Source organism: Kitasatospora sp. NPDC088742 (assembly GCF_055584905.1).
In genome coordinates this window covers 36,075-91,925 of the sequence record NZ_JBVJLD010000024.1, presented here as the reverse complement: position 1 = coordinate 91,925, position 55,851 = coordinate 36,075, and the positions used below count along the sequence as shown (strand labels likewise).

Annotated in this window: 52 protein-coding genes and 2 pseudogenes (1 of these 54 cut by a window edge); 34 read left to right on the top strand and 20 right to left on the bottom strand. The window is 72.8% G+C overall.

Annotation, left to right across the window (positions count from 1 at the left end; genetic code table 11):
• From ACZ6ZR_RS20125 to ACZ6ZR_RS20000, 26 genes are all read left to right on the top strand, one after another.
• Positions 1–973, top strand: the 3' portion of a protein-coding gene (locus tag ACZ6ZR_RS20125) for a beta-ketoacyl synthase N-terminal-like domain-containing protein (protein WP_465644115.1). It extends 206 nt beyond the left edge of the window; only the last 973 of its 1,179 coding nucleotides appear in the window; its start codon lies off the left edge, out of view; it ends in the stop codon at positions 971–973.
• Positions 970–1,929: a beta-ketoacyl synthase N-terminal-like domain-containing protein gene (locus ACZ6ZR_RS20120; protein WP_465644114.1), complete on the top strand. Its 960-nt coding sequence runs from the start codon at positions 970–972 to the stop codon at positions 1,927–1,929. Before ACZ6ZR_RS20125 ends, ACZ6ZR_RS20120 begins: the two co-directional genes overlap by 4 nt.
• On the top strand, positions 1,926–2,726 hold the full coding sequence (locus ACZ6ZR_RS20115; RefSeq protein ID WP_465644112.1) for an SDR family oxidoreductase: 801 nt from the start codon (positions 1,926–1,928) through the stop codon (positions 2,724–2,726). Before ACZ6ZR_RS20120 ends, ACZ6ZR_RS20115 begins: the two co-directional genes overlap by 4 nt.
• Positions 2,723–3,676 (top strand): alpha/beta hydrolase, encoded by a 954-nt coding sequence (locus ACZ6ZR_RS20110; protein ID WP_465644110.1) that lies wholly within the window; start codon positions 2,723–2,725, stop codon positions 3,674–3,676. Before ACZ6ZR_RS20115 ends, ACZ6ZR_RS20110 begins: the two co-directional genes overlap by 4 nt.
• Positions 3,669–3,995 (top strand): DsrE family protein, encoded by a 327-nt coding sequence (locus ACZ6ZR_RS20105; RefSeq protein WP_465644109.1) that lies wholly within the window; start codon positions 3,669–3,671, stop codon positions 3,993–3,995. The genes ACZ6ZR_RS20110 and ACZ6ZR_RS20105 overlap by 8 nt, the downstream gene beginning before the upstream one ends.
• Before the next feature lies 1 nt (position 3,996).
• Positions 3,997–4,407, top strand: coding sequence for a hypothetical protein (locus ACZ6ZR_RS20100; protein WP_465644107.1), 411 nt, complete (start codon positions 3,997–3,999; stop codon positions 4,405–4,407).
• Positions 4,408–4,475: 68 nt separating this feature from the next.
• Positions 4,476–4,925 (top strand): hypothetical protein, encoded by a 450-nt coding sequence (locus tag ACZ6ZR_RS20095; protein ID WP_465644105.1) that lies wholly within the window; start codon positions 4,476–4,478, stop codon positions 4,923–4,925.
• 44 nt (positions 4,926–4,969) lie between these two features.
• Positions 4,970–6,112: a beta-ketoacyl synthase N-terminal-like domain-containing protein gene (locus ACZ6ZR_RS20090; RefSeq protein ID WP_465644103.1), complete on the top strand. Its 1,143-nt coding sequence runs from the start codon at positions 4,970–4,972 to the stop codon at positions 6,110–6,112.
• A gap of 5 nt (positions 6,113–6,117) precedes the next feature.
• Complete coding sequence (locus ACZ6ZR_RS20085; protein WP_465644102.1) at positions 6,118–6,369, top strand: acyl carrier protein; 252 nt, start codon at positions 6,118–6,120, stop codon at positions 6,367–6,369.
• Positions 6,366–6,758 carry a 3-hydroxyacyl-ACP dehydratase FabZ family protein gene (locus ACZ6ZR_RS20080; protein ID WP_465644100.1) on the top strand — a complete coding sequence of 131 codons (393 nt, stop codon included), beginning with the start codon at positions 6,366–6,368 and terminating at the stop codon, positions 6,756–6,758. Before ACZ6ZR_RS20085 ends, ACZ6ZR_RS20080 begins: the two co-directional genes overlap by 4 nt.
• Positions 6,755–7,258, top strand: coding sequence for a 3-hydroxyacyl-ACP dehydratase FabZ family protein (locus tag ACZ6ZR_RS20075; RefSeq protein WP_465644099.1), 504 nt, complete (start codon positions 6,755–6,757; stop codon positions 7,256–7,258). The genes ACZ6ZR_RS20080 and ACZ6ZR_RS20075 overlap by 4 nt, the downstream gene beginning before the upstream one ends.
• Entirely contained in the window at positions 7,258–8,013 is a 756-nt protein-coding gene (fabG, locus tag ACZ6ZR_RS20070) for a 3-oxoacyl-[acyl-carrier-protein] reductase (RefSeq protein ID WP_465644098.1), read from the top strand. The genes ACZ6ZR_RS20075 and fabG overlap by 1 nt, the downstream gene beginning before the upstream one ends.
• Complete coding sequence (locus ACZ6ZR_RS20065) at positions 8,010–8,735, top strand: DsbA family protein (RefSeq protein ID WP_465644097.1); 726 nt, start codon at positions 8,010–8,012, stop codon at positions 8,733–8,735. The genes fabG and ACZ6ZR_RS20065 overlap by 4 nt, the downstream gene beginning before the upstream one ends.
• A 127-nt stretch (positions 8,736–8,862) precedes the next feature.
• Positions 8,863–10,446: a GMC oxidoreductase gene (locus ACZ6ZR_RS20060; protein ID WP_465644095.1), complete on the top strand. Its 1,584-nt coding sequence runs from the start codon at positions 8,863–8,865 to the stop codon at positions 10,444–10,446.
• A 96-nt stretch (positions 10,447–10,542) separates the two neighbouring features.
• Entirely contained in the window at positions 10,543–11,472 is a 930-nt protein-coding gene (locus ACZ6ZR_RS20055; protein ID WP_465644093.1) for an oxidoreductase, read from the top strand.
• Positions 11,473–11,572: 100 nt separating this feature from the next.
• Positions 11,573–13,153: an AMP-binding protein gene (locus ACZ6ZR_RS20050; RefSeq protein ID WP_465644092.1), complete on the top strand. Its 1,581-nt coding sequence runs from the start codon at positions 11,573–11,575 to the stop codon at positions 13,151–13,153.
• Between the two features lie 139 nt (positions 13,154–13,292).
• Positions 13,293–14,525 carry a cytochrome P450 family protein gene (locus ACZ6ZR_RS20045; protein ID WP_465644091.1) on the top strand — a complete coding sequence of 411 codons (1,233 nt, stop codon included), beginning with the start codon at positions 13,293–13,295 and terminating at the stop codon, positions 14,523–14,525.
• Between the two features lie 55 nt (positions 14,526–14,580).
• Positions 14,581–15,630, top strand: coding sequence for a thiamine pyrophosphate-dependent enzyme (locus ACZ6ZR_RS20040; RefSeq protein ID WP_465644089.1), 1,050 nt, complete (start codon positions 14,581–14,583; stop codon positions 15,628–15,630).
• Positions 15,627–16,646 (top strand): alpha-ketoacid dehydrogenase subunit beta, encoded by a 1,020-nt coding sequence (locus tag ACZ6ZR_RS20035; protein ID WP_465644087.1) that lies wholly within the window; start codon positions 15,627–15,629, stop codon positions 16,644–16,646. Before ACZ6ZR_RS20040 ends, ACZ6ZR_RS20035 begins: the two co-directional genes overlap by 4 nt.
• Positions 16,630–17,814, top strand: coding sequence for a dihydrolipoamide acetyltransferase family protein (locus ACZ6ZR_RS20030; protein WP_465644086.1), 1,185 nt, complete (start codon positions 16,630–16,632; stop codon positions 17,812–17,814). Before ACZ6ZR_RS20035 ends, ACZ6ZR_RS20030 begins: the two co-directional genes overlap by 17 nt.
• Positions 17,815–17,836: 22 nt before the next feature.
• On the top strand, positions 17,837–19,249 hold the full coding sequence (locus ACZ6ZR_RS20025; protein WP_465644084.1) for a phenylacetate--CoA ligase family protein: 1,413 nt from the start codon (positions 17,837–17,839) through the stop codon (positions 19,247–19,249).
• Entirely contained in the window at positions 19,246–20,196 is a 951-nt protein-coding gene (locus tag ACZ6ZR_RS20020; protein ID WP_465644083.1) for a branched-chain amino acid transaminase, read from the top strand. The genes ACZ6ZR_RS20025 and ACZ6ZR_RS20020 overlap by 4 nt, the downstream gene beginning before the upstream one ends.
• Before the next feature lie 59 nt (positions 20,197–20,255).
• Entirely contained in the window at positions 20,256–20,951 is a 696-nt protein-coding gene (locus ACZ6ZR_RS20015; protein WP_465644081.1) for a type 2 periplasmic-binding domain-containing protein, read from the top strand.
• Between the two features lie 2 nt (positions 20,952–20,953).
• The gene (locus ACZ6ZR_RS20010; protein WP_465644079.1) at positions 20,954–21,937 is read left to right on the top strand and encodes an ornithine cyclodeaminase family protein; all 984 of its coding nucleotides are present in this window, start codon (positions 20,954–20,956) and stop codon (positions 21,935–21,937) included.
• The gene (locus ACZ6ZR_RS20005) at positions 21,934–22,236 is read left to right on the top strand and encodes a Dabb family protein (RefSeq protein ID WP_465644077.1); all 303 of its coding nucleotides are present in this window, start codon (positions 21,934–21,936) and stop codon (positions 22,234–22,236) included. The genes ACZ6ZR_RS20010 and ACZ6ZR_RS20005 overlap by 4 nt, the downstream gene beginning before the upstream one ends.
• Before the next feature lie 3 nt (positions 22,237–22,239).
• A complete protein-coding gene (locus ACZ6ZR_RS20000) occupies positions 22,240–22,530 on the top strand; it encodes a DUF1330 domain-containing protein (RefSeq protein WP_465644075.1) in 291 nt (96 codons plus the stop codon).
• A gap of 53 nt (positions 22,531–22,583) precedes the next feature.
• Here ACZ6ZR_RS20000 and ACZ6ZR_RS19995 read toward each other — a convergent pair whose 3' ends face one another.
• From ACZ6ZR_RS19995 to ACZ6ZR_RS19970, 6 genes are all read right to left on the bottom strand, one after another.
• On the bottom strand, positions 22,584–23,363 hold the full coding sequence (locus ACZ6ZR_RS19995; RefSeq protein WP_465644073.1) for an alpha/beta fold hydrolase: 780 nt from the start codon (positions 23,361–23,363) through the stop codon (positions 22,584–22,586).
• Positions 23,364–23,474: 111 nt separating this feature from the next.
• The gene (locus ACZ6ZR_RS19990; protein WP_465644071.1) at positions 23,475–24,914 is read right to left on the bottom strand and encodes a cytochrome P450; all 1,440 of its coding nucleotides are present in this window, start codon (positions 24,912–24,914) and stop codon (positions 23,475–23,477) included.
• 68 nt (positions 24,915–24,982) lie between these two features.
• Positions 24,983–25,603 (bottom strand): GTP-binding protein, encoded by a 621-nt coding sequence (locus ACZ6ZR_RS19985; RefSeq protein WP_465644069.1) that lies wholly within the window; start codon positions 25,601–25,603, stop codon positions 24,983–24,985.
• Positions 25,584–25,943 (bottom strand): DUF742 domain-containing protein, encoded by a 360-nt coding sequence (locus tag ACZ6ZR_RS19980; protein ID WP_465644068.1) that lies wholly within the window; start codon positions 25,941–25,943, stop codon positions 25,584–25,586. Before ACZ6ZR_RS19980 ends, ACZ6ZR_RS19985 begins: the two co-directional genes overlap by 20 nt.
• Positions 25,944–26,010: 67 nt before the next feature.
• A complete protein-coding gene (locus ACZ6ZR_RS19975) occupies positions 26,011–26,415 on the bottom strand; it encodes a roadblock/LC7 domain-containing protein (RefSeq protein WP_465644066.1) in 405 nt (134 codons plus the stop codon).
• On the bottom strand, positions 26,415–27,902 hold the full coding sequence (locus ACZ6ZR_RS19970; RefSeq protein ID WP_465644065.1) for an ATP-binding protein: 1,488 nt from the start codon (positions 27,900–27,902) through the stop codon (positions 26,415–26,417). Before ACZ6ZR_RS19970 ends, ACZ6ZR_RS19975 begins: the two co-directional genes overlap by 1 nt.
• 275 nt (positions 27,903–28,177) lie before the next feature.
• On the opposite strand from ACZ6ZR_RS19970, the gene ACZ6ZR_RS19965 reads away from it, so the two are divergent.
• The gene (locus ACZ6ZR_RS19965; RefSeq protein ID WP_465644063.1) at positions 28,178–29,215 is read left to right on the top strand and encodes a C40 family peptidase; all 1,038 of its coding nucleotides are present in this window, start codon (positions 28,178–28,180) and stop codon (positions 29,213–29,215) included.
• A gap of 114 nt (positions 29,216–29,329) precedes the next feature.
• Positions 29,330–29,512 (top strand): hypothetical protein, encoded by a 183-nt coding sequence (locus tag ACZ6ZR_RS19960; RefSeq protein WP_465644061.1) that lies wholly within the window; start codon positions 29,330–29,332, stop codon positions 29,510–29,512.
• A gap of 7 nt (positions 29,513–29,519) precedes the next feature.
• Here ACZ6ZR_RS19960 and ACZ6ZR_RS19955 read toward each other — a convergent pair whose 3' ends face one another.
• From ACZ6ZR_RS19955 to ACZ6ZR_RS19925, 7 genes and pseudogenes are all read right to left on the bottom strand, one after another.
• Positions 29,520–30,782, bottom strand: a complete 1,263-nt coding sequence (locus ACZ6ZR_RS19955; RefSeq protein ID WP_465644060.1) for a hypothetical protein — start codon at positions 30,780–30,782, stop codon at positions 29,520–29,522.
• On the bottom strand, positions 30,775–32,316 hold the full coding sequence (locus tag ACZ6ZR_RS19950) for an alkaline phosphatase D family protein (RefSeq protein WP_465644058.1): 1,542 nt from the start codon (positions 32,314–32,316) through the stop codon (positions 30,775–30,777). The genes ACZ6ZR_RS19955 and ACZ6ZR_RS19950 overlap by 8 nt, the downstream gene beginning before the upstream one ends.
• A gap of 106 nt (positions 32,317–32,422) precedes the next feature.
• Complete coding sequence (locus tag ACZ6ZR_RS19945; protein ID WP_465644057.1) at positions 32,423–33,160, bottom strand: VOC family protein; 738 nt, start codon at positions 33,158–33,160, stop codon at positions 32,423–32,425.
• 30 nt (positions 33,161–33,190) lie between these two features.
• Entirely contained in the window at positions 33,191–34,570 is a 1,380-nt protein-coding gene (locus ACZ6ZR_RS19940) for a DEAD/DEAH box helicase (protein ID WP_465644055.1), read from the bottom strand.
• 108 nt (positions 34,571–34,678) lie between these two features.
• A complete protein-coding gene (locus ACZ6ZR_RS19935; RefSeq protein ID WP_465644053.1) occupies positions 34,679–34,882 on the bottom strand; it encodes a cold-shock protein in 204 nt (67 codons plus the stop codon).
• A 249-nt stretch (positions 34,883–35,131) separates the two neighbouring features.
• Positions 35,132–35,296: pseudogene (locus tag ACZ6ZR_RS19930) on the bottom strand (pirin family protein); the annotation flags it as partial.
• Positions 35,297–35,538: 242 nt separating this feature from the next.
• Complete coding sequence (locus ACZ6ZR_RS19925; protein WP_465644051.1) at positions 35,539–36,465, bottom strand: serine protease; 927 nt, start codon at positions 36,463–36,465, stop codon at positions 35,539–35,541.
• A gap of 412 nt (positions 36,466–36,877) precedes the next feature.
• On the opposite strand from ACZ6ZR_RS19925, the gene ACZ6ZR_RS19920 reads away from it, so the two are divergent.
• The gene (locus tag ACZ6ZR_RS19920) at positions 36,878–38,215 is read left to right on the top strand and encodes a phthiocerol/phthiodiolone dimycocerosyl transferase family protein (protein ID WP_465644049.1); all 1,338 of its coding nucleotides are present in this window, start codon (positions 36,878–36,880) and stop codon (positions 38,213–38,215) included.
• 121 nt (positions 38,216–38,336) lie between these two features.
• Here the strand turns inward: ACZ6ZR_RS19920 and ACZ6ZR_RS19915 are convergent.
• From ACZ6ZR_RS19915 to ACZ6ZR_RS19900, 4 genes and pseudogenes are all read right to left on the bottom strand, one after another.
• Positions 38,337–38,624 (bottom strand): annotated as a pseudogene (locus ACZ6ZR_RS19915) (IS5/IS1182 family transposase); the annotation flags it as partial.
• Positions 38,625–38,755: 131 nt separating this feature from the next.
• Positions 38,756–38,941 (bottom strand): hypothetical protein, encoded by a 186-nt coding sequence (locus ACZ6ZR_RS19910; RefSeq protein WP_465644048.1) that lies wholly within the window; start codon positions 38,939–38,941, stop codon positions 38,756–38,758.
• A 99-nt stretch (positions 38,942–39,040) separates the two neighbouring features.
• Positions 39,041–42,577 carry an LPXTG cell wall anchor domain-containing protein gene (locus ACZ6ZR_RS19905; protein WP_465644046.1) on the bottom strand — a complete coding sequence of 1,179 codons (3,537 nt, stop codon included), beginning with the start codon at positions 42,575–42,577 and terminating at the stop codon, positions 39,041–39,043.
• A gap of 1,338 nt (positions 42,578–43,915) precedes the next feature.
• Positions 43,916–45,394 (bottom strand): SGNH/GDSL hydrolase family protein, encoded by a 1,479-nt coding sequence (locus ACZ6ZR_RS19900; protein ID WP_465644044.1) that lies wholly within the window; start codon positions 45,392–45,394, stop codon positions 43,916–43,918.
• A gap of 1,018 nt (positions 45,395–46,412) precedes the next feature.
• On the opposite strand from ACZ6ZR_RS19900, the gene ACZ6ZR_RS19895 reads away from it, so the two are divergent.
• Complete coding sequence (locus ACZ6ZR_RS19895; RefSeq protein ID WP_465644043.1) at positions 46,413–47,342, top strand: alpha/beta hydrolase; 930 nt, start codon at positions 46,413–46,415, stop codon at positions 47,340–47,342.
• A gap of 550 nt (positions 47,343–47,892) precedes the next feature.
• On the opposite strand, the gene ACZ6ZR_RS19890 is transcribed toward ACZ6ZR_RS19895, so the two are convergent.
• A complete protein-coding gene (locus ACZ6ZR_RS19890) occupies positions 47,893–49,965 on the bottom strand; it encodes an InlB B-repeat-containing protein (protein ID WP_465644042.1) in 2,073 nt (690 codons plus the stop codon).
• 620 nt (positions 49,966–50,585) lie between these two features.
• Between ACZ6ZR_RS19890 and wecB the strand changes: the two genes are divergently transcribed.
• A complete protein-coding gene (gene wecB / locus ACZ6ZR_RS19885) occupies positions 50,586–51,749 on the top strand; it encodes a non-hydrolyzing UDP-N-acetylglucosamine 2-epimerase (protein ID WP_465644040.1) in 1,164 nt (387 codons plus the stop codon).
• Positions 51,750–51,783: 34 nt separating this feature from the next.
• Here the strand turns inward: wecB and ACZ6ZR_RS19880 are convergent, their stop codons facing one another.
• Complete coding sequence (locus ACZ6ZR_RS19880) at positions 51,784–52,359, bottom strand: ArsR/SmtB family transcription factor (protein WP_465644038.1); 576 nt, start codon at positions 52,357–52,359, stop codon at positions 51,784–51,786.
• Between the two features lie 72 nt (positions 52,360–52,431).
• Here ACZ6ZR_RS19880 and ACZ6ZR_RS19875 point away from each other — a divergent pair, with 72 nt between their 5' ends.
• The 3 genes from ACZ6ZR_RS19875 (at position 52,432) to ACZ6ZR_RS19865 (ending at position 54,471) form a co-directional block, all read left to right on the top strand.
• Entirely contained in the window at positions 52,432–53,007 is a 576-nt protein-coding gene (locus ACZ6ZR_RS19875; protein ID WP_465644036.1) for a dienelactone hydrolase family protein, read from the top strand.
• 29 nt (positions 53,008–53,036) lie between these two features.
• Entirely contained in the window at positions 53,037–53,672 is a 636-nt protein-coding gene (locus ACZ6ZR_RS19870) for an FAD-dependent oxidoreductase (protein WP_465644035.1), read from the top strand.
• Positions 53,673–54,081: 409 nt separating this feature from the next.
• The gene (locus ACZ6ZR_RS19865; protein WP_465644034.1) at positions 54,082–54,471 is read left to right on the top strand and encodes a hypothetical protein; all 390 of its coding nucleotides are present in this window, start codon (positions 54,082–54,084) and stop codon (positions 54,469–54,471) included.
• An 89-nt stretch (positions 54,472–54,560) separates the two neighbouring features.
• Here ACZ6ZR_RS19865 and ACZ6ZR_RS19860 read toward each other — a convergent pair whose 3' ends face one another.
• Complete coding sequence (locus ACZ6ZR_RS19860) at positions 54,561–55,670, bottom strand: glycoside hydrolase family 16 protein (RefSeq protein WP_465644032.1); 1,110 nt, start codon at positions 55,668–55,670, stop codon at positions 54,561–54,563.
• Positions 55,671–55,851 lie beyond the last annotated feature (181 nt).

Here is a 55,851-nt window from a genome sequence, read left to right as displayed (position 1 = left end):
GGCCCGGGAGGCGCTGGCCGACGCGCGGCTGGACCGCGAGCAGGTGGGCCGTACCCGGACGGCCGTCGTCGTCGGCACCACGATCGGCGACGGCGCCGACGACGAGCGCCACGCCCCCGGCAGCCCCGATCCGGGCGGCCGGTCCGCCTACGGGGTGGCCGGGGCGGTCGCGGCGGCCGTGGGGGCCACCGGGCCCGCCCCGGTGGTCGGCAACGCCTGCGCGGCCAGCGGCTACGCGGTGGCGATGGCGGCGGACCTGATCCGCTCCGGCGAGGCCGACGTGGTGGTGGCCGGCGGCTCCGAGGCGTACTCGCGGGTGGCGCTGGCCTGCTTCAACCGGATGGGCGCGATGGACCCGGTGCGCTGCCGGCCGTTCGACGCCGGCCGGCGCGGCACCGTGTTCGGCGAGGGTGCCGCCGTGCTCGTCCTGGAGTCGGCCGAGCACGCCCGCCGCCGGGGCGCCTCGGCACGCGCCTACGCCACGGTGGGAGGCAGCGGCTGGAGCTGCGACGCCCACCACATCACCAGCCCCGACCCGGACGGCGAGCAGATCACCCGGGCCATGGGCGGAGCGCTGAAGGAGGCCGGGATCACGCCCGCGGAGATCGGCTGCGTCGTCCCGCACGGCACCGGCACCGAGCTCAACGACGTGGTGGAGAGCGCGGTGCTGGGCCGGCTGCTCGGCGACCGGCTGGACCGCACGCCGGTCTACAGCCTCAAGGCGCTGGTCGGGCACACCGGCGGCGCGGCCGGCGCCTTCGCGGTGCTCACCGCGGCCCTGGTGGCACGCGAGCGCTCGGTGATGCCGAACGTGCCGGTGGCCGACCAGGACCCCCGGTGCCCGCTCTGGCTCCCGGCGGACGGGCCGGTCCCGCTCGCCGGGCGGGCGGTCCTGGTCAACGCGTACGGCTTCGGCGGCAACAACGTCTCGATCGCCCTGCTGGCGACCGACGGAGAGGAGGACCTCCGGTGAACACCGCAACACTCGTGGTCAGCGGCGTGGGCGTGGTCACGCCCTGGTCCGACGACCCCCGCCGGGCCGCCCACGGGGCGCCCGGCGCCGGACAGGCCGACCCGGCCTGGTTCGACGTGGCCGCCCAGCTCGGCCCGCGCGGCTACCGCTACCTGCCGCCCGCCTGCGGCTACCTGCTGGCCGCCGCCCGCCGGGCGGTGGCCGACTCGGGCGGGCTGGACGGCGTGCCGGAGGACCGGCGGGCCGTGGTGGTGGCCACCAACCACGCGGCCACCCGGGTGCTGGACGGGATGGACGAGACGGTGGCCCTGGAGGGCTCGCACGCCCTCAGCCCGGCCCTGGCGCCGTACTTCTCGATCAACACCTACGCGGGCCGGGTCACCACCGAGTTCGCCACCAAGGGGTTCGCGGTGACGCTCACCTCCCCGGCGGTGGCCGGGTTCGAGGCGCTGGCGCTGGCGGGCACCTCGGTCCGGCACGGCCGGGCGGGCACGCTGGTGGTGGGGGCCACCGAGGCGGCGCTGCCCGCCGGGCACAGGGCGGCCTCGGCCGGCGAGGCCGGGGCGGCCGTCCTGGTGCTGGAGCCGGCCGGCGCCGCGCGGCTGCGCGAGACCCGCGGCCGTGGCACGGTGCGGGCCGTCTCGCTGGCGGTCCCGCCGGGCGGGGCGGCACCGGGCCGGGTGGCGGCCGCCCTGGACCGGCTGCTGGGGGACGGCCCGGCCCCGGCCGCGGTGCACCTGGTGGCCGACGGCTCCGCGGCGGCCGGGCTGGTCGCCCTGGAGCTGGCGCGGTACGGCGAGGTCCGCACCGAGGCGCTCGGCGCGGGCTGCCTGGCGCCGATGCTGCGGCTGGTCGAGGCGCTGGCCTCGGGCGGCGGACGGCAGGTGGTGGCGGTGGCCTGCGGCACCGGCCGGGTGGCCCTGGCCGTCCTGGACCCGGAGGAGGGGACGGCGTGAACGACGATGCCCTGAAAGGCTCCTGGGCCGTGGTGCTCGGCGCGTCCAGCGGCATCGGCGCCGCCGTCGCCGAGGGCCTGGCCCGCCGCGGCGCCCACGTGCTGGGCGTGCACTTCGACACCGCCGCGGCGGAGCCCGGGATCGCCGCGCTGACCGACCGGCTCCGCTCGTACGGCACCACCGTGGAGTTCCACAACGCGAACGCCGCCAACCGGGCCGTCCGCTCCGAACTGACGGAGCGCGTCGGCGAGTTGGCCCGGGAGCGCGGGGTGCGGGTACTGCTGCACTCGCTGGCCTTCGGCACCCTGGCCCCCTACCTGCGCGGCACCGAGGCCCAAGGGCCGGTCGAGGCACGGCAGTTGACGATGACCCTGGACGTGATGGCGCACTCGCTCGTCTACTGGACCCAGGGCCTGCACGCCGCCGGGCTGCTCCGCCCCGGCTCCAAGGTGTTCGCCATGACCAGCGCGGGCACCAGCCGGGTCTCGGCCAACTACGGCCCGGTGTCGGCGGCCAAGAGCGCGCTGGAGGCCCACGTCCGCCAGCTCGCGGTGGAGCTCGCCCCCGATCTGGTCGCGGTCAACGCCGTCCGGGCCGGGGTGACCCGCACCCGCTCGCTGGAGCGGATCCCCGAGCACGCGGAGCTGCTGGAGCGCGCCCGGGCCGGCAATCCGCACGGACGGCTGACCACCCCTCAGGACGTGGCCGAGGTGGTGACCCACCTGTCGCTGCTCGACTCCTCCTGGCTGACCGGCAACGTGCTCGGCGTGGACGGCGGCGAGGTGCACACCACATGACCGCGCCGCTCACCGCGCTGGGCGCCGCCGCCGTCGCCGTCCTGGCCCTGGCCGGCTGGGCGGCGGTGGCCGCCGCCGAGGGCCGCCGCCGGGGCCTCGCCCTCTACCGGCCGCCGCGGGCCACCGGCGGCCGCACCCCCGCCGACAGCGGCCTGGACCACCGGGAGCTGCGGATCACCACCCGGGACGGCCTCGGCCTGGCCGCCTGGCTGGTGCCCGGGGAGGGGCCGCACACGGTGGTGGTCTGCCACCCCGTGGGCCGCGACCGTTCGGGCGTCCTGCCGCAGGTGCGGCTGCTGCACGAGGCCGGGCACCACGTCCTCGCCTACGACCTGCGCAACCACGGGGCCAGCGACGGCGATCCGCGGCCCCGGGCGATGGCCGACCGGTACACCGCCGACCTGCGGGACGTGCTGGCCCACGCCCGCTCGCTGCCCGACACCCCGTCAGGGGCGGTCGGCGTGCTGGCCCTCTCCTTCTCCACCTGGCCCGCCGTGTACGGCCTGGGCGGCCCGGCCGACCCGGACGCCGTGGTCTGCGACAGCGGCCCCGGCGCCGACATTCCGGCCGCGATGCGCCGCTACGCCGACCTGCAGGCCCGCCTGCTGCCCCGGCACCTGCGCCCCCGGCCCGCCCGCGCGCTGGTGCGGCTGGCCTTCACCGCCACCGCCCGCCGCCGGCTCGGGGTCCGGCCGGACTGGACCGCCGCCCTGGCCCGCACCGAGGTCCCGCTGCTGTTCGTCGCCGCCGCCCGCGACGTCCTGGTGCCGCCCGCCGAGATCGAGGCGGTGGCCGCCCGGGTGCCCGGCGCCCGGGTGTGGACGGCGCCGAACGCCATCCACGTGAACGCCCACCGGCAGGACCGGCAGGAGTACGCACGGCGGCTCACCGACTTCTACGCGGACGCCTTCGGCCGCGCCCCCGTCCCGGCGAGGCGGGCCGATGGCTGACTACCTGTTGGTGGAGAGCCGCGGTCCGTTCACCGACCCGGGCGGCGGCGCCTTCGTCCGGGACGGCGCTTCGCTGGCCCGGCTCGGCCACGGCGTCCGGCTCTTCCTGATCCAGGACGGCGTGCTCGCGGCGGTGGCCCGCCCCGCCGAGGGCCTGGTGGCGGTGCTCGCCACCGGGGTACGGGTGCAGGCCGACGCGTACTCGCTGGCCCGGCACGCCGTGGCCACCGAGGACCTGCCGGCCGGGGTCGAGGTCTGCGGGCCTGACGAGCTGGTCGAGGCCCTGCTCGCCGAGGACGTCCGGGTGGTGTGGCACTGAGATGGCCCCGCCGCCCGCCGCGTCCCCGTGGGACGTGCTGTTCTTCCTGTCCGCCACCCCGCACACCGGCGACCACGCCACCACCGTGCTCCGCCTGCTGCGGGCCGTCGCCGACCGGGGCGCCCGCGCCCAGGTCTGGGCCTGCGGCTCCGCGACCCAGCTCACCTCCGCCGCGCTCGGCGCCCGGCGCCCGCGCAACATGCGGGAGTTGGACGCCGAGTACCCCACCAGCGCGGCGCTCGTCCAGACCCTGCTGACCGGCCGGGAGGGGCGGCTGCGCTGGAACGCCTGCCGGTTCTGCAGCCAGGAGCGCGGCCTCGAGCACGTCGCCCCGGTCCGGGTCCGCTCGGCCCTGCGGATCGCCGCCACCGTCGGCGAGTGCCGCAAGGTCGTCTACCTCGGGGGTCCCTGATGAACGGCCGACCCGGCACCGCGCACGAGCCGACGACAGCCCGACACCCCGTCACGGAGCAGCCGCCGGTGACGGTGCGTCAGCCGGTGGCAGCACCGGAGCCGGTGACGGCGGACGAGCCCACGACGGAGCGCCGGCCCCTGCTGGCCGTGCTGGAGCGACCGGTGCAGACCGGCGCGGCGGAGACCTCCTTCGCCGACGTGCTGTACGTCGCACGGGAGTTGGGCCGCCAGTTCGGCGGCATCGACCTGGTGCTGCGCGGCGCCGCCGTGACCGCCGCGGTCGCCGCGCCCGGCGCCGCCGTGCTGCGGCTGGGCCCGGCCGGCACCGTCCCGGTGGCCGACCCGGCCCGGGGCGTGGCCGACCTGCTCGCCGACGGGGCGGCCGTCCTCGTGGACACCGCCGCGCTGGCCCGGCTCGGCCTCGGGCCCGAGCGTCTGGCGGCCGGCGTCCGGCCCTTCGAGACCGAGCGGCTCGCCGCCCTGCTCCCCCGCTACGAGCGGGTGTGGTTCCTCTGACCGCACCACCGACTCCCCACCTCCCACCGCGAAGGAGAGACCAGATGCCCCCCTCCCCCGTCATCCGCCCCGGCGGCGGTGCCGACCGCAGACGCCTGGGCATCTCCGCCTGGGCGGCCACCTCGCCGTACGGGTCGGGGCGCGAGGCCTTCGCCCTCGGCGTCCGCTCGGGCCGCAGCGCCCTGGCCCCGACCGGCCCGGAGCACGCGGACGTGCCGGTGGCCGAGGCCGCCGTGGTGCCCGGCTTCGACGCCCGGACGGTGCTCGGCCGCAAGGGCACCCGGTCCATGGACCGGGCGACCGCGCTGGCGGTGGCCACCGTGGGCATGCTGCTGGACGGCGGCACGCCCCCCGCCGACGACGTGGCCCTGGTGCTGGGCACCAGCAACGGCAGCGTGCAGAGCATGATGGACTTCACCCGCGACTCGCTCTCCCAGGCGAAGCCGTACCACGTCGACCCGGCCCGCTTCCCCAACACGGTGATGAACTGCGCGGCCGGCCAGTGCGCCATCTGGCACGGCCTGCACGGCCCCAACACCACGGTGGCGGGCGGCAGGGCGACCACCCTGCTGGCCCTCAGCTACGCCCGTCGGCTCTGGCGGGCCGGCCGCGCGTCCAAGGTGCTGTGCGGCGCGGTCGAGGAGTTCTCCGAGCAGCGCGCCCGGTTGGAGGCCTGGCAGTCGGACGGCCCCGCGACCGTGCTCGGCGAGGGCTGCGCGGTGCTCGCCCTGGAGCCGCTGGACGTGATCGCCGGGCGCGGCGAGCAGCCGCTGGCCGAGCTGCTGGCGCTGGAGTTCGGCGTCTTCTCCTCGCCCGCCGAGGCCCCGGCCCTGTTGACCCGTCAGGTGACCGCCGCGCTCGCCTCGGCCGGCCTCACCCCCGACCGGATCCGCCACGTGGCGCCGTCCGCCGTGGACGAGGCGCAGTACGACCTGGAGCGCACCGCGATCGAGAAGGCGCTGCCCGGGGCGATGCCCCGGTGGAGCGCGCTCGGCCCGCTGGTCGGCGACACCGGTGCGGCCTCCGGCGCCTTCCAGATCGCCGCCGTGCTGGCCGAGGCCGAGGCCGGGGAGGCCCCGGCCGGGGACTGCGCCCTGATCACCGCCGTCGACCGGGACGGCGTGGCCGGCTGCGCCGTGCTGCGCCTCCCGGTCCTGCCCGTCCCCTCCCACCACCGAGAAAGGTGACCACGATGGCCAACGCCACCGCCCCCGACCGCGAGCAGCTCCGCACCCTGATCGCGGATGTGCTCGACCTGCCCGCCGACCAGATCACCGACGACGCCCACTTCGCGGACGACCTCGAGGTCGACTCCCTGATGGCCCTGGAGCTGATGGTGGTGATGGAGAAGACCTACGGGGTGAAGCTCGACGAGACCCGCCTGCGGGAGGTCACCTCGCTGGCCCGGGCGCACGCCCTGCTGGTCGAGGAGCTGGGCCGGTGAGCACCGCCGCGCGGCGGCCGACCCCGCTGGACCGCACGGTCACCGGCACCGCCGACGGCGCGGGCGGGTTCACCGGCGAGTACCCCGTGCACGCCGACGAGACGGTGCTCGGCGGTCACTACCCGGGTCTGCCGATCTTCCCGGGCGTGTGCCTGCTGGAGTGCGCCGACCAGGCCGTCCGGCGGACCGTCGGCGCGACGGCCGAGCCGGTGCTGGCCGAGGTCGAGAGCTGCCGCTTCCTGGCCCCGGTCTTCCCCGGGCACACGGTGAGCGTGCGGACCACCACCGAGCCGACCGCCGACGGCCTGCGCTGCCGGGCCGAACTCTCCAGCGGCGGCGCCAAGGTGGCCACCGCGCGGCTGCGCTACCGGCTGGAGGTGGCGGCGTGAGCCACGCCGTGGGCGACCGGGCGCTGATCGAGAAGCTGCTGCCGCACCGGCCGCCGATGCTGCTGGTGGACGAGGTGGCCGAGGTGGTGCCGGGCGAGCGGATCACCGCCCGGCTCACCGTGACCGGGGAGGAGGAGTGCTTCCGGGGCGCCGGTCCGCGGGGTCCGTTCCCGCCGGTGCTGGTGATCGAGTCCTGGTGCCAGACGGCCGGCCTGCTGGTGACCTGGGAGCGGCCCAACCCGGACGTGCTGAGCGGCGAGGTGATGCTGTTCGGCGGCATCAGCGGGATCCGGCTGCTGGCTCCGGTCCGGGCCGGCGACACGGTGGAGCACGAGGTGCGCGCCGTCCGGCTGTTGGAGGACAGCGCCGTGGTCGAGGGCCGGTCGACGGTCGGCGGCGTCACGGTGATGACCGTCGAGCGGGTGGTCATGGCCTCCCGCCCGGCCGTCGAACTGCGCGGCCACGAGGGTGCCCGCGCCACTGAGGAGGAGAAGACCTGATGCCCACGAACACGGAGGCCGCCCGCCCGGTCGCCCTGGTGACCGGCGGGACCCGGGGAATCGGCCGGGCGGTCGTGACCCGGCTGGCGCGGGACGGCTGGGACGTGGCGTTCTGCTACCGCTCGCGGTCGGACGAGGCCGAGAGCCTGGAGAAGGAACTGGCCGGGCTGGGGGCGCGCTCGCTCTCGGCCGCCGTGGACGTCGCCGCCGCGGCCGAGGTGCGCGGCTTCGTCCAGCGGGTGGAGGACGAACTGGGGCCGCTGCACACGCTGGTGACCTCGGCCGGCGTGGTCCGCGACAGCTCGCTGCTGATGATGGCGGACGAGGACTGGCAGGAGGTGATCGGGGTGAACCTGGGCGGCACCTACAACGCCTGCCGGGCCGCGATCTTCTCCTTCATGAAGCGCCGCTCCGGCTGCGTGATCACGCTCTCCTCGGTCGCCGGCGTGTACGGCCACCCGACCCAGACCAACTACTCGGCGGCCAAGGCCGGCATCAACGGCTTCACCCGGGCCCTCGCCAAGGAGGTGGGCCGGTACGGGATCCGGGTCAACTCGGTGGCCCCCGGCTTCATCGAGACCGACATGACCGCCGCGCTCCCGGAGAAGGTCCGCCAGGAGAAGGTCGGGGCCATCCCGCTGGGCCGCTGGGGCACCCCCGAGGAGGTGGCCGACCTGGTCTCCTTCCTGGCCTCGCCGCGGGCCTCCTACATCACCGGCCAGGTGCTCCAGATCGACGGCGGCATCGTCATATGACCCGCCGCCGCCCGACCCGCCCGCCGCGCCACTACTTCTCCTTCCGTAGCCCCTACTCCTGGCTGGCCCACCTGGAGTTGACGGAGCGTCACCCCGAGCTGGCCCGCTCGGTCGAGCGGATCCCGTTCTGGGAGCCGGACGAGCTGAGCGGCAAGCTGCTGGCCGAGGCCGGCGGCGGGTTCGTGTACCAGCCGATGTCCCGGGAGAAGCACTTCTACATCCTCCAGGACGTCCGGCGGCTGGCCGCCGCCCGGGGGCTGGCGGTCCGCTGGCCGGTGGACCGCGATCCGCAGTGGGAAGTGCCGCACCTGGCCTGGTTCGTGGCGCGCCGTCAGGGGCTCGCGGAGGAGTTCACCCAGGCCGTCTTCCGGGCCCGCTGGCTGGACGGGCTGGACGTCTGCGACCGGGCGGTGATCGCCGAGGTGGCCCGGGAGGCCGGGGTCGACCCGGTGGCCGCGGCCGGCGCGGCCGACGACGAGGGCCTGCGCCACCAGGGCCTGGCGGCGCTGCTGAGCGTCAGTGAGGACGGCGTCTTCGGGGTGCCGTTCTTCCTCTCCGGCCGGGAGAAGTTCTGGGGCCTGGACCGGCTGGAGGCGTTCGCCGCCGCCGAAGCGGCCCGCACCGCGGCCGAACCGACCCCTGCCGTACCGGCCCCAGCCGCGCCGACGCTCCCGCCGCCGGGCCGGCTCGCCGACCCGGGGCACGCCGGGGGCTGCGGCTGACCGGCGGGATTGACAACTTCGTGCCACCCCGGCCCCCTCGGCGCCACCGCGCGCGACCCTGGTGCCGGCGGCGGGCCACCCGGGACCGAGGGCGGCGCGGCCGGTGGGCATGGAAGGAAGATGACGGATGATCACATCGGAAGCCGGAGCGGGCGTCAGCCGCAGAAGCGTCCTGGCCGGCCTGGGCGCGGCGGCCGGCGCGACGCTGGCCGGGGCCGGTCCGGCCCGTGCGGCGGGCGCGGGCGCGCGACCGGCGGCGGCCGGGCCGGAGCGCGTAGGGGCGCTGATCGTCGGCTCCGGCTACGCGGGTTCGGTGGCCGCCCGGCTGCTGGCCGCGGCCGGTGTCCGGTCGGTGGTGCTGGAGCGCGGCCGGCGCTGGCCGGTCACCGCCTCGCACGACACCTTCTGCACGCTGGCCGCGCCGGACCGGCGCTCGTCCTGGATGAGCACCACGCTTCCGGTGCCGCGCTACGCCGGGGTGCTGGAGACCACCCAGGCCACCGGGATCACGGTGGCCACCGGCGCGGGCGTCGGCGGCAGTTCGCTGGTCAACCACGGTCTGATCATGCAGCCCGGGCCCGAGCTGTTCCGGCGCAGCTTCGGGGAGACGCTCGACCACGAGGAGATGGCGCGGCTCTGGTACCCGGCGGCGCTGCGGATGCTGGGCGCCACGCCGATCCCGGACGACGTGCTCGCGGACGCGCACTACAGCAGTGCCCGGGAGTTCGTCCGGCAGGCCTCGGCGGCCGGGCTGCGGGTGGTCCGCCCGGCGATCCAGGTCGACTGGGACGTGGTGCGGGCCGAGATGGCCGGCCGGGTCCCGGCCTCCGCCATCGCGGGCGAGGCCGAGGTCGGCATGAACAGCGGGGCCAAGCTGAGCGTCGACCGGACGGTGCTGGCCGCGGCCGAGCACACCGGTCTGGTCTCGGTGCGGGTGCTGCACCAGGTCACCGACCTGACCCGGCTGCCGGGCGGGCGCTACCGGGTGGAGTGCGAGCGGATCGACGAGTACGGGACGGTGCTGGAGCGCCCGGTGTTCGAGGCCGAGCAGGTCTTCCTGGCCGCCGGCTCGATGGGCACCACCAAGCTGCTGGTCCGCGCGCGCGGCCGGGGCAGCCTGCCCGGCCTGCCGGAGGCGGTCGGCCGGTACTGGGGCGACAACGCCGACCGGCTGGCGATCCGGGTGGGCCTGCCGGGCCCGCCCAGCACCGGGGGCCCCGCGCACGTGGTTGCCACCGACTGGAGCGATCCGGCCCGGGCGATCAGCCTGGCCGAGTTCCCGGGCGGGTCCTCGCCGGTTCCGGGCGAGGGCGTGTCGGGCACCTTCGCCATGCAGGTCACCGAGCCGGACGGCAGCTTCGCCTACGACTCCGCCACCGACACCGTGCACCTGACCTACCCGAACGACGACCCGGGGCTGGACACCGTGCTCGACGGGGTGCTCCAGCGGCTCAACTCGGCCAACCCGGGTACCCGGACGTACGCCACCACCGCCGCGTTCACCTCCCATCCGCTCGGCGGAGCGGTGCTCGGCCGGGTCTGCGGTCCGGACGGGGAGGTGTACGGCCACCCCGGTCTGTTCGTGGTGGACGGCTCGCTGATCCCGGGTTCGACCGGCGCGGTCACCCCGGCGCTGACGGTCACCGCGCTGGCGGCCCGGACGGTGTCGCACGCGGTCCGCACGCTGCGGCACAGATCGGGTAAAGCGTGACCGGCGACGGGACCGTTCTGGAAGACTACTTGGTGCACGACGAAACACCGGAGCGCCCAACAGCGGTGCTCCCGTATCGAATTGGACATGACTCAGATGAGTGAAGCAGTCAACTCCACGCCCGACGCCAAGCGTTCCGGCCAGTGGGCCCACTCCTCCGGCTTAACGGTGAACCGCATCGGCTTCGGCGCGATGCAGCTCCCCGGCCTGGGTGTCTGGGGTCCGCCGGCCGACCGCGACGCGGCGCTGGCGGTCGTCCGGCGGGCGGTCGAGCTCGGCGTCGACCACATCGACACGGCGGACTACTACGGCCCGCACGTGGCCAACGAGTTGATCCGCGAGGCGCTGTACCCGTACGCCGACGACCTGGTGATCGGCACCAAGGTCGGCGTGGTCCGCGGCGAGGACATGAGCTGGCCGGCCGCGGCCTCCCCGGCCCAGCTGCGCGAGCAGGTCGAGGAGAACCTCCGCCGGCTCGGCCGCGAGCACCTCGACATCGTCTACCTGCGGGTCGCCGGCGACTTCCTGCTGCCCTCCGACGGCACCCCCGTGCTGGAGTCCTTCCAGGCCCTCGCCGACCTGCGGGACAAGGGCCTGATCCGCCACCTCGGCCTGAGCACCGTGACCGCCGAGCAGCTGGCGCAGGCTCAGGAGATCGCCCCGGTGGCGGCCGTGGAGAACCGGTTCAACGTCCTGGACCGCCGGGGCGGCGGCGTGCTCGCCGAGTGCGAGCGCCAGGGCATCGCCTTCGTGCCGTACTTCCCGCTGGGCGCGGGCACCTTCACCAAGGGCCACCCGATGGTCCAGGAGCACGCCTCGGTGGACGCGGTCGCCGAGCGCCACGGCGTGACGGTGCAGCAGGTGGCGATCGCCTGGCTGCTCCAGCACTCCCCGGCGATCCTGCCGATCCCCGGCACCTCCTCCCTCGCGCACCTGGAGTCCAACATCGCGGCGGGCGCCCTGCGGCTGACCGACGAGGACATGCACGAGCTCGACACCCTGGAGTTCGAGAGCACGCTCCCGTAGCGCTCTCCCCCTGACCGGAGGGGCCGGGGGCGGCCCGGACGCCGCCCCCGGCCCCCTCCATGTCCGGACCCGTCCGACCCGACCCGAGGAGCCGACCGCCGTGACCACGTTCTTACGCAGCCCCTGGCCCGACCTCACCGTCCCCGACGTCCCGCTCACCGAGTTCGTGCTCGGCGAGCTCGGCGCCCGGGCCGACCGCACCGCGCTGATCGACGGCCCGAGCGGCCTGGAGGTGACCTACCGTCAACTCGACCGGGCCGTCACCGCCACCGCGGGCGCGCTGGCCCGGCGGGGGATCCGCCACGGCGACGTGCTGGCGGTCCGGTCCCGCAACAACTGGCAGTACGCGGCGGCCGTGCACGGCGCGCTCCGGGCGGGCGCCACGGTGACCCTGCTCAGCCCGTTGAGCACCGGCGAGGAGACGGCCCGTCAGCTGAAGCTCTCCGGCGCCCGGCTGCTCTTCACCGAGACGGCCCTGCTGGACTCCGCCGCCGAGCTGTGCCGGCAGGGCTGGGCCGAGCAGGACGTGGTGGTGCTGGACGCGCCGCCCGCCTCGGGGCCGTACCCGGCGCTGGCCGAGCTGCTGGCGCTGGGCGCCGAGCCGGGCCCGGTCCGCACCGTGCCCGGCGAGGACGTCGCGCTGCTGCCGTGGTCCTCGGGGACCAGCGGGCCGGCCAAGGGGGTCATGCTGACCCACCGCAACCTGGTGGCGAACATGCTGCAGACGCAGACCTTCATGACCGGGCTGGGCCCGGAGTCGCGCACCCTGGCGCTGATGCCGTTCTTCCACATCTACGGCATCCAGATCGTGCTGAACCAGAGCCTGCAGGCCGGCGCCTCGGTGGTCACCGTGCCGCAGTTCGAGTTCACCGACTTCCTCTCCACGGTCGCCAGGTACCGGGTCGACCGGCTGCCGGTGGCCCCGCCGCTGCTGGTGCTGCTGGCCAAGGACCCGCGGGTCGACGACCACGACCTCTCCAGCGTCCGCTTCCTCTCCTCCGGCGCCGCGCCGCTGGACGAGGAGGTGGTCACCCAGGTGAAGCGCCGGCTCGGCTGCCACGTCCGGCAGGGCTACGGGATGACCGAGCTGAGCCCGGCCCAGCACGCGGTGCCGGACCACCGCACCGACGTCGACCCCTCCTCGGTGGGCTTCCAGGTCCCGAACACCGAGTGCCGGGTGGTCGACCCGGAGACCGGCCGGGACGTCGGCCCGGGTGAGTGGGGCGAGCTCTGGTGCCGCGGGCCGAACGTGATGAAGGGCTACCTGCACGACCCGGAGGCGACCGCGCGGACCGTCGACGCCGAGGGCTTCCTGCACACCGGCGACGTGGTCAGCTACGACGAGCGCGGTGTCTTCACCGTGGTCGACCGCCTGAAGGAACTGATCAAGTACAAGGGCCACCAAGTCCCGCCCGCCGAACTGGAGTCGGTGCTGCTCGCGCACGCCGGCATCGCCGACGCGGCGGTGGTCGGGGTGCCCGACCAGCTGGCGGGCGAGCTGCCCAAGGCCTTCGTGGTCCGCGCCCCCGGCCACCGGGAGCTGACCGCCGACGAGGTGATGGCGCACGTCGCCGGACGGGTCGCCCCGTACCAGCGGGTGCGGCTGGTGCAGTTCCTGGACGCGATTCCCAAGTCGCCCTCCGGAAAACTGCTGCGCAATTCCCTCCGCGAACTCGGCTGATTCACCGCCGGGCGGCGCCGGGGCAGCAAGTTGCCACGGTCCGCGGCCGCCTCTCCGGACGGGCGGACAATCCTCTTGGAAGCGAGCGCGGCGAATCCGGGCAATCGGCCCGTACGGCGCTCCGCGAAGGAGGGTTCGAATGTCTGTGGACACCGGCGAACTCGGACCGCTGATTCTCGACGATGGATTCTTCCAGGATCCCTACCCCGTCTACGAGCGACTGCGCGAGGCCGGTGGAGCCAGGGAGGCGCGGCTGCCGAACGGGCAGAAGGTGTGGATCGTGGCGGGCCACCAGGAGGCCCGGGCGGCCCTCAGCGACCCGCGGCTGAGCAAGCGGCTGACCGCCGCCGAGCACCTCTTCGAGCGCCACTTCGCCGATCCGGCGAAGCGCTGGAAGTACGACAACTCCGTCGTCGAGCACATGCTCAACAGCGACCCGCCGGACCACACCCGGCTGCGCAAGCTGGTCGGGAAGGCGTTCACCACCCGCCGGGTCGCCGCGCTCAGGCCGCGCATCGAGGAAATCGGCGCGGAACTGATCGAACGGATGGCGGAGAAGGAGACCGTCGACCTGATCGACGAATTCGCCTTCCCGCTGCCGACCACGGTGATCTGCGAACTGCTCGGAATTCCGGAGCCGGACCGCGACGATTTCCGTTCCTGGTCGCACACCATCGTCTCGGTGGCGAGCGCCACCGATCCGCAGAAGGTCCAGCAGGACTCGGCGGCGATGGCGGCCTACCTCGGCAAGCTGCTCGCCGCCAAACGGGCCGAACCGGCGGACGACATGCTCACCGCGCTGGTCCAGGCCACCGACGAGGAGGACCAGCTCACCGAGGTCGAGCTGGTCTCGATGGCCTTCCTGCTCCTGGTGGCGGGCCACGAGACCACCGTCAACCTGATCAGCAACGGTGTGCTCTCGCTGCTCCGGCATCCGGAGCAGCGCGCCCTGCTGCGGCGCGACCCGGGCCTGGTCGCGGGGGCGGTGGAGGAGCTGCTGCGCTACGAGGGGCCGGTCAACCTCACCACCCTGCGCTTCACCACGGAGCCGCTGACGCTCGGTCAGGTGACCATCCCCGAGGGCGAGTTCGTGATCGTGGGGCTCAGCTCCGCCAACCGGGACCCGGAGCAGTTCGAGGAGCCGGACCGGCTGGACGTCACCCGCAACGCCGGCGGGCACCTCGCCTTCGGCCACGGCATCCACTACTGCGTGGGCGCGCCGCTGGCCCGGCTGGAGGCCGAGGTGGCGTTCCGCCAACTGGTCACCCGCTTCCCCGACATGGCGCTGGACGGCGGCTTCGACGAGCTGGTGTGGCGGCACAGCACCCTGGTGCGCGGCCTGGAGGCCCTGCCGGTCCGTCTGCGGCCGTGACCGCTGCGCGCACGACCACCGCGCACGTCCGATCCGATTCAGAAGGGGGCCGAGGATGACCGTGGCGACCACCGCGGACGCGCCCGGGGCACCGGCCGATCAGCACGTGGACGACCGGCTCGCACTGCGGCTGTACCGCGAGCTGGTGGCGGGCCGGCGCTTCAACGAACAGGCCAACGCGCTGGCCCGGCAGGGGTCCCTGCTGGTCTACCCGTCCACCACCGGCCAGGAGGCCTGCCAGATCGGGGCCGCGCTGGCCCTGGACGGGCGGGACTGGCTGTTCCCCACCTACCGCGACATCCTCGCGGTGACCGTCCGGGGCGTCGACCCGGGCGAGGCGCTCACCCTGATGCGCGGCGACTGGCACAGCGGCCACGACCCGCTGGCCACCCGGGTGGCGCCGCTGTGCACCCCGCTGGCCACCCACTGCGCGCACGCCGTCGGCCTGGCGCACGCGGCCCGGCTGGCGGGCGACCGGGTCGCCGCGCTCGCCCTGCTCGGCGACGGTGCCACCAGCGAGGGCGACTTCCACGAGGCCCTCACCCTCGCCGGGGTGCTCCGCGCCCCGGTGGTGTTCCTGGTGCAGAACAACGGCTACGCCATCTCCGTCCCGCTCGCCCGGCAGTGCGCGGCCGCGGCCCTGGCCGACAAGGGCCCGGGCTACGGCGTCGAGTCCGTCCAGGTGGACGGCAACGACGTGTTCGCCGTGCACACCGTGCTCACCGAGGCGCTGGCCTCGGCCCGGGACGGCGGCGGCCCCGTCCTGGTCGAGGCGCTCACCTACCGGCTGGACGGCCACACCACCACCGACGACCCGCAGCGCTACCGGGACCGGGCAGAGGTCGAACTGGCCCGCCTGCGCGACCCCTTGGTGCTGGCCGAGCGCCGCCTGCGCGAGCGCGGGCTGCTGGACGACGGCTCCGTGCTGGCCGCCCGGGAGGACGCCGACCGCCGGATGCGCGAGCTGCGCCCCCGGATGGCGCGGGCGGCCGACCACGGCCCGGCCGAGCTGTTCCGCCACGTGTACGCCGAGCCGCCCGCCCACCTGCTCCGGCAGGCGGCCGGGTTTACCGGCTGCCCCCGGCCCGAGGACCGTGTCCGATGACCACCACGACCATGGCGCAGGCCCTCAACGCGGCCCTCGGCGACGCCCTCGCCGAGGACCCGGCGGTCCACCTGCTCGGCGAGGACGTCGGCCGGCTCGGCGGAGTCTTCCGGATCACCTCCGGGCTGGCCGAGCGCTTCGGCGAGGACCGCTGCGCGGACATGCCGGCCGCCGAGGCGGGCTTCCTGGGCGCCGCCGTCGGCATGGCGATGTACGGGCTGCGGCCCGTGGTGGAGCTGCAGTTCGACGCCTTCGCCTACCCGGCCTTCGAGCAACTCGCCAGCCACGTCGCCAAGATGCGCAACCGCACCCGGGGCCGGCTGCCGATGCCGCTGACCGTCCGGATCCCCTACGGCGGCGGCATCGGCGCGGTGGAGCACCACAGCGACGCCTCCGAGGCGCTCTACCTGAACGTCCCCGGGCTGCAGGTGGTGACCCCCGGCACCGTCGAGGACGCCTACCACCTGCTGCGCCGCTCCATCGAGTCCCCGGACCCGGTGGTCTTCCTGGAGCCCAAGCGGAGCTACTGGACCAAGGCCGACTGGTCGCCCGAGGACCCCGGGACGGCCCCGCCGATCGGCCGCGCGGTGGTCCGCCGGCCCGGCACCGACGCGGTGCTGATCACCTGGGGCGCCTGCCTGCCGGTCTGCCTGGAGGCGGCCGAGACCGCCCGGAGCCGGTACGGCCTGGAGCTCGCCGTGGTCGACCTGCGCAGCCTGGTGCCGTTCGACGAGGAGACCGTCTGCCGGGCCGTCAGCTCGGCGGGGCGGGCCGTCGTGGTGCACGAGGCGAGCGGCTTCGGCGGCCCCGGCGCGGAGATCGCGGCCCGGGTCACCCAGGAGTGCTTCTCCTACCTGGAGGCCCCGGTGCTGCGCGTCACCGGCCTCGACGTCCCGTACCCGCCGCCCCGGCTGGAGTCGTACCACCTGCCCGGTCCGGAGCGGATCCTGGCGGCGGTCACCGAACTCCGCTGGGCCCCGGACCAGGAAGGGGTGACCGGTGGTCACCGTGCATGAGTTCCTCCTCCCCGACCTGGGCGAGGGCCTGACGGAGGCCCAGGTGCTGCGCTGGCTGGTCGCGGTCGGCGACACCGTCGCGGTCGACCAGCCGGTGGCGGAGGTCGAGACGGCCAAGGCCGTGGTCGAACTGCCCTGCCCCGTCGAGGGGTTGGTCACCGAGCTGCACGCCGCCGCCGGTGCGGTGCTGCCGGTCGGGCAGCCGCTGCTGACGGTCCGTCCGCAGGAGGAGGCCCCGGTCTGGGGCCCCGCCGGCGCGGGCCCGGTCCCCCGGGCCGCCGCCGCACCGGCAGCACCGGCAGCAGCACCCGCCGTACCCGTCGCCGTGGTGTCGCCGGTGGTCCGCAAGACCGCCCGGGAGCACGGCATCGACCTCGCCGCCCTGCGCGGCACCGGCCCGGACGGCCGGATCGAACGCGCCGACGTCGAGCGGGCCGTCGCCGAACTGAGCGCCACCGCCGCGCGCCCGGCACCGCCGGCCGACGACGGCGACCAGGTCGTCCCGGTGAACCGGGCGGCCGCCCGCAAATACCTGCGCGGCCGCGCCGAGACCCCGCACGCCTCCTGCTGGGTGGAGGCGGACGCCACCGACCTCACCGGGCTGCGGCGCGAACTCGCCGACTCCACCGGCCTCCCGATGCCGATGACCGCACTGCTGGCCAGGATCTGCGTGACCGCCCTCACCCGGCACCCGGCGCTCAACGCGACGGTGGACGGCGAGGCCGGGCTGATCACCCGCCGGCGCTCGGTCGGCCTGGGCATCGCCGTCCAGGGCCGCTCCGGCCTGCTGGTGCCCGTGCTGCACCGGGCCGAGCGGAGCTCGCTGGCCGAGCTGGCCGCCGGCACCACCCGCCTGGTGCGGGCTGCGGCCGAGGGCGGCCTCGGCGCGGCCGACCTGACCGGCGGCACCTTCACCCTCAACAACTACGGGCCGCTCGCCGTGGACGGCGCCGACCCGATCCTCAACCACCCGCAGGCCGCGATGCTGGGCGTCGCCCGGATCGTGGAGCGGCCCTGGGCCCACCGCGGCACCCTCGCCCTGCGCAGGACCGTCCGACTGGCCGTCACCTTCGACCACCGGGTCTGCGACGGCGTCGAGGCCGCCGCCTTCCTCCACCGGGTCGCCGGCCTGGTGGAACGGCCCCTGCTGCTGCTCACCGACTGCTGACCGACCGCTGGAGGACGACGGCATGTTCACCCTCTTCGACGACGGCCTCGACGCGTTCGCCCGCCGGACGGTGGCCGACCACCGCACCTTCGCGGCCGGCGACTGGAGCGACCGCCGCCTGACCCGCCACCAGGACGAGGCGCTGCACCGCACGCTGCACTACGTCGCCGGCCGCTCGCCGTTCTACACCCGCCACCTGCCACCCCCGCCGGACGGCCCGCCCACCCGGGCGGAACTGGCCCGGCTCCCCTTCACCACCAAGGACGACCTGCGCCGCCACGGCTTCGACCTGCTCTCCCGGCCGGTCTCCGAGTCCTGGATCTTCTACGAGACCACCGGGACGACCGGCAGCGCGACCCCGTGCCCCCGCGACAACGTCGACAGCCTGGTCAACAACACCGCCCTGACGGTCTGTTACGACGAGGTGTTCCGCGCGCACGGGGACGACCACGTGGTCGCGGTGCTCGGGCCCACCGAACTGCACTCCACCGGCGACACCTTCGGGGACGTCTGCCGCAACCTCGGCCGCGCGGTGGTCAAGATGTGGCCGCACTCCCCCGTGGTCGGGTTCCCGCGCGCCCTCCAGGTGCTGCGCGAGCTGCGGGTCACGGCGCTGTTCTGCACCCCGGGCATGGCCCTGTCGCTGGCCAAGGAGGCGGCGCTGGCCGGCCTGGTCCCGTCCCGCGACTTCGGGGTCCGGCTGCTGATGCTGACCGGGGAGCTGACCACGCCCGGGCTGCTGCGCCGGATCGGCGACCTGTGGGGCGGCACCGCCCTCAACTGCCTGTACGCCTCCCAGGAGGCCTCGGTGCTCGGCGCGGTGCACGCCGACGGCCGGCTGCGCACCGTCCCGCTGAACGTCCTCTACGAGCTGGTCGACCCGGTGACCGGGCGCCCGGTGCCCGAGGCCGCCGGGCCGCGCGAGGGCGAACTGGTCGTCACCCACCTCTACCAGGGCAGCAAGCCGCTGGTGCGCTACCGCACCGGCGACCTGGTCCGGCTGCTGCCGCCCGCGCCCGGCGGCCGCTACCCCTCGCCGGTGCTGCTGCCGCTCGGACGGGTGCGCGACCGGATCGAGCTCGCGGGCGAACTGGTCAGCGCCTACGAGCTCGAGGAGGCGGTCCTGGAGCACGCGGCCGGCTGCGTCGACTACTCGCTGGCCATCGACACCTCGGACGGTCTCGACACGCTGACCGTCACGCTCGAACCGGCCGCCGGAGCCCGGCTGGACGAGGCGGTCGCCGACCGCGTCCGCCGGGCCGTGCAGGACCGCTGGGCCTGCCGGGCCCGGGTCGTCCAGGACCGGCTCGGCGCCATCACCGGCACCGGCGCGATGGTCAGTTGGAAGGCCGCGCGGCTGCACGACCGACGCCGGGCCGCGGACGGCGAACGCCGCGCCGCACTCGCCATCGCCGAACGCAGGGAGTCCCGATGAGCACCCCCCACCCCCAGGACCGGATCGTCTACCACGACGGCGCCTTCCACCGCGAGGACGACGTCCGACTACCCGTCAGCACCCAGGCCCTGCACTACGGCACCGGTGTCTTCGAGGGCATCCGGGCCTACTGGAGCGCCGAACACGACCGGCTCTGGCTGCTCCGGGCCGAGGACCACTACCGCCGGCTGGCCGACTCGGCCCGGCTGCTGCGGATCGACCTCGGCCACGAGGTCGGCGAACTGGTCGAGATCTCGGCCGAGTTGCTCCGCCGCTACGGCCACCGGGGCGACGTCTACCTCCGCCCGCTCGCGAGCAAGCGGGCCCTGGAGCCCGGCACCCGCTTCGGCGTCCGGCTGCGCGGGGTCAGCAGCGGCCTGACCATCCAGGCCCTGCCGATGGGCGACTACCTGCCGGCCCGCGGCCTGCGCTGCGCGGTCACCTCCTGGCGGCGGATCCCGGACAGCTCGCTGCCCTCCCGGGCCAAGGTGACCGGAGGGTACGTCAACAACGCGCTGGCGATGGACGAGGCGGCCTCCGGCGGCTTCGACGACGTGATCTTCCTCAACCAGCGCGGGGACGTCGCCGAGGCCTCGACGGCCAACCTCTTCCTGGTCCGGGACGGCCGCGCCGTCACCCCCGGCGCCGACGCGGACATCCTGCCCGGCATCACCCGGGCCGCCGTCCTGGAGCTGCTGCCCGCCGAGTTCGGCGTGCCGGTGGAGGAGCGCACGGTCTCCCGCGCCGAGCTCTACACCGCCGACGAGGTCTTCCTGGTGGGCACCGGCTGCCAGATCGCCCCGGTGACCGAGATCGACGGGCACACCGTCGGCCGCGGCGTGCCGGGCACCGTCACCGAGAAGCTCCGCGCCTGCTACGACCGGCTGGTGCGCGGCGCGGAGCCGCGCTACCGGCCGTGGCTGACCTCGGTCCGCCTCGACGGCTGACCGGGCCCCACGATGCTCCCGACTCCCGTTCTCCCCGGCATGGATGGACCGGAACCACGATGACCACCTACCAGTACCGGCCCCCGGCCGCCAGCGGACGGTTCGGCCCGCCGGTGGTGGACCTCGCCCTGGCCACGCTGGCGCGCGGCCCCGTCACCGTCTCCACGCTGGGCCCCAGCGGCACCAGCAGCGAGGCCGCCGCCGGCTTCCTGCTGGCCCGCCTGCTGACCGAGGCCGGCCGGCGCCCGCGCCCGCCCCGGATCGAGCTGCGCGACAGCTACGAGGAGGCGCACCACCTGGTGCTCAAGGAGGAGGCCGACCTGCTCCTGGTCGCCAACGCCTACGCCCGGATCTCCACCTTCTACATGGACCCCAGGCTCCGGCTGGCGGGCGCCTTCGTGCTGGACACCCCGCTGTACGGCCTCGCCGCCCGGCCGGGCCGCTCGCCGCACGGCGCCGTCACGGTGGCCACCCACCCGGCCCCCGAGCCGCTGATCGAGGAACTGATGCCGGCCGGCTCCTGGGCCGAGGAGGTGGTGTTCGCCGCCTCCACCAGCCAGGCCGCCGCGATGGCCGACCGCGCCGAGGTGGACCTCGCGCTGACCACCGAACTCGCCGCCGAGGGCGCCGGCCTGGCGTTCGTCTCCCGCACCCGGGCGATCCGGATGCTCTGGTCGGTGTTCGCGACCGTGCCGGCCCGCCGGGACCGGACCGCCGGGGCGGACCGCCCGTCCCCGGCCCGCAGAGGAGGATGACCATGCGCTGCCTGGATCACGACCTGGTCGAGCGGCTGCTGCCGATGGACCGGGCGGTCACCGCCCTGCGGGAGGCGCTGCGCGCGCACGCGCGCGGCCTGGTGACCCAGCCGGTCCGCACCGTGCTGCGCCCGGACGGGGCCGGCGCCGCGATGGCCGCGATGCCCTGTCACCTGGCGGGCGGCGAGGGCGGGTTCAGCGTCAAGACGGTCCTGCACGTGCCGGGCAACGCCGCCCGGGGCCGGCCCACCGTCACCGGCGTCCTGCTGCTGTTCGACCCGGGGACCGGCGCCTGCGTCGGCCTGCTGGACAGCGCGGCGGTCACCGCCGTGCGCACCGCGGCGGTCTCGGCGGTCGCCACCGACCTGCTGGCCCGTCAGGACGCGGGCGACCTGGCCCTGTTGGGCTCCGGCACCCAGGCCCGCAGCCACCTGCGCGCCATGGCCGAGGTGCGCAAGCTGCGCCGTGTCCGGGTCTGGAGCCGCGACCCCGGTCACGCCGAGTCCTTCCGCGTCTGGGCGGCGGACCGGCTGGCGCAGGAGGTGGAGGTCGCCGACCGGGTGGAATCCGCCGTGGACGGCGCCGACCTGGTCTGCACGGTCACCTCCGCGCGCGAACCCCTGCTCGGGCCCGGCCTGCTGGCTCCCGGGGCCCATGTCAACGCCGTCGGCTCCTCCTTCCCCGACCACCGCGAGCTCGCGGGCGCCGTGGTCCGGGACGCCTCGGTCTTCGTGGACAGCCGCGAGGCGGCCTGGGCCGAGGCGGGCGACCTGGTGCTGGCCCGGGGCGAGGGCCTGATCGGCGCCGACCACGTGCGGGGCGAGCTCGGCGAGCTGCTGCTCGGCGGCCCGCCCGGCCGGACGGACCCGCTGGAGCGGACGGTGTTCAAGTCGGTCGGCACCGCCGTCCAGGACCTGGCGGCCGGCTTCACCGCGCTGCGTGCCGCCACCGAGGCCGGCCTGGGGACGGAGCTGGTGCTGTCGTGATCCGCCACGTGGTGCTGTTCCGCTTCCGCGACGGCCTGGACTGGTCGGACCCGCGTGCGGCCGAGGCCGAGGCGGCCACCGCCGCCCACCCCGCGCACATCCCGGAGATCCTCGGCTGGGAGCACGGCCGCAACCTCAACTCCCGTGCGGCGGGCTACGACTTCGCCCTGATCGGCACCTTCGCCGACCTCGACGCGATCGGCCGCTACCTCGACCACCCCGACCACCGGGAGGGCGTCGAGCGCTGGCGCTCCATCGCCACCTGGGTGGTCGCGGACTTCCCCCTCCCGGAGGAGTGACCGATGGCCGCCTACGTGCTCGTCAACGTCCGCAGCTCCGACGGCTCCGCGGAGATGGCGCGCTACTCCGGGACCTTCCCCGCCACACTGGCCGAGTACGGCGGACGCTTCGTCGTCCGGGGCGGCGGCCTGGAGGTGCGGGAGGGCTCCTGGGACGGGACCTGGCTGGTGCTCATCGAGTTCCCGAGCGCCGAGCTGGCCCGCGGCTGGTACGACTCCGCCGCCTACCGGGAGGCCGCGGTCCTGCGGAAGGGCCACGCCGACCTCGACCTGCTGATCGTGGACGGCGTCTGAGCCACCGTCAGGGGCGCCCCGGTCCCGGGGCGCCCCTGACGGCTCTGGTCGGGTCAGGTCAGGTCGACGAAGCCCTCGAAGTGCTCGGCGATCAGCAGCACCAGCCCGTCCGGGTCCTCCCGGTGCGGATCGTGCCCGGTCCGCATCTTCGCGCAGGTGACCAGCTCGGACTCCGCGTCGATCAGGCGCAGCTGCTCCTTGAGCCAGGCGAACCCGGCCGCCCAGGCCTGCCCCGCGGGCTCGTTGAACAGCATCGCGTACTCGCCGCCCAGGTCACCGCTGACCACCAGCAGCGGGGCCTTGACGGCCCGGTAGGTGGCGAACAGGTCGAGGGCGTCGATCGCCCGCATGATCTCCCGCAGTCCGGGGTCCATGCCCTTCGCCATGTCCTCCAGCTCCTCGGCCAGGTGCCCGTAGGCCCAGTCGGCCGTCACCCCGTCCATGCCGAGCATCTGCTCCGGGCCGGTCGGGTTGCCGTGCCCGTCGAGGTTGACCGCCAACGTGCACTCCGGGTGCCCGGTGGCCCAGACCGCCGCCACCATCCCGCCCAGCGAGTGCCCGATCAGGACCGGCCGGGTGAGGCCGAGCGCCTCCACCACCTCGGTGACGTCGTCCGCCACCGCCTCCCAGGACCAGGGCGCCGAACCCGAGTCGCCGTGGCTGCGCAGGTCCATGGTGACCGGACGTAAGCCCTGCTCCACCAGCACCTTGGCGAACGGGTCCCAGTCGCCCCCGGACCGTCCGCCGCCGTGGATCAGCAGCACGTCCTGCCCGCTGCCGCCGTAGTCCCGCACCGCGATCGGGAGTTCGCCCACCTTCGAGGTAGTGACCATGCCATCCATCTCTGTCTCGTACGTCCTCGGAGGCCCCAACGCCTCCTGGAAGCACCGTACTTCAGGTCGCGTCGGAACGAATCCGGTTTACCGGCCGCCCCAACTGCCCGTTCAGCGCCGGAAGACGTCGACCAGGGCGCTCCACCAGCTGCGCCGCGGCCCGGGGACGGCCGCCGCCCGCGGTGCCGGGACGGTGGGCGGGACCACCGGCGGGGCGGGCGGGAGCGGCGGTGCGGTCATCGGCGCGGTCATCGGCACCGTGGCGGTGACGGTGGCCTCCCTCGGAGCCCCGGCCTTGGGGGTGAAGTGCACCGGGAGCTCCACCAGGTGCCGGGAGAGCCAGGCCGAGGTCCAGCTCAACTCCTCCTCCTCGATCGAGAGTTGGATGTCGGGAAGCCGGGCCAGCAGCAGGTCGATGCCGGTCTCCGCGATGGCCCGGCCGATGTCCTGGCCAGGGCACTCGTGCGGGCCGCCGCCGAAGGCCAGGTGGGCCCGGTTGCCGTGCAGCGGCTTCGACAGGTCGGGGCGGACGGCCGGGTCGACGTTGCCGGCCGCGAGGCCGAGCAGCAGCATGTCGCCGGACTTGATCTGCTGCCCGCCGAGCTCGGTGTCGCCGGTGGCCCAGCGCCCCGCCACCAGCGACATCGGCGCGGAGTCCCAGAGCACCTGGTCCAGCGCGTCGGGCAGGGTCATGTGGCCGCCGGAGAGGTGGGCGCGGAAGCGGCGGTCGGTGAGCACCATCTTCAGGGTGTCCGCGATCAGGTTGACCGTCGACTCGTTCGCGGCGAGCAGCACCACCCGCAGGTGCTCCAGCACCTCGTCGTCGGTGAGCCCCGCCTCGTGCTGCATCAGCCAGGACACCAGGTCGGCGCCGGGCGCCACCCGCTTGCGCTCCATCGTGCGGCGCAGGGTGGCCACCACGTAGTCGTTGCTGGCGATCGCCGTCTCGGTGCCCTTCATCAAGTCCCGTGCGGCCTCGACCAGTCGGGGGCCGAACTCCTCGGGCATGCCGACCACGTGGGTCATCACCAGCATCGGCAGGTGCTCGGCGAACTGCGAGATCAGCTCGGCCCGCCCGGTCGGCCCGAAGTCCTCGATCAGCTGGTCGGCGAAGCGGGTGACGTAGCGTCGGATGCCGCGCCGGTCGAAGCGGTTGAGGCCGTCGGTGACGGCGCCGCGCAGGCGGCGGTGCTCGGGACCGTCGGCGAAGACGCAGAGCGGCTGCCAGGCGATCACCGGCATCAGCGGGGAGTCCTGGGTGACCAGACCCTCCTGGAAGGCCGTCCAGCGGCGGGAGTCCCGGGAGAAGCGGGAGGGCGTGCGCATCGCGGTGAGGTTGGCCGAGTGGCCGAGGATCAGCCAGGCGGGCAGGTCGCCGTGGAGCAGCACCGGCGCCACCTCGCCGTGCTCCGCCCGCAGCTTCTCGTACAGGCCCGCCGGGTCCGCCTCCGCCTCCGGCCCGTACAGCCGCCGGAGTCCCTCCGCGCCCAGCCCGTGGGCGGGACAGCCGGGCGGAGGGGTGGACGGCGCGTCGTCGTACGGGTTGGTCACGGCAACTCCGGGTTCTCATGGGGGGATTGGCTTCGGGGTGGGCTCGGGGCGGTGGGCTCGGGGCGGGGTCAGCGCACCGGAGCGGCCGAGCGGTCGTACAGGTAGCGCATCAGGGCCATCAGCACGTCGCGGCTCGAACTGCGGCTCCGGGCATCGCAGTTGACGATCGGCACCTCGGGGGGAAGGTCGAGGGCGGCGCGCAGGTCCTCGACCGGGTGGGTCGGCGACTCGGGGAAGGTGTTGGCCGCGACCACGAAGGGCACGCCGCTGTCCTCCAGCCGCCCGATCACGTCGAAGCTGACCTCCAGCCGGCGGGTGTCCACCAGGACCACCGCACCCAGGGCGCCGTCGAACAGGCCGTTCCAGAGGAACCAGAACCGCTCCTGGCCGGGGGTGCCGAAGACGTAGAGCACCAGCTCCTCGCTGATGCTGATCCGGCCGAAGTCCATCGCCACCGTGGTGGAGGTCTTGCGCTCGATGCCCTCGGTGTCGTCGACGCCCGCGCCCGCCTGGGTCATCGTCTCCTCGGTGGTCAGCGGACGGATCTCGCTCACCGAACCGACCAGCGTGGTCTTGCCGACGCCGAACCCGCCCACGATCACCACCTTGACCGCCGTGGCGGCCGAGGCGGGCAGCAGCTCGTCGCCGCGCGGCCCGGGGAGCACCGCGTCAGAGTCTCTGAAGTCCATTGATCACCGCTTCCAACAGGGCGATGTCGGGAAGGATCGCCTTCGGTACTCCGGCCCGGGCCTCGATCCGCCGTTGGGCGAGGAGGTCCGCCAGCAGCACGGTGACCACGCTCACCGGCAGCCTCAGATGGGCAGAGATCTCGGCCACCGAGAGCGGCGTGGCGCAGATCCGCAGGATCGCCGCGTGCTCCGGCTGCATGGTCGGCGTCGGCTCGGAGCGGGCCACGACCAGGGTGACCAGGTCGAACACGGCCCGGTCGGCCGCCCCGCTCCGGCCCCGGGTGATCACGTACAGGCGCTCGGGCCGGCCCACGTCCCAGTCCTGTCCGCCTGTGTTCATCCGTCGTCCGCGCCGCACCCGTCCACCGTCCCTCGACCCGCCGGACCACCGTCCGCGGTACGCCCGTTCACACGACCTGCTCGGCGCGGCGCGGCGGGGTGCTGAGGTGCTCGCCGATCCTGGCGACCAGGTCCCGCATCCGCTGCCCCATCAGCCCGGAGTCCACGCCCTCGTCGGCCAGCACCGCGAGGTAGGCCCGGGCCCCGGCCGCCATCAGGTAGAAGAAGCCGCCGCCCATCTCGATCACCACCAGCCGCATCCGGCGGTCCCCGTGCGGGAACTCGTGCCCGACCGCCGCGGCCAGGCTCTGCAGTCCGGCGCAGGCGGCGGCCAGCCGGTCGGCGGCGTCGGTGCCGGCGCCGTACTGGGCCATCCGCAGCCCGTCCGCGGAGAGCACCACGATGTGGCGGGCGTGCGGCACACCGTCCGCCAGGTCCTTGAGCATCCAGTCCATGTTGGTCGGTTGCTGCATCACTGCTCGCCCTTCCTGGCCGGCTCTTCACTGGTGCGGTCGTCCGCCGTCCCGGCGGACGGCGCCTGGCCGTTCACCCCTTCGTGGAACGCGGCCAGCCAGACGCCGGGCTGCACCGGGACGGGGTCCGGCGGCGGGACGGGCGCGCTCCGCCTGGACGGCGCGGCGTGCCGGCGGCGCTGCGGCAGCCCGGTCGGGGTCTGCTCGCCCACCGTCCACGGCACCGCCTCCGCGATGACCGGCGCCGGGGCCGTCTGCACCGGGGTCATCTGCACCGGCGCGGGAGCCGGGATCGCCTGCGCGTCCGAGGTGACCCCGATGCCGTGCGCCCGGCCGGTGGCCCGCGCCGTGGTGATCAGTTCCTGAGGGACGATCAGCACCGCGCGCACGCCGCCGTACGCGGACGGCCGCAGCGAGACCTGGAAGCCGTACGCCTGCGCGAGCCGCCCGACCACCGCGAGCCCCAGCCGGGGCGTCTCGCCGAGGTCGTTCAGGTCGATGCCCTCCTGCGCGTCGCGGAGCATCCGCTCGGCCCGGGCCCGGCCCTCCTCGCTGAGGCTGAGGCCGCCGTCCTCGATCTCGATCGCGATGCCGGTCTGCACCTCGACCGCCGTCAGGTGCACGTTGGTCTGCGGCGGCGAGTAGCGGGTCGCGTTGTCCAGCAGCTCCGCCAGCGCGTGGATCAGAGGTTCGGCGGCGGGGCCGACCACGGCCACCTCGGAGACCGGGTGCAGCTCCACCCGCTGGTAGTCGAGGATCCGCGAGATGCCACCGCGCAGCACGCTGTACAGCGGCACCGCCCGGCTCCACTGGCGGCCGGGGCGGGCCCCGCCGAGCACCGCGATGGAGTCCGCCAGGCGGCCCACCAACGCGTTCCCGTGGTCCAGCCGCAGCAGGTCCTCGAAGACCGCCGGGTCGTTGCCGTGCCGGTCCTCCATCTCCCGCAGGTCCTGGGCCTGCCGGTGCACGATCGCCTGCACCCGGCGCGCGATGTTCACGAACGCGCGCTGCGCGGACTCACGCAGACCCTCCTCCGCGTCCACCGCCTCCAGCACGGTACGCAGCACCGCCTGCCGGGCCGCCCTGAACTCGGGCCCGGCGCCGCCGTCGTGGACCTCGTAGGCCTTGAGCACGTCCTCGGTGAACTCGCCGCGCTGGAGCCGCGCGACCGTCTCCGGCAGGGTCACCCGGGCCAGTCGGACGGTCTCCGCCTCCTGCCGGCGCAGCCGTCCGAGCAGCTCGGCCTCCTGCCGGGCGTGCCGCTCCCGAAGATCGGTCAACTGCCGCCCACGGCGCACCACTTGGGCCGCCAGCAGGGCCACCCCCGCCGTGCCCACCAGTCCGCACCAGACCACCGCGGCCCGGGCCCCGGCTCCGGTCAGCACCGTGGCGGCCACCGCGACGGCCGGGGTCGCCACCACCGGCAGCAGCCACCCGAGGACCGCGGGGGACCACCGGCTTGCGGGCGACGGTCCAGCACGAAGCATCAGCGTCCTCGATGGGTCGAAGGGGTACGGACGGAGCGCCGTTCACTCCGCCCCGGGTGCAGGCACCAGCCTTCCGCCGCCCGACCCCGCTCACACCCCACTCCGGCCCGGTTTCCCCCGTGTGAGCGACCATCCCGAGGAACCGCCCCGCGCCGCGGACCCACCGTGCTAGTGCCGGGCCCGGCACTAGGCCCCCGCCTTTCCCAATCCGCAACTAAACTACTAAGGTCCCTAGGAGTGATTGCCCGCCCGCCAGCCGACCGAGGAGCCCGACCGTGGGAAAGCGCCGCAAGCCGAGTCCGCCGAGCCGAGCCCGGCTCGCCGTCCTGACCACCGCGGCAGCCGGCACCGCCGTCCTGGCCTCCTCCTCGACCACCGCCTACGCGGCGCCCAAGCCCGACCTCGCGACCGTCAAGAAGCAGGTCGACGCGCTCTACGAGGAGGCCGAGGCCTCCATCGAACGGTTCAACGGGGCGGAGGAGCGGGCCAGGAAGCTCCAGACCGAGGCCAACCAGCTGCAGACCCAACTCGCCGAGGGCCAGGAGAAGTTGAATACCGTTCAGGGCCAGCTCGGCGCCCTGGCCGCGGCCCAGTACCGCAACGGCGGCGTCGACCCCTCGCTCCAGCTGATGCTCAGCTCCGACCCGGACAACTACCTCCGCCAGGCCTCCGCCCGCGACCAGGAGGCCGACACCCAGCTCGCCCTGCTGCGCCAGGCCCAGAAGCAGCAGCAGCGGCTGGACCAGCAGCGCGCCGAGACCGCCGCCACGCTCGCCGCCCTGGACGCCAACCACAAGGCGCTGGCCGAGGAGAAGAGCAAGGTCCAGACGAAGCTGGCCGAGGCCAAGAAGCTCCTCGACAACCTCACCGCCGCCGAACGCGCCCAGGTCGACGTCGACGAGGCCGGCCGCGCCTCCCGCGGCGCCGCCGACCGCACCGACCTCCCCCAGGTCCCCGCGAGCGGCCGGGCCGCCGCCGTCCTCAAGTTCGCCCAGGCCCAGCTCGGCAAGCCCTACATCTGGGGCGCCGAGGGCCCGGCCGGCTTCGACTGCTCCGGCCTCACCCTGCGCGCCTGGGAGCAGGCCGGCGTCCGGCTCCCCCGGGTCTCCCAGGACCAGTGGAACGCCGGCGCCCGCATCTCCCGCGCCAACCTCCAGCCCGGCGACCTGGTGTTCTTCTACTCCGACCTGCACCACGTGGGCATCTACATCGGCAACAACAAGATGATCCACGCCCCCCGCACCGGCAAGAACGTCACCGTCCTCGACCTCCAGTACATGCCCGACTACATGGGCGCCGTCCGGCCCGGCTAGTACGCTGGAGGTCCTGGGCGCACGCGGTGCCGGGGGCCGAGGGAGACGGCGGTGGGGGCACTCGCCGGAAGCACCACAGCCGGGCGTCGCCCGCTCGTGGACGGTAGGCCCGCCATGCCGACGATCATCTTCTCCGCCGTCAGGCCCAAGAGCCTGCTGTGCCCCCGCTGCCACGCCGCCGTCGAAGCCGAGTACCTGGACACCGCACCCGACTTCGACGGCATCAGACGCTACGTGTGGGGCCCCGGCCCGTGCCGCAACCCCCAGTGCTCCCTCTCCCTGAGGTCACCCCGCTGACCGGACCTCACCAGTCGGAGTTGCTCGCACCGAGGCCGAGCAGGACCTGGTCGAAGGTGTTGCCGTCGTTGTCGTCGGTGTACGACATCGCCAGCGTGCCGAACGGCGAGGAGGCCACCGTCAGTTGCTCCTGCCGGCCGGCTGTCAGCTGACTGACGGACTGGGCCGGCAGCCGCCCGGCGAAGGTGCCGTCGGAGTTGAGGCCCCGGGCCCACACCGCCGGATCGGTGCCGCCGACGCTCCAGCCGACCACCACCTCGCGCTGGTCGTCGATCCCCACCGCGGGCTGCCCGGCCCCGGCCCCTGCCGAGACCTCGACCTCGGCCGGGCCCGCGGTGCCGTTCGCGGTGAACGACCGGGCCCAGACGCCCCGGGTGCCGGTGTGGTCGGACTCCCAGGCCACCGCGAAGTCGCCGTTGAAGTCGGCCGCCACCGCCGGGCGTTGCTGCTGCCCGCCACCCAGGCTGTTGGCGCTTCGGCGGGTCAGGGTCACGGCCCCGTTCGCCCTGGCCAGCTTCACCAGGCCGATCTGGTAGTAGCCGTTGCCGTCGGTGTCCTCGTCCCAGACCACCACGGCCTCGCCCGAGGCGGAGGTCGCCACGTCGGGGTTGTGGTGCGCGCCGCCGGCCGCGTTGACCGTCACCTCGTAGGCCTTGGTCGTGGCCCCGGTGTACCCGGCCGCCTTCACCGTCGCCGGCGAGCTGCCCTGGACGTCCTCCCAGACCACCGAGAACGCGACCGCCGTCGTGCTCCCCGGCGCACCGTCCGGGTCGACCGCCACCCGGGGGTGGACCTGCTGGCCTTCCGCGCTCGCGTTTACCCGGCCGGAGCCGAGCACCGCACCCGCCGGGGAGAGCACCCGATAGACGATGTTGTAGAGCCCGTTGCCGTCCGGGTCCTCCGCCCAGACCACCACCGCGTTCCCCCGGTCGTCGAGCCCCACGTCCGGCTGGAGGTGCCGCCAGGCGGTGCCCGCCGTCCCGCCGGCCGAGAGCTTCTGCTCGTAGGCCGAGACGCCGTTGCGGTACATCCGCACCCACACGTCGCTGTGCGCGTCGTCCCCCGGGTTCGCCGAGTCGCGGTCGTCCTCCCAGACCACCGCGGTGTCGCCGAGGCGGTCGGCCGCGATCGAGGAGGAGTCCTGGTCGCCGGCGGAGTCGCTGTTCGCGGTCGCCCAGGACGAGGGCCCCGCCGCCGAGGCCGGAACGGCCAGGGCCAGGACGGCGGTGAGGGCGGCGCAGCCCGCGCCGAGAACGGAGAGCTTACGCATCGGCCAACCCCGGCTGTCCGTCGTGGATGATGAAGGTCCGGGCGGTGGTCGCCGCCGCGCCGTGCTCGGTCACCGTCGCCACCGACCGGAAGTCGGCGGTCAGTTGGGACGGCGTGATGTGCGTGCGGACGTAGCCGCGCCGGTTGGAGTAGAACCGCAGGTGCGGGTTGTACGCCCCGTTCGGGATCGCGGTGGTGGCGCTGCCGTCGCCGCCGCTGGTGATCGAGGTGCAGACCAGCTCGGAGCCGATGGTCGCCGAGTCCGGGTTGGCGTAGTCGGCCTTGAGGTCGTTGCCCCAGGAGGCGTGCACGTCACCGGTGAGCACCACCGGGTTGCGCACGCCCCGGTCGAGGATGCCCTGCTGGATCCGCGCCCGGCTCGCCCGGTAGCCGTCCCAGGCGTCCATGTTCATCGCACCGGCGGAGTTCACGTTGCGGGCGAAGAAGACCTGCTGGCCGATCAGGTCCCAGGTGCCCAGCCGCTGGCCCAGCCCGTCGAGCAGCCACTGCTCCTGCGCCGAGCCGGTGATCGAACGGTTCGTCAGGTCGGCGTCGGCACAGACCTTCGTCCCGTCGCCGCAGGCCTGGTCGTCGCGGAACTGCCGGGTGTCGAGCATGTGGAAGGTCGCCAGGGTGCCCCAGCGGACCCGGCGGTACAGCTGGATGCTGTTCCCGTTGGGCGTCGCGGCGGCCCGCAGCGGCATGTTCTCGAAGTAGGCCTGGTAGGCCGCGGTGCGCCGAGCCGTCCACTGAGCGGCCGTCAGCACCGGGCTGCTGTCGGCCCGGACCATGTTCGCGTAGTTGTTCTCCACCTCGTGGTCGTCCGGCACCACCAGCCACGGCGCGATCGCGTGCGCGGCCTGGAGGTCCGGGTCGGTGCGGTAGAGCGCGTAGCGGCGGCGGTAGTCGGCCAGCGAGACGATCTCGCTGCCGAGGTGCTGGCGGACCCCGCCGGTGCCGGCGCCGCCCTCGTAGATGTAGTCGCCCAGGTGCAGGATCAGGTCGGGGCGGTCGTCGGCCATCCGCCGGTAGGCGGTGTAGTAGCCGCTCTCGTAGTGCGAGCAGGAGGCGAACGCCATCGTGAAGTCCCGCCCGACGGTGCCGAGCGCCGGCGCGGTGCGGGTCCGGCCAACCGGCGAGATGAACCCCTGCGCCCGGAACCGGTAGTAGTACTCCGCGTCCGGCGCGAGCCCGCCCGCCAGCACGTGCACCGCGTGCGCCTGCGCGTACCGGGCGGTCACCGTCCCGGAGGCGACCAGGGAGGTGAAGTTCTGACTGACCGACACCTGCCAGTCGACTGCCACGTCGGCGTTGGGCATCCCGCCCTGGCCGTCCGCGTTGGTCGGCGAGGGCGCCAGACGCGTCCAGAGCACCACGCTGCTGTCGTCCGGTTCCCCGGAGGCGACACCGAGCGTGAACGGAAAGGGAGTCGAAGTGGCGGCCGACGGCTGAGCCGTCGCCCCGAGCTGGAACGCGGCGGCGCCCGCGGTGGTGAGCCCGCCAAGGATGAAGATGCGGCGACTGAGGTTGCTCATGACCGTGCATGCTCACGCACCCGGGTGAACTCCCGCCCCTCTCCGGAAGACACCCAAGTGACGTACCAACGGCATGAGTTGACGCCACCTCACCCCTGGCCGGGGGCTAACGGGGGCTGAGCAGGCAGAACTCGTTCCCCTCCGGGTCGGTCAGGATCCGCCACGAGATCCCGGCCTGGTCCACCCCCGGGTCACCGGCCCCCAGCGCGCGCAGCCTGGCCTCCTCGACCGCCGGGTCGTCACCCCGGTAGGGGCCGAGGTCCAGGTGCACCCGGTTCCACCCGCTCTTGGCGTCCGGGGTGCGGATGAACTCCAGGTACGGGCCGACGCCGTGGGCGGAACGCAGGGACGCGAACCCGTCGGCGACCTCGTGCACCGTCCAGTCCATCGCCTCGCCCCAGAACCGGGCCATCGCCCGCGGGTCGGCGCAGTCGACCACCACCGCGGCGACCGGCCCGGTGTCCCGGTAGACCTCCCGGGGCTCCAGCACGCAGAACTCGTTCCCCTCCGGATCGGCCATGACCGTCCAGGGGACGTCCCCCTGCCCCAGGTCGGCGCGCGTCGCCCCGAGGGCCTCCAGCCGTGCGACCAGCTCCGCCTGATGGTCCGTCGAGGTGGTGGCCAGGTCCAGGTGCACCCGGTTCTTCGCCGTCTTGGGCTCCGGGCTGGCGATGAGGTCGATGCAGACGGCGGCGGGGTCGGGATACGAGAAGCCGACCGGTTCGAGGTTGGTCACCCCGGGGCCCTCGCTCTCGACGCCCCACCCGAGTGCCGCCGCCCAGAACCTGCCGAGCGCGGCGTCGTCCCGGGCCTTCATGTTGATCTGCACAAGTCGTGTTGCCATGCCGCAGATCCTATAGATCGTTCGTGCGCGCTAGGCGGCGAGGGTGACGCGGCGGGGCGCCCGGTGGCGGCCGCTGCGGCGGTTGCGGTCGGCGGCGGTGCCGCGCGGGCGCTCGGCCGCCGGGGCGGCGGGGACGGTGGTGGGGATGCCGGTGGGCACCCGGGCTCCGGTGATGCGGGCCAGGTGCTCGTCGCCGGCGCTGACCCTGGTGGTGACGGGGGTGATGGCGGCGGTGTTCATCATCCGGACCATCCCGCGGCGCTGGGTGGGCAGCACGAGGGTGACCACGGTGCCGGACTCCCCGGCCCGGGCGGTGCGTCCGCCCCGGTGCAGGTAGTCCTTGTGGTCGGCCGGCGGCTCCAGGTTGACCACCAGGTCGAGGCCGTCGACGTGGATGCCCCGGGCGGCGACGTTGGTCGCGATCAGCGCCGTCACCTGGCCGGCGCGGAACTGCTCCAGGGTGCGGGTGCGCTGGGGCTGGGACTTGCCGCCGTGCAGGGCGGCGGCCCTGACCCCGTTGGCGAGCAGGTCCCGCACCAGCCGGTCGGCGCCGTGCTTGGTGGCGGTGAACATGATCACCCCGCCCTCCCGGGAGGCGATGTGGGCGATGGTGGCGTCCTTGTCCTCGCGCTGCACGTGCAGCACGTGGTGCTCCATGGTGCTGACCGCTCCGGCCGAGGGGTCCACCGAGTGGGTGACCGGGTCCTTCAGGAAGCGCCGCACCAGCCGGTCGACGTTGCGGTCCAGGGTGGCGGAGAACAGCATCGTCTGGCCACCGTCCGCGACCTGCTCCAGCAGCTCGGTGACCTGCGGCAGGAAGCCCATGTCGGCCATCTGGTCGGCCTCGTCGAGCACCGTGACACCGACCGCGTCCAGCTCGCAGGCGCCACGCTGGATCAGGTCCTTGAGCCGGCCCGGCGTGGCCACCACCACCTCGGCGCCGCGGTGCAGCGCCTGGGCCTGCCGCCCGATCGAGGTCCCGCCCACCACCGCTGCCACCCGCAGCCGCACCGCGTGGGCGAACGGCGTGAGGGCCTCGGTGACCTGCTGCGCCAGCTCCCGGGTCGGCACCAGCACCAGGGCCAGCGGCCGCCGCGGCTCGGCACGCCGCCCGGCCGAGCGGGCCAGCACCGCCAGGCCGAAGGCGAGGGTCTTGCCGGAGCCCGTACGGCCCCGGCCCAGCACGTCCCGGCCCGCCAGCGAGTTCGGCAGCGTGGCGGCCTGGATCGGGAACGGGGCGGTGACGCCCTGACGGGCCAGCACCGACAGCAGCGCGTTCGGCAGGTCCAGCTGGTCGAAGGCCCCTACCGCCGGCAGCGCCGGAGTGGTACTCACCGGCATCGCGAACTCACCGTGTGCGGAAGCCCCCTGACGGACGTTCCGGTGGGCATCGCGGCTGGAGCGGTTCATGTAAGGCCTTCCTGGGGCGGAACGCGGAACAATGCCGAAGGGCCCGCACCGGGCATCGTGTGCGCGGTGCGGGCCCTTCGCTGTCAGGCGGGTGCCGTGGCAGATGAACTACAGCGGGCGAATGTTCTCGGCCTGCGGGCCCTTCTGACCCTGCGTGACGTCGAACTCGACCTTCTGGCCCTCGAGCAGCTCACGGAAGCCGTTGGCGTTGATGTTCGAGTAGTGGGCGAACACGTCAGCGCCGCCACCCTCCTGCTCGATGAAGCCGAAGCCCTTTTCCGAGTTGAACCACTTCACAGTGCCATTAGCCATAAAAGAATCTCCTTCAAAGGGCCGTCCGAAGCGCACACCTCGCGCACTTCGAGTCGCCGCGATGAGCACCCATCCGGAAAAATCCCGGAAAAGAAAAATGCGCCCGCGAAACATCAGCAGGCGCACACAAAGTTCATGGGAACCACTACTGCAACTAAGACGACTGTAGCAGGCCCCGGTCCCCGGCGGACTGATTTGTGGCCGCGATTTTTTCGCGGAAATATGTCGGATCGTCAGGTCTTCCGTTGTTCAGCGCACGCGCCCCCGCGGCTTCAGCGGGACGGGGGGCAGCTCCGGAGCGGCCAGCCGCGCCCCGTCGTACCCGTGCACCTGGCCGAAGAGCGACCCCTCCATCCACTCCGCGCGCGCCTGGGCGATCTCCTCACCGGACCGGGCGATGAAGTTCCACCACATGTCACGCTTTCAGCGGTTCTTCCCAGCCCAGGGGCTTGATCGACCATCCGGGGTCAGCAAAGCGTCAGCAAGACACCCGGGAGTGAGGACCACCTGAGTCATCACTCTTCGTGACTGCTGACGAAACGGCGGCGACAGCCCGCCTGCCATGGCCCCGGCAGCCGGTCAGCTGCCGGGGCCACCTGCCGATCCCGAACTCCGAATTGCACGCCGTGCCCTCGGGTCGACAGGGCTGCGGCTTCTCAGGCCCGGTTGGTGGTGATCCAATCCAGGTAAGGGACGATGCTGGTGTAGACACCCGGGTAGCCCGCCTGGGCGCAGCCCCGGCCCCAGGAGACCAGGCCGCGAAGGATGCCGTCGGTCTGCGCCGGGCCGCCGCCGTCGCCTTGGCAGGCGTCCTTGCCACCTGCGGGTACCCCGGCGCAGAACATCGTCGCGCTGTCGTAGACGGGTGTCTCGACCAGTCCGCCCAGGAGGCTCGGTGCGCCACGGTCCCAGCGGTTCAGGAGACCGAGGCCGAGTCCGCCGTAGGCGTCCTGGCACGTCTGCCGGCTGGTCACCGGGACCTTGACGGTCTTCAGCGTCGCCGGCAGCGAGCCGCCTTGTGAGGTGGTTCCCCAGCCCGTGACGGTCAGTTCGGTACCGGGGGCCGGTGTCTGGTCCGAGGTGGGCAGTTGTGCCGCGGCGGTGGTCGTGCCGTTCAGCGGGATGTCGGTGGTGAGTTTGAGGATCGCGATGTCATTGCTGAGCGAGAGGCCGTTCCACTGCGGATGGACCCGCACGGACTGGACCCTGGTCAGCGTGCCGCCCGAGCCGTGCCGCAGGCTGCCGGAGCGGACCAGGAGACGGCTCGCCGACGTGCCGGCCACGCACTGGGCCGAGGTGAGCACGGTGGTGCGGTCCAGGATGACCCCTCCGCAACGGTGAGAGGTGTCCTGGATGCTGACCTGGAAGGGCGCGGCGCCGGCGGTGGCATCCGCACCGCCGACGACCGCGCCGGCCGGGTTCGCCGCGCTCAAGGCGATCCCCAGGGCTGCGGTCGCGGTCAGTATCGCAGTGCGGACCGATCGGTGAATGATCACTTTTTCCCCCGGATAGGCAGCGGCCTGGGACGGGCCCCTGTAATGGGCCGGCGGACCTGGCTCTGCATCAAGTGCCTTGATCCACAAGCCTTTCGGTACCCGGCCGGGCCCGTCAAGTACATGACGAACTCTGCCGCGCCACGCCAACGCCTGATCTTGGCGACCGCCGCCAGGCCCCGGATCCGTCCGATCCACCAGACGTCAACTCCTGCCCAGCCGACCGCCTTCAGGAGACTTCAAGGCCGCCGGCGCTCAGCGACGAAGTCCCCGAGTAAGCGTCAGCCAGGCGGAGGCCCCTTCCGTCGGCCCTGGCCTTCGGTCAGTACCGCTGGAGTCGGAACTGACCTTCCGGCGGTGCCGTGGCTCACCGATAAAGCCACTGGAGTGACACTCGGGCTCCAGGCCCTACGAGACGAAAGCCCAGATCGATAGCCTTTGTGACAGTCTCTAGACTGACTTCCTTAAGATCCGGCTTTGGGTGAGAAGGGACTGTTTTCTGATGGCTGAGACGGCCTCGTCGGTCATTGCCGGCCGGATGCTGGCTCCGTCCGAGGCTCTGTACTTGGAGCCGGCGAAGACCGTGGCGTACTCCCTCGTCGTTGAGGGCCCGTTGAACGTCCTCGCCCTGTCGGAGGCGTTCGGGGCGTTGTGTCGAGCGCATCCGGTCTTCAACGGGTACATCCGGTCCGGAGGTGAGGGGCACGAGTTCGTCGTGGACGGTGACCGCCCCGTTCCGGCCGTCCGGGTCCGTGCCGGAGGCGAGAATCCCGCATCGGCGGCCCGGAGGCTGAACCACACCGAGGAGCTCATCGGCCTGGAGGTGTCCCATGCCGGTGACCGTGCAACGGTCGCCCTGCTGACGGACCACTGCATCGCGGACGCCGCCGCGTCCGTAGCGCTGCTGGCCGAGTTGTGGGGTCACTACACCGACATCCTGGACACCGGCCGCCCCACACTGCTCAGCGTGTTCCCGATGCCGCAGTCGCTGGAATCGGTCCTGGCGCACAGTCAGGTCCCCAAACTGGGCCGCAGCGGCGTGGAGGCGCTCTTCGAGCCGGTGGCGATGCCGGAGCGGCCGGAGGCGACGTCGCCTCCGGCGGCGCACACCACCGAGCCGGCTCGTTGCCGAATCCGGTTCACGACCGAGACGACCTCGACGCTCGCCCGGCTCGGGCGCGCCAACGGGATCTCGATCCACGGCCTGGTCTCCGCGTGCGTGATGATCGCCCACGCCACGGTCGCAGCCGAAGGGCCACAGGCGGTTTCCGTCCCCTTCATGTATCCGGTCGACGTGCGCACCCGCGTCAGCCCGCCGCTGGACGCCCTGGCAGGGACCAACATCTTCGGAACGGTCGGATTCAAACGCACCGTCGGCGCGAACACCGACCCGATGGCGCTCGCCAAGGACCTGCTCGGTGAACTGGACACGAGCATCAGCGACGGTGTCGTACAGCAGTCACAGCTGCACCTGACCGGCCAGGATCAGGAGGCTTCGTCCGATGGCCCGGCAGACCACCCGGCAGACCGCCCGCCACCGATCGTGACACCGATGACGCTGTCGCCAGACACGATCATGTTGACGAACTGGGGACGGATCCCGGACCTGCGCACCCCACCGGATCTCACCCTCGTGGACTTCCGCGGCACTATCCTCGGTCAACATCTCAGGCCGGTCGAGGGAGGGGATCCCAATGAACCGCCGGGTCCTACGTCCACCTACATCGTCACGACCTTCAACGGACGTCTCAGCATCGAACTGGCCACCGCGCGCTCCGCTTCACATGCAGACCACATCTGCTCGGCCCTCGAAAAGATCATCTGGCAACTGGCCACCTGAGCATTGCTTGCAAATCCTCCTCCGTCCCGACGCTGAACGAGGCGATCGCCGACCCGGTCGACACGCCGCTGGCCCGGACGTCGCAGAGGGCATTCAGCGAGAGCAGCTTGCGCTTTATGTCCTAGTACGTTCCTCGCCAGGCTGGCGTGGTTTCGTCCGTTATGCGCTTGGCGAGGTTGTCGATTGAGGCGATGTGGATCATGGCTTCGGAGCTGGCCGGCAGGGTCTCGTAGTCGCGGGTGAGGCGGCGCTGCATGATCCGTCCCAGGCTCCGTTCGACTACCCACCGCCTTTTCACCACGTGGAATCCGGGGATGTCGGACTTGCGGTGGACGACTTCGACGTCGATTCCCAGGTTTGCGCCGTGCTCGATCACGGCGTTCTTGAAGCCGGTGTCGACCCAGCTCTTACAACGACTGGCTCCTGCAGTTCTTCCTGCCGACCGGGCTGATCCGGCGCGACTCGTACGTCAGTGAGCTGTTCGCCGCAGACCAGCCCTACCGACTCCTGTTCAGCCCCGTCGAACTGACCTGCGCGGCACTAGCGCGCTTCGTCGCAGGACGGGTCCGCGAGCTGCTTCAGGCTCTCCAGGTATGCCTTCTCCTGGGGGTCGATCGCGGCCGCAGCGGCCCGCGAGGCGACCCGGGCGGATGCCGCGGTCGTGCCGCCGAGGAGGGTCGTGGCACCGACCACCGCTGCGGCGCACAGAAGGTGACGTCGTGTCATGGAGCTGCTCATGAGCGGTTGCGGCAACAGACCCTGACGTGGAGCGGCCCGGGTAGGACCACCGGTCTGGCGGTCCTACCCGGGCTGGCGATCGGCTGCTTATCCGCCGTGGTTCGTGCGCTTACGCGTCACCACGAAGGTCAGCGTGCCACCGGCAAGCAGCAGCGTGGCTGCGAGCAAGGCCCAGATGGCGTTTGCACCCGTGTGCGGGAGCGGCGGCCTGGGCACAAGTGGAGTCGTCTGGCTGGGAGACGGGCTCGGGCTCGGGTTCGGAGACAGAGACGGGCTCGGAGACGGGCTCGGACTCGGAGACGGAGACGGGCTCGGCGACGGGCTCGGACTCGGACTCGGAGACGGAGACGGAGACGGAGACGGAGACGGAGACGGAGACGGACTCGGAGACGGAGACGGGCTCGGGCTCGGGCTCGGAGACGGAGACGGACTCGGGCTCGGCGACGGAGACGGAGACGGAGACGGAGACGGGCTCGGCGACGGGCTCGGACTCGGAGACGGAGACGGAGACGGAGACGGACTCGGGCTCGGGCTCGGGCTCGGGCTCGGAGACGGACTCGGAGACGGGCTCGGCGACGGGCTCGGACTCGGAGACGGACTCGGAGACGGGCTCGGCGACGGGCTCGGACTCGGAGACGGAGACGGACTCGGACTCGGGCTCGGGCTCGGGCTCGGGCTCGGAGACGGACTCGGAGACGGGCTCGGGCTCGGACTCGGGCTCGGAGACGGACTCGGCGACGGAGACGGGCTCGGGCTCGGGCTCGGGCTCGGAGACGGGCTCGGCGACGGAGACGGACTCGGAGACGGCTCCTCCGGGACCTCGATCGGCACGTCGTTGGAGATCACCGGGAAGACCAGGTCCCGGGCGTGCAGGCTGAAGTTGTTGGTGTAGATGTCCTTGCCGACGTTCCCGGTCGGTGTCAGCACCAGCGCAAGGTCACGCGACTGGCCAGGCGAGATCTCCCGGGGGTCGTTGACCATGACGGCGGTGACCGCGGCGTCGTTGGCCGGGCAGCCGGCCTGGCCGAACTCGGTCTTGGCGCACCACTTGGTGGCGCCGCCGGGCTTGTTCGAGGCGTCGGTCGGATCGGGCTTGATCGATCCGTGCGTGGCCGCCGTGAACTTCAGGGTGACCTGCGGGTCGTCCGGCACCGCCTGGAGCGACTTGAAGGCGAGGGTCCCGGAGAACTTCGTCGCCGGGGTACGCCCGTCACCTACCCACGGGAGCTCGTCGATGATGTCGACGCCGCGCAGCGGGAGAGTCTGCGGGTTGGTGTAGGTCAGCTTCCACGGCAGGTCGGTGTCCCGGGGGACGAGCGGGGTGTCGGTGCTCTTGCTCACCGTGATGCCCGTGCCCGCGACGATGGACAGGGAGCGCTTGGCGGTCCGCAGGCCCTCGTCGCTGAGGTCCTCGGGGGTCGAGACCTTCACCGTGTTCTGGTACGAGCCCTCAGCCGCGTCCGCGTCCGTCAGGACCTTGTAGGTGATCGGGGCGATCGTGGTGTTGGCCTGCTGCGCCCGGAGCACCCAGGTGACGGTGGTCGTGCCGTCCGCGTTCTTGACCGCCGACTGCTCGGTCACCGAGGCGCTGCCCGCGACGTAACTGAAGCCCTTCGGCAGGGTGTCGACGATCGTCAGGTCCTGCGGGCCGGGGGCTGCCGCGTTCGACTTCAGCGACGGGTAGAGGCCGAAGGTGAACGTCTGCCCCTTGAGGACCTGCCGCTGCTGGTCGGGCGTGCTGGTGGCGTCCGCCCCCGGGTCGACGGTCTTCTTGTCGATGCGGGCCAGCACGGGGGTGATGATCAGGTGGTCGGCCAGGTTTCCGCTGGCGTAGTTCTTGTTCGGATCGATCACACCGTTGACGGCCGGGGCGTAGGCCGACCTGGTGTCCCGAGTCCAGGTGCCGCTCAGCGGCTTGAACACGGCCGCGTTGCGGACGATCTGACCCCGGGTCAGTCCGGTGTCGTTGACCGTCAGGAAGGTGTAGAAGTCCCGGCCACCGCCTGCGGGCATGGCGGTCTTGAAACGGACCTTGCCCGCCGCGGCCACGCCGCCCGGCACCTTCTCCGGGCTGTCGAACCACGGGCCGTCCGCGTCGTCACAGGTCTGCCGCAGCTGGGCGCCGGCGCCGAGCGGGTCGAGCCGCAGGGCGAGCGCGCTGGTCGGCGGGGTGTTCCGGTACGCGGCGTACTCGATCGTCACGGCCGGCGTCGGCGGGATGACGGCCGCGTACTGGCCGTCCGCGTTCAGGCGGTTGCCCGCAGGGGCCTTGCTGATGCGCTGGTTGCCGTCGCCGAAGACGTCGCAGGCGATGAAGTTGGGATTGTCGGACGTGTCCGAGGAGTTGATGAAGACGTGCGAGCGGACCGGCGTACCGGGGGTCACCAGCGCGTTGTTGTCCTTCTTCTTCGGCGCGGTGCCGGGCGCGTAGCCGTCGAAGGACTCGTACTCCTTGCCGAAGGTGCCGGTGGCGTTGACGCCGATCTGCTGGGAGTTGTCCTCCGTCGGCTCGGAGCCGCCCTGCCCGTAGTTCGTCTGACCGCTGGTGGAGACCGGCGAGAAGTTGGTGTAGGTGTCGGTCAGAAGTGCATTGCCGCCGGACTTGGTGGCGGTGGCGTCGAGTTCCGTCTGCGGGATCCAGATCCGCAGGAAGCCGGCGCTGATCACGCCGGAGTTCTTCGCCAGGTCGGTCCCGGTCGCGCCCTTGACCGGGTAGGTCTCCGGGGTGCTGTTGGCGCCGGTGATGGTGACCTGGATGTTGTCACCCGCCGCGCCCTGGGTGCAGCTGTAGGCGCCGCTGTTCGCCGTGGTGTTGGTGGCGTCCCCGAGGCCCTGGCGGCCGTACGGCGCGTTCGGGACGGTGGCGTCGTTGGTGCCGCAGGCCGGGTTCGCCGAGTCCCAGCTGTAGAGCCGGGCGCCCTTGGTCGGGTCGCCGTTCAGCAGCTTCGTCAGGTCGTCGGTGAACGTCATCGGGGAGACCAGCGTCTCCTGACCGAGCTTGCTGAAGTCCCCGCGCGCCGGGTCGACGGTCCGGGCCTCCACCACGATCGGCATGGTCTGGACCCGGCCGGGCTCCCCGTTCGGGCCGGGGGCCGGCCGGTCGGTGTAGGAGTACTTGCCGTCCTTGACCAGGTTGTACTTCGGCAGCGCGCTGACCGTGGTGTCCGGCGAGACGGCCGTGGTGCCCGTCGCGCTGTCGGAGTTGTCGGCCGTGGCGTTGACGGAGATGTTGAGCTTGTCGCCGTTCTTCGCGGTGCCCAGCACCTGCAGGACGAGCGGCACCTGCTGGGTCTGCGCCGTCATGTCGGGCAGGACGCAGGTGAGCAGTCCGCCGGCGCTGATGCCCGAACCCGCGCCGGTGCACTTGTCAGGGAGGACCGTCCACTTGGTGTTCGGCGGAGCCTGCACCGTGAAGCGCGGCCGCTCCGCTGTCCCGCGCAGCGCCTGGATCTCGACCCGGTAGGCGACGGTGTCGTTGGTGCGGACGATGCCGTTGACCGGACCGCTGTCCAGTCCAGGACCGTCGGAAAGGGTGAACTCACCTGATCCGTCCTGGATGACGGCGGCGTGGGCACCGATCGTGACGGGCGCGGCGTAGGCCAGGCCCATGGCTGACGAGCTCATCAGGACGACCATCATCGTCCCCATCGCGATCCGACGGGGGGTCAGATGCCCCCGCGTGGCCGCAGTCCACCTGTGCATTCAAGATCCCTTTCGAGGCACCCCTGTCCGGAGGTCCGCCCTGCCGCATCGACACTCCAGGCGCTGTGCTCCACCCGAGGGCTCTCCGGAGAGGGCGCCATGCCACGGACGACAGACCACGTCATGGACATAGGTAGCCCCCGGCGGAGGATTGTCGCGATCATGATCTGATGTGTCGCATCATCACCACCCGGCCGGCCGCACACTCGGCCCCGGCTCGCCCCCGGATGGGCTCCTGCTGCTGGTGGTGCGTCAGGAGCGCTCTGTCGGACGGGCACCCGGCTCAAGGGGGTACCGCGAGCCCTGCCGACCAGGGCTCGGCAGTGTGGTCAGCAGGCGGTGCAGCCGCCCTTGGCGAAGTGCGTCTGCCTGGTGGTCCACCAGCCGTCGGTGGCCAGGAAGGTCACGATCGGGATGGTGCCCTCGATCTTGGTCAGCTCGTTGCCCATGGCCTGCGAGTTGTGGAAGGCGACACGTCCGGGTGTCTCCCGGACCTAGAGCGTGCCTCTTTGATTGGCTGAGCGGCGGCACAGCCAACCCGACAGCCGGTCGGGCCGGACCGGCACTACGCCCGCGAAGGTCAGCGGCGAGTCCTCAGCCGGAACTCGCCCTGGCAGCTGATCCGGCTGGCTGCTGCCACGTTGGAGGGGCAGCCCGCTGCAGGGCCACCCCTATGCCACCGCCACCCGTCGGCCCAGCGCATTCACCGCGCGAGGGCGCAGGCAGGTGCTGGTGAAGTGCGGAATCCACCGGCACCGTCCAGCCGATCTCCCCGTCCGCGTCCGCCGCGGCCAGAACAGCCGCGAAGACGTTCGCCGACGTGCCGTCAACCGCCCACCGCAACAACCGCTTGTGAGCGGTCCTGAACGAGCCGAGCCACTCAGGCAGATCCCACCAGGACTACATCCTGACCGACATCACCCAGACCCCCGACCCCCCAGTGGCCCGACACCAACACCACCGAGGACACGGCCAGGGACGACGGAAGCCCACCGACGAGAACCTGACCGACACCCCGTCGAGTCTCCGGAACTCCGCGGCTCGTGACTGGCCGCGTACGCGACGGCGCTGGCATCCCCGGCACCTGCGGCGCCGGCACCACACTGGCCGCCACCGCCGACCGGGCGACAACGGCCTGCCCTCTGCCACCGCAGTGGCGATGAACCTGCTCCGACATTGCCCTCATCGGCAGACGACCCTTCACCTCATGGATTGCCCCTCTTGCCCCCAGCGGGCTCCCCGAGATCAACCCATGTGGTGCTACTGGTCGCCACCCGTTCCCGTCAGCCTGCGGAACCGCCTGGCCAGGAGCATCCCCAGGATGAGGAGCGAGCCGCTGGTCCCGGCGAGCAGCAGGCCAGGAACACCGGTGTCGGCCAGGCAGCCGGTCACGGTCTGCTCCTTGTCCCGGCCGCCGGACGGGGCTGCCTGCGCAGGCTCGGCTCGGGCCGGGGTGCGCGGGGTGACCGTGGGGGCGATTACCGGGCCGACGGGCTCAGGCGTGAGCGTGGGTACGGGTGTTGGCACAGGAGGAGTCGGGGTGGGCGTCGGCTCAGGCGTCGGACTCGGGGTCGGTGTCGGCTCAGGCGTCGGCGTCGGCGTCGGCGTCGGCGTCGGCGTCGGACTCGGACTCGGACTCGGACTTGGGGTCGGCGTCGGCTCAGGCGTCGGCGTCGGACTGGGGCTCGGGGTGGGTGGGGTGGTGTCCTCGCGGACGATCACGCTGGTGACCAGGGGGCCGCAGGCTCGGTTCGATCCGGTCGGGGTGGTGAGGGACAGGCTGCTCTGGGTGGAGGTCGGCGTGAAGGTGTAGGTGTGGTCGGTCCAGGCGTCGGTTGCCGTGACGTCCTGGGCGGGGCCGGCGGAGGGTTGTAGCCGGAGTTGGTCGACCGAGTTGGTGCAGCCGGGGGCCTTGCCGGAGCTGTTCCTGACCCGGTAGGTCACCGTGACCGGCACATTGGGTCGGGTGGCGAAGGTCGTGCTGACGCCCCCGCCGACGGTCGGTGCCACCGCGTTGAGGTCAGAGCCCGAGTCGACCCGGGTGATGGCGGCGCCCTGGTTGGACCAGAGGGAGATGCCGCGTTGGTTCGGAGCGGCAGGGACGGTGTTGACGGTCTGGAAGTGCGGGTTGTCCTGGAGGATGGGACCGCCGGAAGGTGCGGGCAGCACCGGCTTCAGGGCGTCGTACCACCGCTGGGCCATCGTCTCGTAGCCCGCGTCGTTGGGGTGCAGGCCGTCTCCGGTGAGGGCGACGGGCGCCGACATGTCGACGTAGACGATGGAGCTGTCCTTGGCGGCCAGTGCGTCGACGGTCGTCTTCAGCTCGGCGTTGTACTTCGGGATCTCCGCCGGCCGCCAACCGGCGTTCGTGGCGGGGATGATGGACGCCACCAGGATCTTGGCAGTCGGCGCCTGCGCGCGGACCTCCTTGATCAGGGACTCCAGTAGCGCGGCGACCCCCGTCGATCCGGTGGTCATGTTGTTGGTGCCGATGTGCAGGAGGACGTAGTCGGGTGCGGCGGTGCCGACCCGGTCATTGCTCTTCAGGTCCCTCTCCAGGGCTTCGATCCTGATGCCGGAGGTGCCCTGGTGGTCGGGATCGCCGCCGGTGTCGGAGGCCTTGTGACGCGATCCCACGAAGTCGATGTCATACCCGGAGCGGTGCAGCAGGGGCAGCAGCGGCCTGCGGTAGCCGCCCCAGTCGAAGCTGCCCCAGCCCTCCGTGATGGAGTCGCCCATGGGCATGATCTTGATCGGCGGCGGCACCGCCGCCCGGTGGCCGGCCTGCACCGGGGCACCGGCGGGGACCTGCGACCACCAGACGCCGTACGCGGCCTCCGTGGCACCGACGAGGGCAAGCGAGGTGACAGCGCAGACGACGAGTGTGGCCCGTTGGTGCCGGACCGCCCGAGTGACGGGTGTGCGCGACTTCGACATTCCTGCCCTTTCCCGTCGCTTCGACGACGGATCGCCCGCCATCCTGGCGGCGAGTACGAGACTGCCCAGACCAGATCCGCAGCTGTGCACGGAGACACAACCGCGACCCCCTGCGCCAGGCGGCGTCGAACGAGCCCGCATCTACGGTTCGCTGAGGCTCACTCACCTACGGGTGGCCACGCACGAAATGACACCAGACCCCATGTGCTGATCGCCCGGACCCGGACGGACGGCGCGGGATCTTCCCCCGCGCGGGCTAGAAGTCGACCCTCACGGTGCCCAGCCACCGGCCGACGCTTCCGAACCCAGGCCTGCCGGTTCGGTGTCGGGCACCTCCCCTCTGAAGCACGGCCCTGGAGAGGAGCGTTGCCGCGACCACCCGGTGGGGACTCGGACAGCCAGACCGCGCACTCACCCGCTGACCCCGCACCACCCTGCTCGCCACGGGCCCAGCCTCACCCGCACCTACTTCGACCAGCACTTCGCCAAAGCCGAGCACGAGTGAACTGACGACGCCGCCATGTGCCGGACCTCCACAGGCCCGGGGCTGGGTGAGGCAGGTGGCCGTCACGACAACGGCCCGCCGCAGCCGACCGGGCTTCCCGCCTGTCCGCCAACGGTCCGGTCCGGTCAACCTCCACAGAGGCGGCCCGGTGTGTTCCTCAGACGTCAGGGGGCCGGGGCTGGTCTGGATGCCTGGCCTTGGTGGTGTCACCCGGAGGGCCGTGCTGTCGGGCCGGGCGGGCCGCGGGTGTCTAGGTTCGAGGAGAAGTCGCTCATCCCCCGCGCCGTGGGCGCCGGACGTGAAGGACGTTTCGCCATGCCTGTGATGGATCCCGAGATCGCGGACCTGCTCCACCAGTTCGGCGTGGACGGTCCGCCGCCGGCCGAGGCGCCGACCGTGGAGCAGATGCGCGCGGGCAACCGGATGCTGTCGCTGGCCGTTGCCCCCGACCCGCCCATCCAGGTCGGCCGGGTCGCCGACGACTCCCTGGCCGGGGTCCCGGTGCGCGTCTACCGCCCCGAGGCCCAGGGCACCGTGCCGACGATCCTGTTCTTCCACGGCGGCGGGTTCATCGTCGGGGATCTGGACACCCATGACGGGGTGTGCCGCCGGCTGTGCCGCGACCTGGGCGTGGTGGTGGTCAGCGTTGGGTACCGGCTCGCCCCGGAGTTCCCGTTCCCGGCCGGGTACGACGACTGCATCGCCGTGTCCACCTACGTGTCCGACCACATCGGCGAGTTCGGCGGCGGCAGGCTCGCGGTGGCCGGCGACAGCGCCGGGGCGAACCTGGCCGCCGGGGTGGCACTGGCCTTCCGCGACGAGGGCCGCCCGCTGGCCGCGCAGCTGCTCGCCTACCCGGCCACCGACCTGCGGCCCGGCGACCGGTATCCCTCCAGGGTGGAGAACGCGACCGGGTTCCTGCTAACCACCGCCGAGGTGGAGAACGACATGCAGCTCTACTTCACCGCCGACCCGTCCGCCGCCGACCGCGCCCCGGCCTCGCCGCTGCTGGCCGACGACCTCGCGGGCCTGGCCCCCGCGATCGTCGGCTGCGGAGAGTGCGACCCGCTGCGCGACGAAGGCCTGGCATACGCGGACGCCCTGGCCGCCGCCGGGGTGGCGGTGCGCAAACACATGTACCCCGGCCTGATCCACGGCTTCCTCAGCTTCGACACCAAGTCGAAGGCGGTGAACGAGGCGGTGACGCAGATGTACGCCGAGCTGGGGAGCTTCCTCAACGCGTAGGTCCCCGGGTCACCGCCGGCCACCTGCTCGTGGGTGGTCGGTGGCAGTACCACTGGTCGGAACACCTTCCGCGACTCGTCCGATACGAGGGTCTGTGCCGTCGTCGCGGTCGCGGCCAGCCGCCCGCGCGGGCGGCGTGGGTCGTGCTCACGGTGGGGGCGCGGCCGCTCCGGCGTCGGTGTGATGGTGGGTCAGGTCGTGGGGGTGGGGTGGGGGGTGAGGGTGCGGCCGCAGGTGAGGAGGTAGAGGTAGGCGGCGACGGCGAGGGCGGTGGCGAGGATGGTGACGAAGGTTCCGGCCCAGGCGCCGGGGAGCGGTATACGAGGTGGGCCGCGCCAAGGTCACTACTGTCACCGTGTCCTGATCCGTCGTCACCATGCCATGCGTGTGGCGAAATGTCCGGAACGTTGCGGCGGATGAGACCGAAGGCGGTCGCGGGGCGGCGGGACAATGAATCGGCGGCCGGCCCCGGTGTTCGTGGGGTCGGCCGCCTTCGCAGTACGGCCTCGGTGGCCGGTGGCTGCGCGTCGGTCAGGTGATAGACCGGGTCCTAACGGCGGGCCTTGCGGTGCCGGTGGGTCAGGAGAACGCCGCCGACCGTCATGGCCAGGCCTGCGGTCAGGGCGATCGCGATGGGCGGGACGGGCGTACCGGTGGACGGCAGCTCGGACCCCTCCCTCGCACCTGCGGTCGGAACCGGGGTCGGGGTCGCTGTGTCCGGAGCTGGCGGGGCAGGCGGGGCGGGCGGGTTGAGGTCGGCCTGCTGATCCGGAGTCGGCGGGGCAGGCGGGTTCGGGACCACTGACGGACTCGGCGAAGGAGACGCACTCGACGTCGGTTCAGGCGTCGGGGTCGGGGTCGGGGTCGGCGTGGGAGTCGGTGACGGCTCGGGAGTCGGACTCGGGCTCGGCTCCGGCGTGGGAGTTGGCGTCGGCTCAGGGCTCGGGCTCGGGCTCGGGGTGTCTTCGTCCGACTTCGCGAAGTTCGCGGTCATCACGGTGTCCTGTTCGAGGGTGAACTGGTGTACCGGTGTCGTGGCGACGATGTCGCGCTTGGCGGTCCCGTTCTCGCTGTTCCAGTTGACGAACCGCCAGCCCGGGTTCGGGATGGCCGTCAGCGTCACGGCGGAGCCGCACTTGTACGGCGCCGGACGGTCCGCAGTCACCGCGCCGCCCTCGGTCGGCTGTGCCTGGACGGTCAGCGCGCAGTCGACCTTCGTGTACCTGGCCTCCAGGACGGAATCGGCGTCGACTGCGACGCTCACCGAGGTGTCGGTGTCCGCGAGCGGGGCGCCGTTGAGCGACCAGCCGACCAGCCGGAAGTTGGGGTTCGGGGCGGCCACGGCACGGACCACGGTGCCCTTGGTGTACGGGCCGGGCACGTCGAGCGTCGTGCTGCCGCCGGTGTCCGGCGTGGACTTCACGGTGAGGCGGCAGTAGACGGCCGGGGACTTCTCCGGCTGCATCGCCGCCACGATCGGAGCGTTCTTGCGGATCATCCGCACCGCGTCGGAGGGCTGGGGCTCGGAGTCCGGTGCGCCCAGGGGCTCGCCCTCGTAGGTCGCCTCGACATCGGAGTAGTAGTTGATCCGCTCGCAGCCGGCGCAGCCGCCGGGGTAGGCCATGATGGTGCGCCACTTCTTGCTCGGCGGGATCCATCCGTGGGCGTAGGGGTACTTGCCGGGCTCCGGTTCGGTGACCCAGTCGTGGTCGAGGCCGAGGTTGTGGCCCAGTTCGTGCCCGAGGGTGAGGCCGGGGACGGCGGCGACGTTCATCATCAGGAACATGCGCTTGCCGCTGGTGGGCCGGGGGTCCTGCACGAAGGATCCGGTGCCCGTTCCCACGCTCTGGAAGAGCGCGATGTCGTCCACCGCGTACTTCGTCCACAGCTCGTTGTCGGAGGCCCATTTGCGGTAGGGCGCGGTCTCGTCGGGATTCTCGGCCGGGAGTCCGGGCTCGTCGTCGGCCGGGCCGAAGTGGACGAGCCGGGCGCGCACCGCCAGCTTGCTGTTGGTGAAGCCCCGGTTCACCAGGTCCACGCCGAGTTTCGCCTGGGCCCTGACCTTGTCCGCGCCACCGGCCTTCTCCGCGGCCTCCTTGGTGTAGAAGACGCCCATGTCGATGGTGTTGACGTCCTTGGCGCCCTGGCAGTCCGACGAATCGTCATCGCGCAGGGACGGCCCGGCCAGGGTGCCCCCGGAACGGGGCGCCACCGGTTCGTCGGGCGGGTCCACCGGGTCGTCGGGACGGCCCGGCCTCTCCTCGCTCACCGCGGTGTTGAGCTCCTGCACGCGCACCGTGCCGGGTGAGGTCGAGGCCAGCGAGTAGGTGTGGCCGTCGGTGGAGATCTGCCCTGCCACCTGCGCCGAGGAGGCATCAGAACCTGAGCACAGGGCGTCGAAGTGGAAGTCACCGGACCCCTGCGGATCCCCCTTGACCTGCGCCGCCCAGTCGACCTCGCCCGCCGGCCCCGGCCGCACCTCACCACCCGTCACCTCGACCGTCACGTCCGGGAACAACCGGAGCCCGATCGCCCGCTCCGTGTCCGTGTCCGCGTCCGGCGCCGGATCACAGAGCAGGGAGCGGGCGTCGCCGAGGTTCCAGGAGATGTCCGCCGACCGCAACGCCAGGCCCGGCTCAACGGAACCCGCCCGTGCGTCGCGCCCGGCTCCCGCTCGGTCGGGGGAAGCCGTCGCGGGGCCGGCCACCACTGACAGGGCCACTGCCGACAGGACCAGCAGGCCGGGCACCACACGTGCCCGGCCCGCACCACCTTGTGATCGCATGTCACGAGCACAACACGCCGTCAGGCCGGCACTCGACATTGCCTTCGCTGCTTCATCCACTCGGCCCTGGGCACGCCCGGACGAACGGGACACCGCAGCCCGCCTCAGCCCAACCCGCACCGCGCGCGGGGCCTGAGCGCGTGCACGGCCAGGAAGTGAACACGCAGCCGATGTCCGATCCCGGTGGACACGGCATCGAGAACTCCGACCCTGTCGGCGCATCTTCCTGACGGCCGAGGTTGGGGGCTGCCGCACAGCGCGTGTGCAGGTCCGCTCGGCCGACTGCGCTGAGCTGTACGAGTTGACCTGGGCGCGCCGCCCAGGCCACGAGGCCGGCGCGCCTCGACACCGGTGCTAGGAACTCCCTTGCTCCACCCGCCCGGCCCCGCGCACGAGGCCCGGGCGGGTGGACCTGGATCGCGTTCGACGCACACCGCGGCAGCGAGAGGACCACCACCGTGCACCTGGCACCCGGCGTACCGACCACACCCACCACCATCACGCACACCGGCTCCTTCACCGGATCGGTCGCCTTCGTCCTGGGCACCCGCCCCGAGATCGTCAAACTCGCCCCCGTCGCCGCGCAGTTCAACGACACCGCCCGCGTCGCCTACACCGGCCAGCACTACGACACCGCCATGGCCCACGTCTTCTTCGAAGAGTGCGGACTGCGCCGCCCCGACGCCAAGTTCACCGTCGGCGGCCTCCCCCGCGGAGCACAGATCGGCGCCGCCACCCAGGACCTCGAAGCCCTCTTCACCCGCCAGCGCCCCGCCGCCGTGATCGTCCAGGGCGACACCAACGCCACCCTCGCCGGGGCGCTCGCCGCCAACTCCTGCTCCATCCCCCTCGTCCACGTCGAAGCGGGACTGCGCAGCTTCGACCGGGCGATGCCCGAAGAGCACAACCGCATCATGGTCGACCACCTCGCCGACCTCCTGTGCGCCGCGACCCCCGGCAACGTCGCCAACCTGCGCGCCGAAGGCATCCCGCACGAGCGGATCGCACTGACCGGCAACACGGTCGTCGAAGCCGTCACCCGCCACCTCCCCGCACCGCGACACCGCGCCCAGCTGATGGCACAACTAGGCGTCATCGCCGGGCAGTTCGTGCTCGCCACCATCCACCGGCCCGAGAACACCGACGACCCCAGAACCCTCGCCGCCGTGCTCGGCGAACTCGCCGCACTCGCCCACCAGGGGTGGCCCGTCCTCTTCCCCATGCACCCCCGCACCGCCGCGGCCGCCCAACGCGCCGGCTGCCACGGCCTCCTGGCCCACCTGCGAACCGTCAAGCCGATCGGCTACAGCGACTTCCTCGCCCTGGCCACCGAAGCCGCCCTGATCATCTCCGACTCCGGCGGCGTCCAGGAAGAAGTAACGGTCCTCCGCCGCCCCCTGCTGGTCGTACGCCGCTCCACCGAACGACCCGAAAGCACCACCGACTTCGCGACCCTCGTCCAAGCAGGACCCGAACTCGGCCACACCGCACGCCGCCTCCTCACCGACATCAACACCCTCCGCGCCCGGCTCGCGGCTCTCCCCTCACCCTTCGGCGACACCACCGCCCCCGCCCGTATCGCCGAATCCACCCGCCGACTCCTCGCCGAACTGACAGGCTGAAACGCCGAAGGGTGTGGCTCGTTTCGAGTGAAGCTCAGCAGCCTTCCTGGGTCGGCGGCAGGGTCGGGTAGTCAGGGATGGGATACACGCCGACGGTGAACCCGTAGACCGTCTCGCCGGAACGCGGCAGCGTGTCGAACTCGTGGATCACCTGCTCCACGCGCTCCCAGAACTCGGCCGCCTGCCCCTCGGAGATCCGGGCCCGCCGGATGAATTGGCGGACCTGCCCGAGCTCGTACGCCGCAGCTGACTCTTTCGCTGCCACCTCGAAGTCGTTGAAGTCCGGCGGCAGAGCGCCACCGACTGCTTGCCGGCCCAGCCCGACGAAGAACATCCGCGCGGTGCGGCCGTAGTAGCGCTCCTCGATGGCGCGGACCCGGCGCGTCCGCACCACGCGCAGCAGGCCGGCTTTGGCCAGGACCCCGACGTGATGCGCGACGGTGCTCTTCGGCCGTCTGACTGCGGTGGCGAGCTCGGTGACCGTCGCGGCACGCTCCTGGAGGAGGCCGAGGATCGTGGTGCGCAGGGGGTCGCTGATGGCCCGCACCTGCTCGGTGGTGGTGAGCTCGATCGTCTCGTCGAGGTCGTAGTCCGGAGTGTTGCTCGACATGATCGCATTAGACTAGCATCGCCGATCGTTCGAGAAACTTGGATCATTCAGCGCACCGAAAGTAGGCAGGTCATGGCCGAGGTCGTACTGTTCCACCACGCACAGGGGCTGACCCCCGGCATCGAGGCCTTCGCGGCTGAGCTCCGCCGGGCGGGCCACACCGTCCACGTTCCGGACCTCTACGAGGGCCACACCTTCGACACCCTGGAGGAGGGCATCGGCTACGCGAGCCGGACGGGGTTCGACACCGTCTTGGAGCGCGGGATCGCCGCCGCCGGGCCGCTCGGTGACGAGGTGGTCTACGCGGGCTTCTCCCTCGGCGTGATGCCGGCCCAGCGCCTGGCCCAGACCCGGGCCGGTGCGAAGGGCGCCTTGCTGTTCCACGCCTGCTTCCCGGTGTCCGCCTTCGGCGAGGCCTGGCCGGCCGGCGTCCCCGTGCAGGTCCACGGCATGGACGGCGACCCGTTCTTCGCCGACGAAGGCGACCTCGACGCCGCCAAGGAGCTGACCGCCGCCACCGAGCACGCCGAGCTGCTCCTCTACCCCGGCAAGCAGCACCTGTTCGCGGACTCCTCCCTTCCCTCCTACGACCAAGCCGCAGCCGAGCTGCTCACCCGGCGTGTCCTCGACTTCCTGTCGGCGCTTTAGAGGAGCTGACAGAAAGCTCTGGTGTGGCCATGTCCCCTTCCCGGCGTGACAGGCTCGGTGCCGACTACCGTCCCGCTCCGCACGGTGCCGCCGATCCGGCGGTGGGCGGAGGCTGCGTCTCCGACCAGGCCAGCCGGGTCGTCTGCTTCCCCTCGCACCCGAGCGGCGACGGCGCTCCGGGCGGGGTCGTCCTCGCGGCGTACAACCGGGCCGCGGACGCGCTGCGGTTCGACGCCCTCACCCCGGCCGACCGTCACACCGAAGCACTCGACCACCTCGCCGACCTGTTCGGCGACCGCATCCGGCGCTACGCCACCGACCGCCACGTCTCGCAGTCCTGGCTGCGCAACCGCTGGGCACTCGGCGAGGCGGCGATCGAGGCCCCGGGCCGGCTGATCAGCCTCGGCCCGCACGTCGCCACCCCGGTCGACGGCCGGCTCTACTTCGCCGGCGACCACTGCCGGCCGCGCTACCACGCCGGAGGCGATCCAGCTGAGCGACGACTCCTGGCCGGACAGGCCGCCAACGGACCGTCAACGGCCGCTCCGCAGCACCCCGGTGACGGTCCGTTCAGCCGCGAGCCGGCCGCCGGAGAGCAGGTACGCCGTGGCCGCGCCGGCCCTCGGCGACTTCGAGCCCCTGCGCCGCCTGCACGGCACTGCTGAAGGCCGACCGGGAACAGGTCGCGCTCCTCCTGACCATGAGCGGCAGCACCGTACGGTGACACCGAGGGCCGTCCGCGCGGACCCGAACGGGGCGCGGCTCCCCGCGCTACTCGGTTCGGGCGAGCGCACCGTGTGGCGAGCGTTCCGGTGCGGGAACGCGGAGGGCCGTCTGCCTACTGTGGGCGGGCGTTCGTACACCGTTCCGGCGGTGTCCCGTCCCCTGGGAGTTGGTCCGATGGTTCGTAGATTGGCGACGGTGGCAGCCGTCTGCTCCGTGCTGGCGACAGTGGTCGCGGCGGCACCGGGTGCACCGGCACTCGGCAGGCCCGGGGGCGGTGTACCGGGGGCCGGGTCCCGTCCCGGCCTCCACCACCCGGCACCGCCGGTGGACCGGGCGGGGGCCGGCCAGTTGAAGGTGTTCACGGAGAACCCCGATCCGGTCCCGGCCGGTGAGGTGACGACCGTCCGTGCCCTGGTGATCAACGAGGGCTCGGACCGGAGCGAGGCGTTCACCGTGGTGGTCACCCTCCCGGAGGGCACCCTCCCGGACGACACCGTGCCCGACAAGCCGTTCTTCCCCGAGAACTGCAAGGTCGAAGTCCTCACGGTGACCTGTCACTACCGCAGGGGCCTGCCCCCCGGGAACTCGGCCGTGGCCCTCATCCCGGCCCGCATCGCCGCCGACGCCACCGGTGTCCTCAACGGCGGCACGGTGACGGTGAGCGAGGACACCGCCCCGGACGCGGTGGACAGCGGGTCCTTCGACATCGCGGTGGCCGACGCGATGATCACCGAGTAGCCCCGATCGGCCATCTCGCACACCGGCGGGGCGGTGGCCCGGCACTTGATGCCGCGTCACCGCCCCGCCGTCGTCCTCGTCCTACCGGCTCAGCGGTAGACCCGGACGTAGTCCGAGGCGAAGCTCACCGTGCCGGTGCCCTTCGGGGACGGGTGGAAGTCACCGGAACAGAGCGAGAGGTTGAGGATCAGGTAGGCCGACCAGTCGGCGCCCACCCCCGCCTTGTCCTCGAAGACCTTCACGTCGTTGACGTACCAGTCCACCGTGTCGGCGCGGTAGTGCGTGCCGATGGTGACCCAATCCCCCGGCTTCACCGCCGCGTCGTCGTTCCAGTACTTCTGGGGCAGGGGCTTGGTCGAGACGACGTGGTTGGTCAGCTCCAGCAGGTTCGGGTTGTCGGGGTGGTACTCGAAGGAGTCGATCTCGTTGCCGCCCTGGTGCCAGGTCCACAGCGCGGGCCAGGCACCCATCTCCTTCGGCATCCGGATCCGGGTCTCGGCGTAGTCACCGGTCTTCACCATGAACCGCTCGGCCGTGTTCTCGGTGGTGATCAGGCCGGTGTCCCAGGCCTTCCGGCCGCTCGGGAGGGTGAAGGTGCTGGCCTGGGCGCTGAAGACCGCCGCGCCGTCGGTGACGGTGACCTTCTGCGGGTCGATCCGGTCGAGCTTGTCGTCGTCCGGGTTGTAGGTGCCGTACCGGTAGGCGCTGCTGGTCGACTTGTTCCACTTGGCCGCGGAGAGCGGGCCGTCGAACTCCTCCCGCCAGAGCAGCTTCTTGCCGGCCACCGGCGCCGACGGGTCCGCGGTGGACGATCCGGTGACGGTGAACGTCTGCTCCGGCAGGTTCCGCCACGTGCCGTCCTGCTCCTGGTAGTACCCGAACAGCCGGTAGGTGCCCGCCGGGAACGACCGCGCGCCGGTCTTGACCGTCACGTCCTCGGTGCAGACCTGCTGGTTCACCGCCGCCCCGGGGAAGTCCAGGTTGTTGTTGGCCGCGTCCCGCACCCCGACACCCACCACCGCGGCCGTGAAGCACTTCGACGCGTGCAGGGTCAGCTGGCCCGCCACCGGCGTCCCGGCGGTCGCGTCCTCCGGGGCCGCCCGGTCCAGCGTCACCACCAGCGGGGCCGCGGCGACCGTGAAGGTCTGCTCCGGCAGGTTCTTCCAGGCCCCGCTCTGCTCCTGGTAATACCCGAACATCCGGTACGTCCCGGCCGCGAACGAGCGCGCGCCGGTCTTGACCGTCAGCCCCTGCGGGCAGATCTGCTGGTTCGTCAGAGAAGCCGGGAAGTCCAGGTTGTTGTTGGCCGCGTCCCGCACCCCGACACCCACCACCGCGGCCGTGAAGCACTTCGACGCGTGCAGGGTCAGATGGCCCGCC

Bases quoted from the DNA above. Each gene is read 5' to 3' on its own strand.
- ACZ6ZR_RS20065 (WP_465644097.1), top strand. From the start codon at position 8,010: ATGACCCGCCGCCGCCCGACCCGCCCGCCGCGCCACTACTTCTCCTTC.
- ACZ6ZR_RS19980 (WP_465644068.1), bottom strand. From the start codon at position 25,943: ATGAACACAGGCGGACAGGACTGGGACGTGGGCCGGCCCGAGCGCCTG.
- ACZ6ZR_RS19875 (WP_465644036.1), top strand. From the start codon at position 52,432: ATGGCCGAGGTCGTACTGTTCCACCACGCACAGGGGCTGACCCCCGGC.
- ACZ6ZR_RS20015 (WP_465644081.1), top strand. From the start codon at position 20,256: ATGACCACCTACCAGTACCGGCCCCCGGCCGCCAGCGGACGGTTCGGC.
- ACZ6ZR_RS19945 (WP_465644057.1), bottom strand. From the start codon at position 33,160: ATGGCAACACGACTTGTGCAGATCAACATGAAGGCCCGGGACGACGCC.
- ACZ6ZR_RS20035 (WP_465644087.1), top strand. From the start codon at position 15,627: ATGACCACCACGACCATGGCGCAGGCCCTCAACGCGGCCCTCGGCGAC.
- ACZ6ZR_RS20045 (WP_465644091.1), top strand. From the start codon at position 13,293: ATGTCTGTGGACACCGGCGAACTCGGACCGCTGATTCTCGACGATGGA.
- ACZ6ZR_RS19985 (WP_465644069.1), bottom strand. From the start codon at position 25,603: ATGGACTTCAGAGACTCTGACGCGGTGCTCCCCGGGCCGCGCGGCGAC.
- ACZ6ZR_RS19975 (WP_465644066.1), bottom strand. From the start codon at position 26,415: ATGCAGCAACCGACCAACATGGACTGGATGCTCAAGGACCTGGCGGAC.
- ACZ6ZR_RS20060 (WP_465644095.1), top strand. From the start codon at position 8,863: ATGATCACATCGGAAGCCGGAGCGGGCGTCAGCCGCAGAAGCGTCCTG.
- ACZ6ZR_RS19860 (WP_465644032.1), bottom strand. From the start codon at position 55,670: ATGTTCGGGTATTACCAGGAGCAGAGCGGGGCCTGGAAGAACCTGCCG.
- ACZ6ZR_RS19935 (WP_465644053.1), bottom strand. From the start codon at position 34,882: ATGGCTAATGGCACTGTGAAGTGGTTCAACTCGGAAAAGGGCTTCGGC.
- ACZ6ZR_RS20110 (WP_465644110.1), top strand. From the start codon at position 2,723: ATGACCGCGCCGCTCACCGCGCTGGGCGCCGCCGCCGTCGCCGTCCTG.
- ACZ6ZR_RS20085 (WP_465644102.1), top strand. From the start codon at position 6,118: ATGGCCAACGCCACCGCCCCCGACCGCGAGCAGCTCCGCACCCTGATC.
- ACZ6ZR_RS19940 (WP_465644055.1), bottom strand. From the start codon at position 34,570: ATGAACCGCTCCAGCCGCGATGCCCACCGGAACGTCCGTCAGGGGGCT.
- ACZ6ZR_RS20020 (WP_465644083.1), top strand. From the start codon at position 19,246: ATGAGCACCCCCCACCCCCAGGACCGGATCGTCTACCACGACGGCGCC.
- ACZ6ZR_RS20105 (WP_465644109.1), top strand. From the start codon at position 3,669: ATGGCTGACTACCTGTTGGTGGAGAGCCGCGGTCCGTTCACCGACCCG.
- ACZ6ZR_RS19910 (WP_465644048.1), bottom strand. From the start codon at position 38,941: ATGACACGACGTCACCTTCTGTGCGCCGCAGCGGTGGTCGGTGCCACG.
- ACZ6ZR_RS19895 (WP_465644043.1), top strand. From the start codon at position 46,413: ATGCCTGTGATGGATCCCGAGATCGCGGACCTGCTCCACCAGTTCGGC.
- ACZ6ZR_RS19955 (WP_465644060.1), bottom strand. From the start codon at position 30,782: ATGCGTAAGCTCTCCGTTCTCGGCGCGGGCTGCGCCGCCCTCACCGCC.
- ACZ6ZR_RS19960 (WP_465644061.1), top strand. From the start codon at position 29,330: ATGCCGACGATCATCTTCTCCGCCGTCAGGCCCAAGAGCCTGCTGTGC.
- ACZ6ZR_RS20025 (WP_465644084.1), top strand. From the start codon at position 17,837: ATGTTCACCCTCTTCGACGACGGCCTCGACGCGTTCGCCCGCCGGACG.
- ACZ6ZR_RS20055 (WP_465644093.1), top strand. From the start codon at position 10,543: ATGAGTGAAGCAGTCAACTCCACGCCCGACGCCAAGCGTTCCGGCCAG.
- ACZ6ZR_RS19870 (WP_465644035.1), top strand. From the start codon at position 53,037: ATGTCCCCTTCCCGGCGTGACAGGCTCGGTGCCGACTACCGTCCCGCT.
- ACZ6ZR_RS20090 (WP_465644103.1), top strand. From the start codon at position 4,970: ATGCCCCCCTCCCCCGTCATCCGCCCCGGCGGCGGTGCCGACCGCAGA.
- ACZ6ZR_RS19920 (WP_465644049.1), top strand. From the start codon at position 36,878: ATGGCTGAGACGGCCTCGTCGGTCATTGCCGGCCGGATGCTGGCTCCG.
- ACZ6ZR_RS20040 (WP_465644089.1), top strand. From the start codon at position 14,581: ATGACCGTGGCGACCACCGCGGACGCGCCCGGGGCACCGGCCGATCAG.
- ACZ6ZR_RS19970 (WP_465644065.1), bottom strand. From the start codon at position 27,902: ATGCTTCGTGCTGGACCGTCGCCCGCAAGCCGGTGGTCCCCCGCGGTC.
- ACZ6ZR_RS19995 (WP_465644073.1), bottom strand. From the start codon at position 23,363: ATGGTCACTACCTCGAAGGTGGGCGAACTCCCGATCGCGGTGCGGGAC.
- ACZ6ZR_RS19950 (WP_465644058.1), bottom strand. From the start codon at position 32,316: ATGAGCAACCTCAGTCGCCGCATCTTCATCCTTGGCGGGCTCACCACC.
- ACZ6ZR_RS19880 (WP_465644038.1), bottom strand. From the start codon at position 52,359: ATGTCGAGCAACACTCCGGACTACGACCTCGACGAGACGATCGAGCTC.
- ACZ6ZR_RS20010 (WP_465644079.1), top strand. From the start codon at position 20,954: ATGCGCTGCCTGGATCACGACCTGGTCGAGCGGCTGCTGCCGATGGAC.
- ACZ6ZR_RS20000 (WP_465644075.1), top strand. From the start codon at position 22,240: ATGGCCGCCTACGTGCTCGTCAACGTCCGCAGCTCCGACGGCTCCGCG.
- ACZ6ZR_RS20100 (WP_465644107.1), top strand. From the start codon at position 3,997: ATGGCCCCGCCGCCCGCCGCGTCCCCGTGGGACGTGCTGTTCTTCCTG.
- ACZ6ZR_RS19900 (WP_465644044.1), bottom strand. From the start codon at position 45,394: ATGGGCGACTCCATCACGGAGGGCTGGGGCAGCTTCGACTGGGGCGGC.
- ACZ6ZR_RS19905 (WP_465644046.1), bottom strand. From the start codon at position 42,577: ATGAGCTCGTCAGCCATGGGCCTGGCCTACGCCGCGCCCGTCACGATC.
- fabG (WP_465644098.1), top strand. From the start codon at position 7,258: ATGCCCACGAACACGGAGGCCGCCCGCCCGGTCGCCCTGGTGACCGGC.